At 62.5% G+C, this 57671-nt stretch carries 47 protein-coding genes and 1 rRNA gene (1 of these 48 running past the window's edge); 13 read left to right on the top strand and 35 right to left on the bottom strand.

The features are described from left to right. From ptsP to RIN49_RS14600, 3 genes are all read left to right on the top strand, one after another. A protein-coding gene (gene ptsP, locus RIN49_RS14610; RefSeq protein WP_309120902.1) for a phosphoenolpyruvate--protein phosphotransferase crosses the window boundary here: on the top strand, window positions 1-140 show its end. The gene continues 1594 nt to the left of window position 1, outside the view; the window shows 140 of its 1734 coding nt (coding positions 1595-1734); its start codon lies off the left edge, out of view; the stop codon is at window positions 138-140. Further along, a complete protein-coding gene (locus RIN49_RS14605) occupies window positions 137-397 on the top strand; it encodes an HPr family phosphocarrier protein (protein ID WP_309120901.1) in 261 nt (86 codons plus the stop codon). The genes ptsP and RIN49_RS14605 overlap by 4 nt, the downstream gene beginning before the upstream one ends. Window positions 398-546: 149 nt before the next feature. Continuing rightward, the gene (locus RIN49_RS14600) at window positions 547-2382 is read left to right on the top strand and encodes a PAS domain S-box protein (RefSeq protein WP_309120900.1); all 1836 of its coding nucleotides are present in this window, start codon (window positions 547-549) and stop codon (window positions 2380-2382) included. A gap of 58 nt (window positions 2383-2440) precedes the next feature. Here RIN49_RS14600 and RIN49_RS14595 read toward each other — a convergent pair whose 3' ends face one another. Beyond that, window positions 2441-3223, bottom strand: coding sequence for a phytanoyl-CoA dioxygenase family protein (locus RIN49_RS14595; RefSeq protein WP_309120899.1), 783 nt, complete (start codon window positions 3221-3223; stop codon window positions 2441-2443). A gap of 144 nt (window positions 3224-3367) precedes the next feature. Between RIN49_RS14595 and RIN49_RS14590 the strand changes: the two genes are divergently transcribed. After that, window positions 3368-4246 carry a helix-turn-helix domain-containing protein gene (locus RIN49_RS14590; RefSeq protein ID WP_309120992.1) on the top strand — a complete coding sequence of 293 codons (879 nt, stop codon included), beginning with the start codon at window positions 3368-3370 and terminating at the stop codon, window positions 4244-4246. A 17-nt stretch (window positions 4247-4263) separates the two neighbouring features. On the opposite strand, the gene RIN49_RS14585 is transcribed toward RIN49_RS14590, so the two are convergent. Both RIN49_RS14585 and RIN49_RS14580 read right to left on the bottom strand, forming a co-directional pair. Beyond that, the gene (locus RIN49_RS14585; protein WP_309120898.1) at window positions 4264-5277 is read right to left on the bottom strand and encodes a permease prefix domain 1-containing protein; all 1014 of its coding nucleotides are present in this window, start codon (window positions 5275-5277) and stop codon (window positions 4264-4266) included. 13 nt (window positions 5278-5290) lie between these two features. Continuing rightward, window positions 5291-5644 (bottom strand): PadR family transcriptional regulator, encoded by a 354-nt coding sequence (locus RIN49_RS14580; protein WP_309120897.1) that lies wholly within the window; start codon window positions 5642-5644, stop codon window positions 5291-5293. Window positions 5645-6020: 376 nt separating this feature from the next. Between RIN49_RS14580 and RIN49_RS14575 the strand changes: the two genes are divergently transcribed. From RIN49_RS14575 to RIN49_RS14565, 3 genes are all read left to right on the top strand, one after another. Further along, complete coding sequence (locus RIN49_RS14575; protein ID WP_309120896.1) at window positions 6021-6692, top strand: futalosine hydrolase; 672 nt, start codon at window positions 6021-6023, stop codon at window positions 6690-6692. Between the two features lie 5 nt (window positions 6693-6697). Next, window positions 6698-7522: a 1,4-dihydroxy-6-naphtoate synthase gene (locus RIN49_RS14570; RefSeq protein ID WP_309120991.1), complete on the top strand. Its 825-nt coding sequence runs from the start codon at window positions 6698-6700 to the stop codon at window positions 7520-7522. A 119-nt stretch (window positions 7523-7641) separates the two neighbouring features. Further along, the gene (locus tag RIN49_RS14565) at window positions 7642-8727 is read left to right on the top strand and encodes a Gfo/Idh/MocA family protein (RefSeq protein ID WP_309120895.1); all 1086 of its coding nucleotides are present in this window, start codon (window positions 7642-7644) and stop codon (window positions 8725-8727) included. A 50-nt stretch (window positions 8728-8777) separates the two neighbouring features. Here RIN49_RS14565 and RIN49_RS14560 read toward each other — a convergent pair whose 3' ends face one another. From RIN49_RS14560 to RIN49_RS14530, 7 genes are all read right to left on the bottom strand, one after another. Continuing rightward, the gene (locus RIN49_RS14560; protein WP_309120894.1) at window positions 8778-9887 is read right to left on the bottom strand and encodes a glycoside hydrolase family 88/105 protein; all 1110 of its coding nucleotides are present in this window, start codon (window positions 9885-9887) and stop codon (window positions 8778-8780) included. Next, a complete protein-coding gene (locus tag RIN49_RS14555) occupies window positions 9877-11022 on the bottom strand; it encodes a hypothetical protein (protein WP_309120893.1) in 1146 nt (381 codons plus the stop codon). The genes RIN49_RS14560 and RIN49_RS14555 overlap by 11 nt, the downstream gene beginning before the upstream one ends. Further along, window positions 11019-12440 (bottom strand): family 43 glycosylhydrolase, encoded by a 1422-nt coding sequence (locus tag RIN49_RS14550; RefSeq protein WP_309120892.1) that lies wholly within the window; start codon window positions 12438-12440, stop codon window positions 11019-11021. The genes RIN49_RS14555 and RIN49_RS14550 overlap by 4 nt, the downstream gene beginning before the upstream one ends. Before the next feature lie 15 nt (window positions 12441-12455). Beyond that, window positions 12456-13334, bottom strand: coding sequence for a carbohydrate ABC transporter permease (locus tag RIN49_RS14545; RefSeq protein ID WP_309120891.1), 879 nt, complete (start codon window positions 13332-13334; stop codon window positions 12456-12458). A 20-nt stretch (window positions 13335-13354) separates the two neighbouring features. Further along, window positions 13355-14308: an ABC transporter permease gene (locus RIN49_RS14540; protein WP_309120890.1), complete on the bottom strand. Its 954-nt coding sequence runs from the start codon at window positions 14306-14308 to the stop codon at window positions 13355-13357. A 94-nt stretch (window positions 14309-14402) separates the two neighbouring features. Beyond that, complete coding sequence (locus RIN49_RS14535; RefSeq protein ID WP_309120889.1) at window positions 14403-15971, bottom strand: extracellular solute-binding protein; 1569 nt, start codon at window positions 15969-15971, stop codon at window positions 14403-14405. A gap of 223 nt (window positions 15972-16194) precedes the next feature. Next, window positions 16195-17715 carry an extracellular solute-binding protein gene (locus tag RIN49_RS14530; protein ID WP_309120888.1) on the bottom strand — a complete coding sequence of 507 codons (1521 nt, stop codon included), beginning with the start codon at window positions 17713-17715 and terminating at the stop codon, window positions 16195-16197. A 122-nt stretch (window positions 17716-17837) separates the two neighbouring features. Here RIN49_RS14530 and RIN49_RS14525 point away from each other — a divergent pair, with 122 nt between their 5' ends. After that, complete coding sequence (locus tag RIN49_RS14525; protein ID WP_309120887.1) at window positions 17838-20153, top strand: helix-turn-helix domain-containing protein; 2316 nt, start codon at window positions 17838-17840, stop codon at window positions 20151-20153. Window positions 20154-20455: 302 nt separating this feature from the next. Here the strand turns inward: RIN49_RS14525 and pelA are convergent, their stop codons facing one another. The 8 genes from pelA to RIN49_RS14485 all read right to left on the bottom strand — a co-directional run bounded on the left by pelA (window position 20456) and on the right by RIN49_RS14485 (window position 33174). After that, window positions 20456-24397, bottom strand: a complete 3942-nt coding sequence (pelA, locus tag RIN49_RS14520; protein ID WP_309120886.1) for a pectate lyase — start codon at window positions 24395-24397, stop codon at window positions 20456-20458. Window positions 24398-24565: 168 nt separating this feature from the next. Beyond that, entirely contained in the window at window positions 24566-24745 is a 180-nt protein-coding gene (locus RIN49_RS14515) for a hypothetical protein (protein ID WP_309120885.1), read from the bottom strand. Continuing rightward, the gene (locus RIN49_RS14510; protein WP_309120884.1) at window positions 24742-27126 is read right to left on the bottom strand and encodes an alpha-L-rhamnosidase-related protein; all 2385 of its coding nucleotides are present in this window, start codon (window positions 27124-27126) and stop codon (window positions 24742-24744) included. The genes RIN49_RS14515 and RIN49_RS14510 overlap by 4 nt, the downstream gene beginning before the upstream one ends. Then, the gene (locus RIN49_RS14505) at window positions 27116-28693 is read right to left on the bottom strand and encodes a response regulator (RefSeq protein ID WP_309120883.1); all 1578 of its coding nucleotides are present in this window, start codon (window positions 28691-28693) and stop codon (window positions 27116-27118) included. Before RIN49_RS14505 ends, RIN49_RS14510 begins: the two co-directional genes overlap by 11 nt. A gap of 1 nt (window position 28694) precedes the next feature. Further along, window positions 28695-30485 carry a sensor histidine kinase gene (locus RIN49_RS14500; protein WP_309120882.1) on the bottom strand — a complete coding sequence of 597 codons (1791 nt, stop codon included), beginning with the start codon at window positions 30483-30485 and terminating at the stop codon, window positions 28695-28697. 1 nt (window position 30486) lies between these two features. Next, a complete protein-coding gene (locus RIN49_RS14495) occupies window positions 30487-32181 on the bottom strand; it encodes an extracellular solute-binding protein (protein WP_309120881.1) in 1695 nt (564 codons plus the stop codon). 126 nt (window positions 32182-32307) lie between these two features. After that, entirely contained in the window at window positions 32308-32643 is a 336-nt protein-coding gene (locus tag RIN49_RS14490; RefSeq protein ID WP_309120880.1) for an MGMT family protein, read from the bottom strand. A 243-nt stretch (window positions 32644-32886) separates the two neighbouring features. Then, window positions 32887-33174 (bottom strand): hypothetical protein, encoded by a 288-nt coding sequence (locus tag RIN49_RS14485; RefSeq protein ID WP_309120879.1) that lies wholly within the window; start codon window positions 33172-33174, stop codon window positions 32887-32889. Between RIN49_RS14485 and RIN49_RS14480 the strand changes: the two genes are divergently transcribed. Next, window positions 33149-33409, top strand: coding sequence for a hypothetical protein (locus tag RIN49_RS14480; protein ID WP_309120878.1), 261 nt, complete (start codon window positions 33149-33151; stop codon window positions 33407-33409). The genes RIN49_RS14485 and RIN49_RS14480 overlap by 26 nt on opposite strands. Before the next feature lie 53 nt (window positions 33410-33462). Here RIN49_RS14480 and RIN49_RS14475 read toward each other — a convergent pair whose 3' ends face one another. Beyond that, window positions 33463-33924, bottom strand: a complete 462-nt coding sequence (locus tag RIN49_RS14475; protein WP_309120877.1) for a cellulase family glycosylhydrolase — start codon at window positions 33922-33924, stop codon at window positions 33463-33465. Between the two features lie 65 nt (window positions 33925-33989). Then, window positions 33990-34877, bottom strand: coding sequence for a hypothetical protein (locus RIN49_RS14470; RefSeq protein ID WP_309120876.1), 888 nt, complete (start codon window positions 34875-34877; stop codon window positions 33990-33992). Between the two features lie 197 nt (window positions 34878-35074). Between RIN49_RS14470 and RIN49_RS14465 the strand changes: the two genes are divergently transcribed. Beyond that, a complete protein-coding gene (locus tag RIN49_RS14465; RefSeq protein WP_309120875.1) occupies window positions 35075-38287 on the top strand; it encodes a glycoside hydrolase family 44 protein in 3213 nt (1070 codons plus the stop codon). 122 nt (window positions 38288-38409) lie between these two features. Further along, window positions 38410-39471: a lactonase family protein gene (locus tag RIN49_RS14460; protein WP_309120874.1), complete on the top strand. Its 1062-nt coding sequence runs from the start codon at window positions 38410-38412 to the stop codon at window positions 39469-39471. A gap of 152 nt (window positions 39472-39623) precedes the next feature. Here the strand turns inward: RIN49_RS14460 and speD are convergent, their stop codons facing one another. Together speD and RIN49_RS14450 are read right to left on the bottom strand one after the other, a co-directional pair. Next, entirely contained in the window at window positions 39624-40463 is an 840-nt protein-coding gene (speD, locus tag RIN49_RS14455) for an adenosylmethionine decarboxylase (protein WP_309120873.1), read from the bottom strand. A 238-nt stretch (window positions 40464-40701) separates the two neighbouring features. Further along, a complete protein-coding gene (locus RIN49_RS14450; RefSeq protein ID WP_309120872.1) occupies window positions 40702-43800 on the bottom strand; it encodes a glycoside hydrolase 5 family protein in 3099 nt (1032 codons plus the stop codon). A 106-nt stretch (window positions 43801-43906) separates the two neighbouring features. On the opposite strand from RIN49_RS14450, the gene RIN49_RS14445 reads away from it, so the two are divergent. Beyond that, window positions 43907-44929: a LacI family DNA-binding transcriptional regulator gene (locus tag RIN49_RS14445; RefSeq protein WP_309120871.1), complete on the top strand. Its 1023-nt coding sequence runs from the start codon at window positions 43907-43909 to the stop codon at window positions 44927-44929. Window positions 44930-44978: 49 nt separating this feature from the next. Here RIN49_RS14445 and RIN49_RS14440 read toward each other — a convergent pair whose 3' ends face one another. Continuing rightward, a complete protein-coding gene (locus tag RIN49_RS14440) occupies window positions 44979-46733 on the bottom strand; it encodes a glycoside hydrolase family 2 protein (protein ID WP_309120870.1) in 1755 nt (584 codons plus the stop codon). A 175-nt stretch (window positions 46734-46908) separates the two neighbouring features. Between RIN49_RS14440 and RIN49_RS14435 the strand changes: the two genes are divergently transcribed. Continuing rightward, window positions 46909-47826 carry an ArsR/SmtB family transcription factor gene (locus RIN49_RS14435; RefSeq protein WP_309120869.1) on the top strand — a complete coding sequence of 306 codons (918 nt, stop codon included), beginning with the start codon at window positions 46909-46911 and terminating at the stop codon, window positions 47824-47826. 13 nt (window positions 47827-47839) lie between these two features. Here RIN49_RS14435 and RIN49_RS14430 read toward each other — a convergent pair whose 3' ends face one another. From RIN49_RS14430 to rrf, 12 genes are all read right to left on the bottom strand, one after another. After that, on the bottom strand, window positions 47840-49417 hold the full coding sequence (locus tag RIN49_RS14430) for an ATP-binding protein (protein ID WP_309120868.1): 1578 nt from the start codon (window positions 49415-49417) through the stop codon (window positions 47840-47842). A gap of 145 nt (window positions 49418-49562) precedes the next feature. After that, window positions 49563-50159: a Gmad2 immunoglobulin-like domain-containing protein gene (locus RIN49_RS14425; RefSeq protein ID WP_309120867.1), complete on the bottom strand. Its 597-nt coding sequence runs from the start codon at window positions 50157-50159 to the stop codon at window positions 49563-49565. 82 nt (window positions 50160-50241) lie between these two features. Further along, window positions 50242-51027 carry a sugar phosphate isomerase/epimerase family protein gene (locus RIN49_RS14420; protein ID WP_309120866.1) on the bottom strand — a complete coding sequence of 262 codons (786 nt, stop codon included), beginning with the start codon at window positions 51025-51027 and terminating at the stop codon, window positions 50242-50244. A 16-nt stretch (window positions 51028-51043) separates the two neighbouring features. Beyond that, window positions 51044-51643: a response regulator transcription factor gene (locus tag RIN49_RS14415; protein WP_309120865.1), complete on the bottom strand. Its 600-nt coding sequence runs from the start codon at window positions 51641-51643 to the stop codon at window positions 51044-51046. Further along, entirely contained in the window at window positions 51640-52776 is a 1137-nt protein-coding gene (locus RIN49_RS14410) for a histidine kinase (RefSeq protein ID WP_309120990.1), read from the bottom strand. Before RIN49_RS14410 ends, RIN49_RS14415 begins: the two co-directional genes overlap by 4 nt. Before the next feature lie 21 nt (window positions 52777-52797). After that, entirely contained in the window at window positions 52798-53865 is a 1068-nt protein-coding gene (gene desA, locus RIN49_RS14405) for a Delta(5) desaturase DesA (RefSeq protein ID WP_309120864.1), read from the bottom strand. Between the two features lie 237 nt (window positions 53866-54102). Then, on the bottom strand, window positions 54103-55110 hold the full coding sequence (locus RIN49_RS14400) for a glycoside hydrolase family 130 protein (protein WP_309120863.1): 1008 nt from the start codon (window positions 55108-55110) through the stop codon (window positions 54103-54105). Between the two features lie 36 nt (window positions 55111-55146). Next, complete coding sequence (locus RIN49_RS14395) at window positions 55147-56034, bottom strand: carbohydrate ABC transporter permease (protein WP_309120862.1); 888 nt, start codon at window positions 56032-56034, stop codon at window positions 55147-55149. A gap of 22 nt (window positions 56035-56056) precedes the next feature. Beyond that, window positions 56057-56188: a hypothetical protein gene (locus tag RIN49_RS14390; RefSeq protein WP_309120861.1), complete on the bottom strand. Its 132-nt coding sequence runs from the start codon at window positions 56186-56188 to the stop codon at window positions 56057-56059. A gap of 160 nt (window positions 56189-56348) precedes the next feature. Then, window positions 56349-57224 carry a manganese catalase gene (locus RIN49_RS14385; RefSeq protein ID WP_309120860.1) on the bottom strand — a complete coding sequence of 292 codons (876 nt, stop codon included), beginning with the start codon at window positions 57222-57224 and terminating at the stop codon, window positions 56349-56351. 79 nt (window positions 57225-57303) lie between these two features. Next, window positions 57304-57438 carry a hypothetical protein gene (locus tag RIN49_RS14380; RefSeq protein WP_309120859.1) on the bottom strand — a complete coding sequence of 45 codons (135 nt, stop codon included), beginning with the start codon at window positions 57436-57438 and terminating at the stop codon, window positions 57304-57306. 124 nt (window positions 57439-57562) lie between these two features. After that, window positions 57563-57671: ribosomal RNA gene (rrf, locus tag RIN49_RS14375) — 5S ribosomal RNA — on the bottom strand; the annotation flags it as partial.

Genomic DNA, 57671 nt, shown 5'->3' with positions numbered 1-57671 from the left:
CCGTCCTGCCGGCGCGGAGACAGATCGCCTCTCTCTCCCGCGAGGAGTGGAAGGCGCACGCGGAACAGGCGCTTCGCATGAGCGGCCATGCGGAAGTGAAGCAATTCGTCCAACAACAACGAAGGAGCGTGACCGTATGATCCGTCAAACATTCACCGTCGCGAACCCTCAAGGGTTCCACGTCCGTCCGACGAAGACGTTCGTCGAGAAGGCGAGCGCCTTCCCTTGCAAGATCAACGTGATCAACAAAGGCAAAAAAGTGAACGGCAAGAGCTCGCTCAGCATGCTCACGCTCGGCATCGCCCAAGGCGACGAGGTGACGCTTGAAATCGACGGCGAGCGGGAACAAGAAGCTATGGAAGCGTTAGGACCGCTCTTCGGACAAATCCACGAGTAGATGTAACATGTAACATTTTGTAAAGTTAGACTGTTCCGAGACAATTGTCCGGTCAGTCTAATTTTTTTTGCCAAAATCTAATAAATTTATGATATTATTACGGATGCGAAAACGTTTAGATTCGATAGAGACAAGAGAGGCTGAGTCATTTGCCGAACCCGCCGTTTACTACAACTCCTCTATTTTCGCTTGAACAACATAGATTTCTCCTCGAACAACTGCCGGATCCCGTAACGGTGTATACCGGGCTTTGCATCGTCTACGCGAATCCGGCCGCCGCGGCCGTCGTCGGCGCCCGCTCTTCCGGGCAGCTGATCGGCCGGTCGATCCTCGACTTCGTTCCGCCGGAATACCGCACTCCGGAAGCGCCGGGCATTCCTTCCCAGCTCGAGCCGTCCGGCGAGCCCGTCATCGGACATTGGCTTCGCCTTGACGGCTATCGCGTCACCGTACAGACGAAATCTTTCCCTATTTTGTATGATGGCGAACCGTCCGTGTTAATGATTTGCAAAGACATGACCGCCGAAATCGGATACGAGCAATCGCTGCGCCGCAACGAGCAGCTCTTGCTGAACGTCGTGCAATATTCGCCGGAGGCGATCGTGCTGCACGCCGACGAAATCGTGTATTACGCGAACGACGCGACGGTCCGCATGTTCCGCGCCTTCAGCGCGTCCGAGCTCATCGGACGAAACATCTATGATTTCATACATAAGGATTTCCATGAAGCGGGGAAGCGGCGCCTGTCCGAGGCGCAAGACCGCATCGGCGCGAGGCTCGATTTCACCGTGCATAAGTTTATCCGGCTCGACGGCGAAACGTTCGATGCGGAAGTGTCCAGCGTCGTGATCGAAAATACGGACGACCGCTTCGGTGGACGTTACGTGCAGACGGTGCTTCGCGACGTGACGGAGCGCATCGCCCGCGAGAAGGAACTGCTCGACCATTCCCAACGGTTCGAACGGCTGTTGAAGTTTTTGCCCGAGCCGATCGTGATCACCGACCGCGGCGCCATTATATACTGCAATAAGTCGACGGCGAAGCTCGTCCGCGCCTCGAGCAAAGACGAAATTATCGGCAAGAGCATCTTCGACTTCATTCATTCCGATCATCACCAGAACTCCGCTCAAGTCGTGCGCGACGTCATGCAGACTTACGATGCTACGCCCTTCCAAGAGCGCCAAATCATCTGCTGCGACGGAAGCGTCATCTCGGTCGAAATTTCGAGCATTCGGATCGATCACTATAACGGAAAGTCGGTCACCCTCAGCGTCATGCGGGACCTCACCGAACGCAAGGAAGCCGAAGAGCTCTTGATCCGCTCCGAGAAGCTGTCCGTCATCGGGCAGTTGGCGGCCGGCGTCGCGCATGAAATTCGCAACCCGTTGACGTCGCTCCGCGGATTCACGCAGCTGCTCCGCCGGGAACTGGATCCCGCCCGCTTCTATTACATCGAGACGATGCTTAGCGAGCTCGATCGCATGACCTATATCGTCAACGATTTCATGAGCTTGTCGAAGCCGCAGCTCGTCGCGTACCGCAATCACGACCTCGCCGATACGCTTCGCGCCGTCCTGCTCGTGATCGAGAGCGAAGCGCTCCTGCACAACATTACCGTGCACTGGGACCATCGCGGCGGCCTGCCGCCGGTACGCTGCGACGAGCATCGCATGAAGCAGGTGTTCCTCAACGTGCTGAAGAACGCGATCGACGCCATGCCGGACGGCGGCGCGATTCACTTGAAGATGGAAGCCGTCGACGACGAGCTGCTCGTCCGCATCCGCGACGAGGGACCCGGCATGCCGAAGGAGCTGATCGATCGTATCGGCGATCCGTTCTTCACGACGAAGTCGGACGGCACGGGGCTCGGGCTTATGATTTGCCACCGGATCGTCGAGGCGCATCGCGGGTCGATCCGGTTTACGAGCGCGCCGGGCGCCGGAACGACCGTAGACATCTTCCTGCCGATCGCAACCGAATCCTAAAAAAAGGGCGAGTCGTCAGCCGTTCGGCTGCGACTCGCCCTTTTCCCTCGGGAAAACCTTATTGCTCCGGCTTCACCGTAAATTTCGGAGCCACCTTGTCGAAGTGCGGGTTCTCGCCCGCGATCATGAGACCTGCGCCCCAATCGATATGCGTGATCTCCGTCGGGAAGTCCGACGGGTCCTTATATTGAAACAGCACGTTACGGCGCGTGCGCTCGCTCCGGTTCGGACCCGAGCCGTGAATCGTCAAGTAGTTGAAGAACAGGACGTCCCCCGCTTCCGCCGGGCAAGGCGTCCCCATCGAAATCGGGTACTCGACATGATTCAAGTAATGCCGACCGACATGCGGAATCGGGCCTTGCTTATGCGAGCCCGGGATGACGTGCAGGCACCCGTTCGCCTCGTCGGCGTCGTCCAGATGTAGGCTCGCCGCCAGCATCGTATGATTCGCGTGCGGGAAGTACGGGTGATCCTGATGCATCGGGAAGGCGGCGCCGTTCTCCGGCGGCTTCACCAGCATCTTGGAGTGATGGACCTGCACGTTCGGTCCGATCAACTGCGTCAGCACCGCCGCCATATTCGGATGCGTCATCGCGCGCATGAACGACGCGTCGTGATAATGCACGTCATGGAACCCTTTGAGCACCAGCTTCTTCAGTTCGTCGGCCGGCAAGTAATCGCCTTGCCACGCATGATTCGCATCCTTCTTCGCCTTCGCCGCGCGCTGGATGATGCGCTCCACGCCTTCCCGCATGACCTCGATGTCCGCCTTCGGGATGACTCCTTTTACCAGCAGATACCCGTTCTCTCGATAAAACTCCGCTTCCTTCGCTCCGATCATCGTTCGCGTCCCCTTCGTGTAAGTGTAATAAATCATTGCGATTTGTGACTTTATTATATTTCGAGTACCATGGAATCGTATTTGTTCGGGGGAGACAGGTTTTTACCCGATTCGGACATCAGAGGGGGATTCGCGGTGGAACGCATGCGAGAAAGCGAAGAGCTGTTGAACCGAACGGCATTGACGCTGCCGGGGGCGGACGTCTCGTTCCGGGTGCACTTCTGGGGGAACAACCCGAATCATTACGACAACCCGGTGCATAAACATTCCTTCTTCGAGATCTGTTACGTATGGGACGGCGTCGGGGAATACTGCGAATTCGAAGGGGAAGAGCGGGTATACCGGCTGCGCCAAGGGACGTTGTTTTGCTCTCGGCCCGGCGTCGTTCATCAAATCCGGAGCGCTTCCGGCTTATCGCTGTCGTTCGTCTCTTTCGACGTCGACGAAAGCCGTTCGTCCGCGGAAGAGGTCGAACGATTCCGAAGGCTCGCCTTGGACGCGGAGGTGTGCCTGCACGACGCGGGCGGCGCGCCGACGGTGTCGCTCTGGCGGGCGCTGTCGCTGCCGCCGGAACCGCATCTGCGGCTGTCCGGCGCCTCGGCTTCCGGCGTCGCGCATGCGCTGCTTCGTTCGTTCGCGGACGTCTTCTCTCCGCGCCGACCGCCGAACGACGTCCGGCGCACCCACTCGACGGAACACTTGCTCCGGCGGGCGAAGCTGTTCGTCCGCGACAACCTCGACGCGCCGCTGACGCTCGCGCGCGTCGCGGAATATTTGAACGTGTCCGAGCGGCACGTCTCGCGCATCTTCGCCGGCGGCATCCACGAGTCGTTCAACGGGTACGTGCGGGAGGAACGCATTCGCCAAGCCGAATACTTATTGGCGCATACCGACCAAGCGATCAAGGACATCGCCGAGCGGACCGGCTTCGGCACCGTTCATTCGTTCACGCGCGCCTTCGCCCGAAAGACCGGCCTCCCGCCCGGGCGCTACCGGGAGGAGCGGGGCGGGGACCGGTTGTAACGTCTTCCGGCTTTTCGTTAGTTTCGATAAGTCCTGTACAACGTCTGGCCGATGTCCAGCAGCAGGAACAACGCGACGACCGGAGCGATCCACTTCGTCGCATATCGACTCCAGAGCCGGAAACCGTCCCCGTCGATCGGGAAGAAGCCTGCTTGCACGAGCTCGTCGACGAAGTTTGGATTGTATACCGAGCCGTCCGTGAACGCGAAGACGACGAAGACGGCGGAGAGCGCTTGGAGCGCGATGTACGTCCAAGCGAGCGGCGGCGTCCAGCGGCGCAGCCGCAGCTTCCAAGCGCTGAGCAGCACCGTGGCCGCGGCGATGGCGAGAAAGCCCCAAGCGTAAGGCCGAATGCCCGCCTCCGAGAAAAACGGGACGATCGTTCTCCCTCCTCCGTCGGACGGGATCACGACCCCGAAGACGTTCGGGAAAAACACGACCAGCGCCGTAAAGAACACCGTGAACGCGATGCCCGCGATCGGATCGCTCTTCGGGATGCGCCGTTTCGCGTCGGGCACTTCGGGCAACTGCCGCGGCGTCCAAGGTTCCTTATGCGCGTGCAGCTCCAACGACTTCCCGTCCGCTCCGACGAAGCTCCATGCGATGAAGATCGCCGTCACCCATCCGAAGCCATGCGGAATCGCGAAGGTGAAGATCGACACGATCGCATCGACGAAGTACTCCAGCATGTTCATCGGATCGATCGCGGACCGGATCGCGAAGACGACCATGAGCGCGATCCCGATCGACGCGCCGACGACCTTCAGCACGGCGATATAGGCATCCGTCAGCTCCGGCGCGATCACGTATCGCGGACGCCCTCGATACTTCTCCGCAAGCGCGGCCGGGTCGCCCAGCTCCGTCAGCACCTCTTCCACCGCCGCGCGCTCGTCTCGCTGCGTCCTTCCGCTCGCGACGCGCTCTTCGAGCATGTCTTCGATCAATCCTCGCAGCTCCTTGTCGATATCCTTCCGCTGCCGTTCCGGCAGCCGCTGCGTCACCGCGTACGCATAACGATCGATGATTTCCATATAAGCATCCTCCCTACGATTTCTGATTCGGCTCGACTAACGCCTGTATGCCTTCCGCCATCCGCGACCATTCCGCGCATAATTCCTCGTACACCCGCTTGCCCGTCTCGCTGAGCAAATAATATTTGCGGGGGCGCGCCTCGTTCGTGTCCCATTGGCTTTCGAGCAGTCCCTGCTTCTCCAGCCTGCGAAGCAACGGGTACAACGTGCCCGGGTCGATCTGAATCCCCTTCTCCTCGAGCACGCCGACCAACGAGTATCCGTACTGCGCCTTCTTCAACTGGCTGAGCACCCCGAGGATGATCGTTCCTCTCCGCAGTTCTTGCACGAACCCGTTTACGAGGTCCTGCGTATCCTTTTCGCTCATTTCATCAGCTCCTGGTTTTAATATACTGTATGACACACACTATTGTAAAGTGACTATTATTTATTAATTCACATTGATATTCGATTATTTATGATGTATCTTCGCGCTTGCGCCTCCCCTGTGCTTCCTTTCAAACTTGATTTCTTCCCCTCGGGTGCGGGCGTTGCCCTTTCCAACGCACAGATTAGAAAGAAGAGCGAAGAGAGACTCCTCCGCCGGGATCCCCGAGGATACATGGAGCAGCTGGCATTCGTATAGAAAATGCAAGGCGGCGCCGTCCGCATCCGCGGGGAAGTTTGTCTTCGTACGACCGGTTCGATATAGTTAGTTACATAATGTGTCTACCTCGAACGAAGCCAAAGGAGTTGTCAGCCGCATGAACGAACCTACCGCCTCGCAGGGCCGGATCCTGATCGTTACGGCCGTCGACGCCGAGCGGGACGCGGTGCTCCGCGGCATCGGCGACGATCCGCGCTTCGTCGTCGCCGCGGCCGGCGTCGGGCCGGCGTTCGCCGCGGCGGGCGCGGCGTTCGCGCTGGCCGAAGGCGGCTACGCGCTGGCGATCAGCGCCGGCATCGGCGGCGGCTTCGCCGGCCGCGCCGGCGTCGGCGAGCTCGTCGTCGCCGACGCGATCCATGCCGCGGACCTCGGCGCCGAGACGCCGGAGGGCTTCCGCGACGTGGAAGCGCTCGGCTTCGGCTCCGCGCGGTTCGCGGTCGAAGCCAAGCTCGCGGCGCGCTGGGCCGAAGCGCTGCGGGAAGCCGGCCGCGCCGCGGCGGTCGGACCGATCGCGACCGTGTCGACGACGACCGGCACCGCGGTCACCGCGGCCGCGCTCGCGGCGCGCATTCCCGGCGTCGCCGCCGAAGCGATGGAAGGCGCCGGCGTCGCCGCCGCGGCTTACAAAGCCGGCGTGCCGGCGCTCGAAATTCGCGCGATCTCCAACGCCGTCGGTCCGCGGGACCGCGCGGCTTGGCGGATCGGCGACGCGCTCGCGGCGCTCGAAGCCGCGTTCGCTCTATTTCCGGAGGTGTTACGAAACCGATGAACGCGATGAAGATCGCCTTTTCCCCATGTCCCAACGACACGTTCGTCTTTCACGCTTGGGTGCACGGCCTCATTCCCGGAGCGCCGCCGCTCGACGTCATGTACGCGGATATCGACGTAACGAACCATCTGGCCGCCGGGCCGAACGGACTCGACGTCATGAAGATTTCTTACGCCGCCTTGCCGTGGGTGCTGAAGGATTACGCCCTCGTGCCGTGCGGCGGCGCGCTCGGCCGGGGCAACGGCCCGCTGGTGCTCAGCCGGCAGAGCGAAGACCCCGCGACGCTTGCGGGCAAGCGGATCGCCGTGCCGAGCGAGCGCTCGACCGCGTACCTCCTGTTCCGCCTTTGGGCGGCGCAGCACGCGAAGGGCGCGCTCGACATCGTCGTGATGCCGTTCCACGAAATCATGCCGGCCGTGCGGGACGGGAGCATCGACGCCGGCCTCGTCATTCACGAAGCCCGCTTCACCTACCCGTCCTACGGCTTGACCAAGCTGGCGGACCTCGGCGAATGGTGGGAAGCGGACACGGGCCTTCCGATTCCGCTCGGCGCCATCGTCGCCCGACGCTCCCTCGATCGCGACGCGATCGCCGGCTGGGCGCGCGCGTCCGTCGAATACGCCTGGGCGCATCCGGAAGCGTCCCGCGCTTACGTCGCGGAGCATGCGCAAGAGATGGATCCGGACGTCGCGAAGTCGCATATCGACTTATACGTCAACGACTTCACCGCGAATCTCGGCGAAGAAGGGTTCGCCGCGGTCGATTCGCTGCTCGGCCGCGCCGCGAAGGAAGGGCTCGTTCCCGCGTTCGATCTGGCAGCGCTTCGATAAGCAATACCTGTCGCGAAATTATAGCATCCATGTCGCAATCGTCGAATGTACCCGCGGCTTGGCTGTGATACAGTGTAGCCGAGCAGGGGATATTTTCGAATAAAGGCGGGAGATCCGGAATGGACAAACGAATCAAGATCGGCATCATCGGCAGCGGCGGCATCGCCGGCGCGCACGTGAAAGCTTACAAAGAATTGGATTACGTCGACATCGTCGCGGTCGCGGACGTCGTGCCGGGCCGCGCGGAGCAATTCATCGCGAGGTGGGAGCTCGGCTTCGCGGCGGCGTACGACGACCACCGGAAGCTGCTCGAGCTCGACCTCGACGGCGTCAGCATTTGTACGCCGAACGTGGCGCACTATCAGACGACGATCGATGCGCTAAATGCCGGCAAGCAGGTCATGTTGGAGAAGCCGATGTCCGTAACGCTCGAGCAAGCGGTCGAGATGGTGCAGACGGCGAAGAAAACCGGCAACATGCTGAACGTCGGCTTCCAGCCGCGATATGACCCGAATATGGCGCTGCTGAAGGACTTGGTGCAATCGGGACAGCTCGGCGACGTGTATTACGTGGAGACGGGCGGCGGCAGACGCCGGGGCATGCCGGGCGGCACGTTCATTCGCGAGGACTTGGCCGGCGCCGGCGCGATCGCGGATATCGGCTGCTATTCGCTCGACATGGCGATGAACACGCTCGGGAACCCGAAGCCGGTGACGGTGTCGGCGTATACGTCGAATCATTTCGGCACGAATCGAAAATATCACCCGGAAGCCGACCGGTTCCAGGTCGAGGATTTCGGCGCGGCGCTCGTCCGATTCGACAACGGCCTCGTCATGAACTTCAAAATTTCGTGGGCGATGCACATGGACACGCTCGGCGCGACGATGTTTCTCGGCACGGACGCCGGGCTGAAGGTGACGCCGGCCGGCAAAGGTCCGTGGAGCGGCGTCTGGGACGGCAGCGTCGGTTCGATCACGATGTTCCACGACATTGCCGGCCACCACACGGAGAGCCCGATCCCGACGGTCGAGCATAAGAAAAACTTGTTCCACGAGAAGGTGCGCGACTTCGTCGAAGCGGTGCGCGACGGACGCCCGGCGCCGATCCCCGGCGAACAGATCGTCCGCAATCAGGCGGTCATCGACGGCATCCTGCGCTCCGCGAAGGCGAAACGCGAGGTCGAAGTGTTCATACCGGAGTTCTAGAAAAGAAAAGAGGGGCTGTTGCGATCTGCGCAACAGCCCCTCTTTTGTACTTATCGCTCCCCCAACGCTTCCATCGCGACGCAGGCCAAGACGAAAGCGCCGACGCCGTGCAGGTCGTTGTCGCTGACCGGACGCGTGACGTAGTTCCGGTAATCCCCCGCCGACGTCCCGATGCAGATGTCCGGCACGACGAGACGCCCCTCGCCGTCCGTGCGCAGCCGCTCGATCAAGCCGCGGTAACCGCGGCGCGCCGCTTCCAGCCGCTCTTCCCCCGCGCAGCCGTGCCTCGCGGCGCCGGCGATCGCGTAGACGAACAGGCTCGTGCACGACGTCTCCAGCCAATTGTCGGCCCGATCGCCCTTGTCCACGACTTGGTACCAGAGGCCGCTCTCGTCCTGGAACCGTACGAGCCCGTCGACGAAGCGGCCGAGCGCCGCCGCGATCTCCGGGCGGCCCGGGTGCTCCGCCGGCAGCGCGTCGAGGAAATCCGCGAGCGCCATGCCGTACCAGCCGAGCGACCGCCCCCAAAATTCCGGAGAATTGCCGGTGTCCGGATCGGACCACGGCGCCTTCCGGCTTTCGTCCCACGCGTGATACAAGAGACCCGTCGCCTCGTCGGACATATGCCTGCGCATCAGCTTCTCCCACTCCAGCACCATCGGCACGAGCTCGGGTTCACCGTACTTCGCAGCGTACTGCAGCGCGAAGACGCCGCCCATATACAAGCCGTCGAGCCACATCTGGTACGGATACTTATCCTTGTGCCAGTACGCGCCCTCCGACGTCGCGTTCAGCGTGCGGAACAAGCCGCGCAGCTTGTCGGCCGCCATGCGGTATCGCCGGTCGCCGGTATGTTCGTCCAATGCGAGCAGCAGCAGCCCCGGCATGATCGAATCGAGCTCGTCGCGGGCGAAGAGCAGGTTGCCGTCTTCGTCCACGAGATGGTCGACGTATCGCTTCGGATATTCGAAATACGAATCGTTCCCCGCGCGCTTCCAAACCTGCAGCATCCCTTGAAGGAAAATCCCTTGATGGTAATGCCACCGTCCCGCGGGCGGCAGCGCCTCCGGCGCGAACGTCTTCATCAACGAATCGCAAGCGGCTTTCGCGTAATCGAGCGGGGCGCGCAGCGCGAGCGCGGCGCGTTCTTCAGTGTTCATGGGCGGATGATCTCCTCTCGGAAAACGAAGTGTGTTTCTCGGCGCCGAACCGACCGTCCGGCACCGCCAAATGCCGGTGCGGCAGTCCCGCCAGCTCGCGCAGCGTATAACGGATCAAGACGGCCTGCGTGCCTGCGTTCATATCGCCTTCGACGAGGCCGAGACCGAGCGGCACCGCGACCGGCATGTCGGGGTACGACTCGCCCGGCTTCACCTGCGCGACGTTCGGCGCCGGCGGGGAGCCGTGGAGCTCCCGCGAGAAGCCGCCGTCGGCCCGCTTCAGCTTCGCCATATTCGCGAGCGTCGTCTCGGCGATCTCCGTCATCTCGTCCGCCGCGATGGCCGGCCTCATGGACGACAACAGGCTGATCGGGTTGCGGATATAACACATATCGAAGGCGGTTTCCGTCCGGAGCGCGTCGAGGATGGATCGGTAGATCCGGTCCTGCCGCGGCATCGGCACGCCGAACCGCCGATAGAACAGATGCAGCTTGAACGTGCCGGACAGCCGAACGTACGGCGCGCCCTCGCCCCAGAAGCCGGTGTCTTGATCCTGAATGCCGTTCAAGTAGTCGAACGCCTCGCGTACGTAAAGCTCCCGCCGCTCCGGCGCGAGCGCGGCGAGATGCGCGCCGCAATGCGACAGCTTGTCGCAGCCCCGCCAGCTGTTCGCGAGGCTGATCGAGCGCAGCCATTCGCCGAACGACTGGGGCGAAGCCATATACGCCGGCGTCGCGCCGCTCTCCGCCGGCCGCGAATCGAGCGGCGCCGCGCCGAGCTTGTCGAGCGCGTGCAAGCCGTACCCGAGCGCGCGGCCGACCATGACGTCGTCTAGGCGCATATTCGGGTCGTCGTCGTAAAACCAACCGGTGCCGGGATCCTGCTTCGATCGGAAAAACCGGATCATTCCCTCGCGCATCCGTTCGTCCAAGCGGTCCAGCAAGCCGCATCGCTCGACGATGTTGAGCGCCTGCGCCGTCGACTCGATGTCGGGCGAGAAGCGGCCGGACGCCCTGGAGCTCCGGGCGTAATAAAATCCTCCCGACGCCTTGTCGTACTGCCCCTCCAGCCAGTCGAAAAAACCGTCGAACAGCGCGTCGCCGTCCGCGAGGAGCGCCTCCATCCGTCGATTCATGCCTGCACTCCCCTCTCCCTTTCTTCGGCAAGCGGACGGTACGAGAATCGGCGGAACGTCGCCCGTCCGTTCCCGACGGCGTCCAATCCGACGCGAAGGCTTAAGAACCCTCCGAACGTATTATGGTGCAGACCGGAGGCGTCGATCGTCTTGTCGTACCTCGCCCACGTCGCGCCGTCGTCGAAGCTGTAGTAGAACGTGACGATATGCCGGTCGTTCCGAATGCGGATGCGCGCTTTGCGGCCGAGGTCCGGCATCGTGGCGTAGCTCTTGAACGATCGGAAATGCCGCACGCCCCCCGCATGCAAGCCGATGCCCAAGTATGCCGAATCGTTGTAATACAGCAACAATCTCGCCTCCGCGTCCCCCTCGACGACCGCCTCGACTTCGGCTTCGTACCGCTCGTGCTTCGGCATGAACAGCAGCGGCGAAGCGCCCTCCGCTCCGGCGACGGCGAGTCCGTCCGGGCTTAGCGCGAACCGGTCCGCCGGACGCCGCCCTTCGCATTGCCAGTGCAGCGCGAGCGACGCCCCTCCGAAGTCGTCCTCGAACGTTCCCGCGTCGATGGAGGCTTCGATCGGGTTCGGCGCCGTGCGAAACCAGCCGTCGTCCGTCCACTCGATCCGCTCGACGAGCGTCTGCCGCCCGAGCGTGTGGAAGCCGTTCAAGTACGCATGGTACACGATCCTCCACGTGCCGTCCGGCGCGTCGATGAGCGAGCCGTGCCCCTTCGACCACCAACGCTCCGCGCTCGACGCCGTCCGCACGATCGGGTTGTATGGGGAATGTTCCCACGGTCCCCAAGGCGTTCGGGATCGGGAGGACGCCGCCATATGGCTCGTCGGGGGACCGGCCGTGCCGCCGACCGCCACGGTGAGGTAATAATACCCATTATGGTACGTGATCTTCGGTCCTTCCAAGCTGTACGCTTCGACGACCCAGTCGTCGGGGTACCGCCAGCCGTCGTACACATGGCGGGGCTCCGAGACGACGGACAGCCCGTCCTTCGCCAGTTCGACGAACTCGCCCCCGGACATGTGCAAGTATCGCTTGCCGTCCGGCCCGGCGACGTGTCCGGGGTCGATGCCCTTGATGCCGAGATCGATCGGGCGGCTCCACGGGCCGGTCGGATGCGGGGCCGTGACGACCCAATTCGACCGATTCGCCGGGAAGTAAATATAATAGGTTCCCTCGTACTCCGCGAAGTCCGGCGCCCATACGTCGCCCAGATATTCCTGGAGCGCAGCGGCGACGGGCTTCCAGCTCTGCAGGTCCCGGGAATGCCAGATGACGAGCCCGGGCGTCAGCTTATACGAGGAATGCGTCATATAATAGTCCTCGCCGACGCGGATGACGGCAGGGTCGGCGTAGTTGCCCGCGACGATCGGGGCGTAGATCGTAGGTTCCTTTTCCAACACGGCGTTCTCCCCCTCTTATCCTTTGATCGATCCGAGCAGCGCGCCCTTGGCGAAATGCTTCTGCAGGAACGGATACACGAGCAAGATCGGCAGCGTCGCCACGACGATGACCGCCATCTTCACCGTCTGCTCCGGCGGGCGCACGAAGTCTTCCATGCCGGACGTATCGGCGGTCAGGCCGCTGGCCAAGATGACGATCTGACGCAGGATGACCTGCACCGGCCATTTCGCCGCGTCGTTCAAGTACAAGATCGCCGTCATATACGTGTTCCAGTACGTTACCGCGTAGAACAGAGAAATCGTCGCGATCGCCGGCATCGACAGCGGAATGACGATGCGGAACAGGATGCCCCAGTCGTTGCAGCCGTCGATCTTCGCGGACTCCTCCAGCCCGTCCGGCAAGTTCTGGAAGAAGTTGCGCATAATGATCAAGTTGAAGGCGTTGATCGCCGTCGGCACGACGAGCGCCGCCAGCGAATCGATAAGGCCCATCTCCTTCACGACGAGGAACGTCGGAATCATCCCGCCGCTGAACAGCATCGTGAACACGACCAGAAACATGATGCCGCTCCGTCCGTCCAAGTCTCTGCGCGACAAGCCGTACGCCATCAGCGCCGTCAGGAACATGCTGAACAGCGTGCCGAACAGCGTCACGACGACGGAGACGCCTAGCGCCCGAAACAACGTGTTCGTCGAGAAAATATATTTGTACGCGTCGAGCGACCATACGGTCGGAATGATGACGAACTGCTTCGTCGCAAGCTCCGTAACGGTCGTGAACGAGCCCGCGATCACGTGGATGAACGGAAGAATCGTCACGAGACCGATGAGCGACAACAGCGTGTAATTGACGATATCGAACAGCCGGCTTCCCAGCGTTTTGTCTTGGACCATGGCTTTTTCGCCTCTCCCTCTTAGTAGATGCCTTCCTCGCCGACCTTCTTCGACAGCCAGTTCGCGCCCATGACCAAGACCAAGCCGACGATCGACTTGAAAAATCCGACCGCGGTGCTGAAGCTGAACTGCCCTTGGCGAAGGCCCGCCGTATAGACGTACGTATCGAATATCTCCGCCACCTCGCGATTCATCGAGTTGAGCAAGAGATAAATATGTTCGAAGCCGAGTTCCAACACGTCTCCGATCTTCAGGATGAGCAGCACGACGATGACGCTGCGGATCGAAGGCAACGTAATGTGCCAAATTTGGCGAAACCGGTTGGCGCCGTCCATCCGAGCCGCTTCGTACAGCCCCGGATCGATCGCGGCCATGGCCGCCAAGTAGATGATCGTCCCCCATCCGGCTTCCCGCCAGACGATCTGCAGGACGTACATCGGGCGAAACCACTCGTTGCTCATGAGGAAGTTGATCTTTTCGAAACCCATCATGACCAGCAGCTCGTTGATGATGCCGCGGTCCATGGACAGCATGACGAAGGAAATGGATACGATAATGACCCAAGACATGAAGTGCGGAATGTAGACGAGCGTCTGAATGAACCGCTTGAACATCTCCCGCCGCACCTCGTTCAACATGAGCGCGAGGACGATCGGCACCGGGAAGTAAAACAACAGGTTCATGAAGAACAACAGCAGCGTATTTCTTAGAATCGTAAAAAACATCGGTTCGGCGAACAATCGCTCGAAATGTTTGAGTCCGACCCACGGGCTGTTCATGATGCCCAGGTACGGCTGATAATCCTGCAGAGCGATGACGAGCCCGCCCATCGGGATGTACTTAAAAATAACGAAGAACAGAAAGCCGGGGAGAATCATCAGATACAAGGCCCGGTTTTTCACGAGTCTCCTCAGCAGCTCCGAATTCCTTCTAGTCTTGGCGAGCGTCGCGTTGCCTACGGCCGTATCTCGCATGATTTCTCTTCCTTTCTATAGTGGGAAAATGGGAGGCCGCGCGGCTGCGGCTTGCGTTCCGCCGCGCGCGGCCTCCGCCGTTCGGAACGACCGGTTATTTCGCCTGCGCGTAAGAAGCGTTGAACTCGTCGATGATCTTCTGTCCGCCCTGCTTCAGCCACGTGTCGATCGCCGCTTGGAAGCCGGCCTCGTCGATGTCGCCGAGCATGAACTTGTACGTCGCGTCCTTGATCAGCTCTTGCAAGCGTACGCCGTCCTGCGTGAACGTCGCGGAATCGAGCGGCGCCGTCGGGTCGTGGATGAGGTACTTGTTGTTATCCACGATCAGCTGCTCCGCCTTCTCCTTCGCCGGCAGCAGATGCTTCGCCTCGAAGAAGCCGTCGATCGTGCTGATGCCGCCGATCTGCAGCGCTTGGTACGGCTTCACGTCGCGATCGGTAATCTTCGTATCTTCGATCGGCACGACCTTGTCGCCTTCCATCGCGTAGTGCTCTCCTTCGACGCCCCAGTAAATCAGGTTCGCCAGCTCGGGGCTCATCAGCTTGTCGTAGAAGGCGAGGATGTTCTTCAGCTCGTCTTCGGATTTGACCGCCGACTTCGGGAACAGCACGACGGAGCCGTAGCCCGGGATCGCCCAGATGCCGAACTTGCCGTCCGGACCGCTGATTTGGTTCTGTACGTCGAGGAGCGCGTTCGGATTGACATCCGTAATTTTCGAATCGAGGCTGACGACGTCGGCCATGGAGCCGATGTACGCGCCGGCCTTGCCCGTGATGAGCAGGTTTTGCTGGTCCGTCTTGCTCGTCACCGGGAAATCCTGGTTGATGAGGCCTTCCTCGTGCAGCTTCTTGATGTACTTCATCGTCTCCATGTACTGCGGGAACATGAATTCCGGCGCCAGCTTGCCTTCCGATTCGCCCCAGCCGTTCGGCGTGCCGAACCAAGAGCTGACCGATTTGAACGCGCCGTAGACGAGATCGCTGCGGTCCGTCAATCCGATCGTATCCTTCGCGCCGTTGCCGTCCGGGTCGTTCTCCGCGAACGCCTTCAGCATCGCGTACAGCTCGTCGACGTTCGTCGGCGCGGACAAGCCGAGCTTGTCGGCCCAATCCTTCCGATAGATGAGGCCCTGACGGGAGAGCGGACGCTCTTGGTACAAGGCGTAGATCTTCCCGTCGACCGACGTGTTCTTGAGCACTTCGGGGTTCAGCTTGCTCAGGTTCGGGTACTGCTCGAGCAGCGGCCCGATTTCCCAAAATTGATTGTTCCGAATCGCGTCGCGCAGCATGATGAGCGAGGTTTGGTTTTTAATGTACGTCGCCTGCGGGAGCGTGCCCGTCGCGAACGAGGCGTTCATCTTCTCGTCGTACGTGCCGTCCGGCACCCATTGGATGTCCAGCTCGGTGTTCGTCGCTTCCTCTACGAGCTTCTCGATTTTATCCGAGGGAACCTCCGGCGTGTGCAGGTTCGCCATAATGGAAAGCTTGAACGGCTCCTTCGGCGCTTCCGGCTCCGTCTTCGTTTCGGCCTGGGCGCCCGCCCCCGCGTTGTTCGCCGGCTGCTCCGGCGCTTCCGATCCGCCGGTCGAGGCGCTTCCGCAGCCGGCCGTAACCGCCAGCGCGGTCAATGCCGCCAATAGCATGCTGGCTCTCTTGTTTGCCATGATTATGACCTCCAATGGGTAAGATGATGTTTCCTACCCCTCTACCGTAAATCGATCGCGGCCGTTACGTACATAATCCCGGGATTTGCGGGAGGCGCGCCGAGAGCCGCAACGCCGCGCCGCGCGGACGAATCCAATCTAATGATTATCCGCAACGCGCGCGATTACGAACATATGATCCTATAGATAAGCGAAAAAAAACGGCATGCGGAGAACGAATCTCCTACATGCCGTCCGAATCGTTAAACTCTTGGATGATGCGCTCGCCGCCCTCCCGCAGCCACCGCTGCACTTCGGCCTCGAAGCCCGTTTCGTCGATCATCCCCAAAATATAATGGTACGTCGCGTCTCTGACGATTTCCTGCAGCCGCATGCCGCGTTCGTCGAACGTGCGGGAATGCAATCCCGCCGTCGGATCGAGCACCAGCATCGAATCGTTATCCTTCGTCAGCCGATCGGCCTTGCCCTTGACCGGCATCCGGAAGTCGGATTCCAGGAAGCCTTCGATCGTACTCGGTCCCCCGATCTCGATACCTTGGTACGGTTTCACGTCTTTATATTTCAAGTCGAAGTCGTCGGACGGGACGGCTTTACCGTTTTCCACCGTGTAATGCACGCCTTCCACGCCCCAATGCAGCAGGTTCGCCAGCTCGGGCGTCATCAGCTCGTCGAAAAACCCGAGCACCCGGCGAAGCTCCTCTTCCGAGCGGACGGCGGACTTCGGGAACAGCACCACCGTGCCGAAGCCCGGCGTCGCCCATACGCGCTCGCCCTTCGGTCCCGCGATCCGGTTGTGCACGTCGAGAACCGCGTTCGGATTCGACTGCGCCGCCTTCGTCTGCAGGCTGATCACGTCGCCCATCGCTCCGATGTACACGCCCGCCTTGCCCATCGTCAGCAAGTCCTGTTGATCCGCCTTCGCCGTCACCGGGAAGTCGCGGTTGATGAGCCCCTCCTCGTGCAGCTTGCGGAAGAAGTTCATCGTCTCCCGATATTCCGGGAACATAAACTCCGGCGCGAGCCGCCCGTCCTTCTCGCCCCAGCCGTTCGGCGCGCCGAAATAGGACAGTACCGTCTTGAACGCGCCGTAGACGAGATCGCTGCGGTCCGTTAAGCCGATCGTATCGTCGACCCCGTTGCCGTCCGGATCGTTATAAGTGAATTGGTACAACATGGTATACAGCTCGTCGATCGTCGCCGGCGCTTGCAAGCCGAGACGGTCCGCCCAATCTTTTCGGAAAATGACGCCCTGCCGCGACGACGGCCGCTCCTGATACAGTCCGTACACCTTGCCTTCGACGGCCGTATTGCGCAGCACCTCGGTCTGCAGCCGGTCGAGGTTCGGGAACTCCTCGAGATACGGCCCGATCTCCCAAAACAACCCGCTCTGCATCGGTTCCCGCAGGAACGTCAGCATGGACGCGTTCTTCAAATAGACCGCGTCGGGCATCGTTCCCGTCGCCATGGACGCGTTGAACTTCTCTTCGTAGCTGCCGTCCGGCGTCCACTGGAACGTCAGCTCTACCCCGGTCGCCTCCTCCAGCATCGTCTCGATCAAGGGAGACGGCACCTCCGGCGTATGCAGGTTCGCCATGATCGAGATGCGCGCGACGTCGGCGCCGCCGCCTTCCGCGGTTCGCTCCGCCGCTGCGCCGCCGAAGCCGGATATCGAACCGGCGCAGCCCGAGAGCGACAGGAGCGCGAACGACGCGGCCGACGCGACATAGATCCATCTCGGGTTCATATTCTCGACCTCCGCTCGATTTTCTGTATAATTAGGGCGTGGCATCGTTTTTCTTGTATGATAACATTAAAGCGTTTTCAACGGGTTTTGTAAAATATTCTACGCGATAGGCGGCGAATCGATTGAAGAGGTCTAGCCTGTATAAGAATATGATATTGTTCGGATTCGCCATCAGCATTTTCCCGATCTTGACGCTCGGCTTGTTCTCTTACATGAAATCGTCGGACGCGATCCAGACGCATGTGAACCGCAGCAACATCCAAATGATGAATCAGATGAACGGCAATATGGAGCAGGTGCTTCGGACGGTCGATTACACGCTGAATTACGTCATTAATACGAATAAGGTGCAAGACGCGCTGTTTCGGACGTTGAACTTTACGGATTTCCAGCTATATAACCAGCTGAAGGAAGAGCTGAACCTGCTGCAGTCCCCGGACACGTACGTCACCGACGTCATCCTGGCGAATCCCGCTTCCGATTGGGTGATCAACAACCGCGGTCTGTACACGTTCGACGAATACGCGTCCAAGACGACGCTGCTCGAGCTGATGGAGCTGGAGCACAGCACGAGCTGGGTCATGCTCGACACCGCCGCGCTCGGCTCCAGCGACACCGAAAGCTATGGCTGTCCGACGACCGTGACGCTCGTCAAGAAGATGCCGCTGCACACGTCGAACAAGCGCGGCGTCGCCTTGGCGACGATCCCGAGCTGCAGCCTCGGCGCGATGCTCGACAACCCGCCGGCGGCCAGCGAGGTCATGGTGCTCGACGCGCGGCTTCGCATCGTCGCCCATCCCGACGCGTCGAAGATCGGCGCTCCGCTCGCGGAGACGGGCTCGATCGCCGAAGCGGACCTCCCGAAGTTCGGCGGCGCCTCCGGCCAGTTCGAGACGATCGTCGGCGGCGAGCCGATCTCGGTTACGTACGTCCGTTCCGACTTCAACGGATGGACGTACGCCTCGTTCACGACGATGTCCGAGTTTACGAAGGAAGCGCGCTCGATCGGATGGTTCACCGCCTCCGTCTGCTTGCTGATCCTATGCCTGTGCGTGTTGTTCGTCTGGCTCGGCAGCCGCAGGGTGTACACGCCGATCCGCGAGATGTTCCGCTTGATCGCCGAGCGGCTGCCGGAGTCGACGGCCTCCAAGAAGAACGAGCTGCAGATCATCGACGAGCATATTCGCGACTTGTTCGCCTCCAACGAGAAGATGCGGCACGAGCTGCACCAGAACAGTCTGCAGGTGCGCACCTTCTTCCTGCACAAGCTGTTCCAAGGCCAGCTCGGCGCATCGGAAATCGAGGAGAAGCTCGAGCTGTTCGGCTATCGGGAGGTGATCCGGAACTGGAATCACTTGGCCGTGCTCACGCTGCAGATCGACATTCTGGTCGAGACGCGCTACGATCAGAAGGATTTGGACCTGCTGCTGTTCGCAGCCGGCAACATCGTCGAAGAGATGGTGCCGAAGTCCGATCGGCTGCCTCCCGTCATCTTGGATCAGACGCTCGTGACGCTTATCGGCGGCGCCGGCATGTCGCATGACGACTTCAACCTGTACATCTACAAGGTAACGGAAGCCGTGCAGCAAAACATGCGCCGCTACCTCGATCTCGACGTCAGCATCGGCATCAGCCTTCCGTTCGCCGGCGTCCATCGCGCGTCGCGCGGCTATCAGGAAGGGCTCGAAGCGCTGAAGCATCGGATGAAGCTGGGCAAGGGCGTCATCGTTCCCTACTCGAGCCTCAACTCCGGGAAGCACACGCAGGTGTACTTCTATCCGACGCAGATCGAGAATCAGCTCATCGACGCCATCAAGCTGGCCGACGAGGAGCTCGCCTCGAAGCTGCTGAAGCAATGGCTGGGAGAAGTGTTTTTGAAGGATCGCACGCCTCATGAATACCAGATCTCGCTCATCCGCCTGTTGAACAGCCTGATGGTCGTCATGCAGGAGGCCGGGATCGGGCTGGACCAGCTGGACGCCAAGGAGAGTTCCTTATACGAAGAGCTGTTGCAGCTGTACGTCAGCGCAGAGATCGAGAACTGGTACAACACTCGCATCGTCGGCCGTCTGATCCGCGTCTTTCAAGATCGGCAGGCGTCGCAATACCAGAACATCTCGGAGCAGATCATCGATATCATCCGCAGCGAATTCGACCGCGATTTGACGTTGGAGGAATGCGCCTCCCGATTGCATTATAACGTCTTTTATTTAAGCAGCGTCTTCAAGAAGGAGACGGATATGTCGTTCAGCGATTACTTATCGCAGTACCGGATGAACATGTCGAAGAAGTGGCTCGTCGAAACCGACATGTCCGTGAAGGACATCGCCGAACGGTTGACGTACACGAACCCGCAAAATTTCATTCGCTCCTTCAAAAAGCAGGAGGACATGACGCCCGGCCAGTACCGGGCCAAGTACGGCAAGCCCGGCGTATGACCGCGGCCTCGGCGAGCGCGCCGGCGGCAAGAGCGCGGGTACGCGCTTAGGGAACAGGAATGTTCCCTATTCCGGTCGGCAAGTTCGAATATAGCGAAATAAGGAATACGAATGTTCCCTAATTCGCCGGATCAGCTCGACTTCAGCCGATTTTCCGGAAATAGCGAACATTGCTGTTCCCTATTCGGCTCTTTTCGGCGTCTGCCTCGGAAATAAGGAACATCCGTGTTCTCTATTGGTCTTGGTCTCGACGCCTGGCTAAAACCAAGGGCTGCCCCAATCCCCGGGGACAGCCCTTGGTTTTATTCCGCCGCTTCTTTCGGATTCCAGCCCTTCAGCACGTTCTCGATCGTCCACAACGCCGCTTCCCCTTCGGTCAGCTGCGGACGCGTGTCCGCGACGACGGCGCCGGGTCCGTAGCTGCCGTACTCGGCGAAGCGCGCGTCCTTCGCAAGGAAGCCGGACATATCGGTCCACCCGATCGGGTTGATGTGCGCGCCCATCTCGACGTTCATGTACAGCACGCTCGCGATCGCGTCCGGATTGCCGCTCGGATGCCACGGGCGGCCGAGCCAGACGGTGCCCGGCGCCGCGTCGCTCGTCAGCTTGCTGTTCACGATCAAGTAGCCGTACGGCTCCGTAATCATCGTGCTCGCGGCGGTGATATAGCCGTTATTCGTAGCGGAACCGCGGTCCAGCGAATGGATGACGCACTCCTCGAAGACGGCGCTCGATCCGCCGAAGATGAAGTCGACGTCGCCCTCGATGTAGCACCGATAGAAATATTGCGTGCCGCCGTTCGTCAGCAGCGTGTCTTGATTGCCGAGAAGTCGGACGCCGATGAACCGATGGCGCTCGCCGCGCACGTTCAGCGCCACGGCCTGCTTATTCGTCGCTGTAACGGACGACTCGTCGAACGAATTGGCGATCGTCAGATTCCGCGCGGTAAAGTCGGTGCCGTTCACGAACATGCTCGCGCTGCCGCTCGTGCCGTACGTGCCACCGGTCGGGCGCTCCTTGCCCGAGTAGTTGTCGTACGTAAGGACCGTGCCCTCGGCGCTCTCCCCGATCATCGTGATGAACGGCTTGTTCGCGGGAATCGTCACGACCTCTTCGTACACGCCGTTATGAATGTAAATCTCCACCGGCTCCGCATTGTTCGCCGGCACGGCGTCGACGGCCGCTTGCACGGATACGTAGTCGCCCGAGCCGTCCTGCGCCACGACGATTCGGCTCGGGAGCGCGCTCAGCGCCTCTCGAACGTCCCCGGCCCGCAGCAGGTCGCCCGCCCGGAGCGTTCTGCCTTCCGCATCGACGGAATTCGTATCGATCACCCTCCCATACACGCGTCCGACGAAGTAACCGGTCGACTTCGCCGTCTCGAGCAGCGCCTTCGCGTAACTGCCGCCCCACGAATAGCCGTTCCTGCGCTCCTGCTCGATCTCTTGAATGCTGTACTTGATCACCCCGTCCCTCCCCGAGAAGATGCCTCGGTTCGTGCCGATTTCATAGAACCGGTACCAGGACACCGCGTTCGGATCCTCCACGAAGTACACGCCGTTCGGGTCCGCGCTGACGTAGCGGACGCCCTCCAGCTTCGCCTGATCGAACCACTCCAGGGCGGCCTTGACGGCGCGCTGAATGTCCGGCGTCTGCGGCTGCGACAGCAAATAACGCACGATGCCGACCGACTCGGAGCCCGAGATCGACGGATGCTCGTAAGCGCGGGCGCCTCTCGGCTCGTAGGTGAACGGGTCGTGCTGCGCGCACCAGGCCGTTAGGACGCCGTTCGCTTCGATCTGGGCGTTCAGAATGAATTCGATGCCCTTCGCTTTCGCCGCCCGGATGCGTTCGATCGTCCCCTCGTCGAGCAGGTCCGTATCGAACGGGTACGCCCCGCCGAGCGCGTCGTCGAACAGATCGAGCACGTTGATCATCGCATTGTCGTTGAACGTGACGTAATTCGAATAGTAGACGCCGTCTCCGGGCGTCCCCCGCTCCGGATACACCTGCGGCCATCCGCCCGTCTCGTACTGCATCCCGAGCAAGAAGTCGATGCCCTTCCTCACGCTCTCCTTGAATGCCGCTTCGTTCGTCTCGCGGTACACTTGAGAGAGGAAGCGGATTTCCTTCACGGTCGCATCGTTGTCGATCGCTCCGAGCTCGATGCCCGTCGAGCCGAACTGCGTCGACTTCTTCTCCGTGCCGTTCCACGGTCGGTCGTACGGCATCGCCTTCGTCCAACCGCCGTGATCCATCTGCCAGGACACTAGATTGTTCGCCTGCCGCACCGCTTGCGTCAAATCGCCGGAATCAGGCGGGTTCCCCGGTGCAGGCGCGTAGGTCGCTCCCGGCCCGAGCGACTCGGTCAACTCGTAAAACAGGACCGTGTTGCCGAACCGGTTCACGCCCGCCGCCGCCCTCGTCGCCGGTACGTCGCGGAACGCCGGGTTGAGCGTCTTCCAAGCGCCTTCGGGCACGCTGATCGCGACATCGCCGAAGTCGACGTCGGCGAGCGGGGCGTTCAGCGTCACCGCCGCGATGCGTTCCGCGACGGCATGGACGCCGACGACGCGCACGTCGTTCGGACGCGCCGAGAAGGAGCGAAGACGCTGCAGGATCGTCGCCGCCTCCGACGCCTTCAGCATGCTTTTCGAACCGAAGTCGTTACCGCCGCCAGCGGACATGATGCCTTCCCGGACGACGGCGCCGACGGCGCCGTTGCCGCCTCCGGCCTTCAGCTTCAGCGCCTTCGCGAGCATGCCGGCCGCTTCCGCGCGGGTAATGCCTTCGTACGGTCGGACAGCCTCGCCTTGGGACGATTCGACGTATCCGGCCTCCTTCGCCGCTTGGAGCACGTAGGCGTCCCACTGCGCCAGCGGCACGTCCCAGACCCGGTCTTCCGCCGACAAGTACGGGAACGTCTCCTCGTCGACGAAGCCCAGCGCATCGTTCAGCATGGACATCCATTCGATCCGCGCGACGACCCGGTCCGCCGGACGCTCGCGATCCGCCAGCATGCCGAGCGATTCCAGTTTCTTCGCGAGCAGCCCGCCCAAGAGCGCCTCGACCTCGACCTCCTCCGTCACGATCGGAGGCGGTCCCCCGTCGTCCGGATCGTTGTGCACGCGCAGGCGGTCGATGTTCGCCCCGCCGTTCGCGCCCGTCGCCGTCGCGCGGATGACGTTGACGCCCGCCGCCAGCGACGCTTTCCCGGACGTCGTCTTCCACGCCGTGAAGTCGCCCGTGGACGGGAACGACAGCTGCGGAATCGCGACGGCGCCGTTTACGAGAATGTCCGCCGGCCGGTCTTCCGCCGCTCCGGACGCGTACCGGAATTCGATCGTGTACTCGCCCGCCGCGGGTACGTTGACCGTCCATTCGATCCACCCGCCCGGCGCATTCGGGTTGTAGTCGACGAAGCCCGTACCGCTGTAGCCGGGGTGCTTATTGTCGATCACGGCGCCCGAGAACGCCGCATCCTCCGCTTCGTAGATTCCGTCCGCAGGCGGCGTTGGCGCCTCGCCGCCGTCGCCGGGCTCCTCCGGGTCGGCGTAAGGGGTACCGGAGACGATGATGTCGTCCACGTAATGCGAGCCCGTGCTGCCGTTCGGCGTGAACGTCTCCAGAAAGTCGACCGTGTCCGCGGCGCTGTAGAAAGGCGCGCCGTCGATTTTCAATTCGCCGTTCACGTACACGTCGGCCGTATCGCGAACCGTATCCGCTACGATCTTGAAGTCGATCCATTCGTTCGCCGCGACGGGCGCGATCGGCTCGTACGTGTCCCCGGCATGCCGGTACGTAACGCTGTCGCTCTTCGTCTCCAAGACGACCGGAGTTCCCCCGCTCCCCTTGAGGCGCACGACCTTGGTGGAGCTGACGTACGCCGGCATCATAAACTTCATCTCGACCGTAACCTCGCCGGCCAACGCGTCGAACGACTTGCCGGCGAGCACGTTCGTAGATGCGCTCGTATCCTCGAGGTATAAGCTCTTGTTCGCCGCATCCGGTATTTCGGCGACGCGAACCGTGCCTCCGCCCTCGGATACGGAAAATCCGGCGGGCGTCTCCCCCGTCGTCATGTCGTCGAATCGTTCTTCGACGACCGTCTGCGCGGCGGAGGCGACCGCCGATGCTTCGGCCGCCGGATCCGCCGACGCCGATGCCGAGCCGAAAGGCGCGAACGTCATGACCAGCGCCAAGGGAACGACGACCCGCTTGCTTGCCAGCTTCCTTCGTTTCACATCCATTCCCCTTCCATGTGATGGGATCTGTCTTGCGACACCCCCGATTATATGGAAGCTCCCCTCGTTACGCATACAATCTCTGAATATGCCGGAAGGGCTGCCCGGGAACCGGACAACCCTTCCTAATCTAATGATTATGTTGCGGACATTTGATTATTTGCTTGATTAACCTCTTGCAGCGCCTGCTCCAAAACTTCGCGCCACTCCTCCGCCGTCGCGTCCCGCGCTGCGATCCACGCCTTGCCGCCGTTGTTCCGACGTCCGCGCGTCCTTCAGCTTGCGATCATCGACCGGCCGCGCGTCCGGCGACCCGTGTTCCGGATCATATGCGACGCCCGGCTTCATCCCGCCGCCTCCTCTTCCGTACGCGCGATCGCGCACGAAACCTCGATGCCGGCGCCGTCCATCCGGTCGAACGCGCGCGTCTCGCCGTTCGGCAGGACGACGACGACCGGCGTGTCCGCCGGACCGCTCGCGCGCAACGCGAACTCGCCGCCGGCGATCGACCAAGCGACCGCTACGCGCCCGCGCGGCGTCGCGACGACGCCTTCCGCGGACGTCAGCGGCCCCGGCGTCGGGGACAGCTCGATCGCGGCGAAGCCCGGCTCGCGCGGCTTCACGCCGAGCAGCTCCGCGGGAAACTCGTGCAGCGGCATGGCGCCCCAAGCGTGGCAGTCGCTGCGAACCGACACCGGGTCCTCGACCCACGCGGTCAGGTGCAGCTCGACCTGCTCGCGCCACGCGTCCCACATCGAGAACGAATCCGCGTACAAGCCGGCCGACGCGAGCGCGCGGAACGCGTAATACGTGTTCGCGTAAGACGCTTTCGCGAGCGACGCGTCGGCGAACGTCGTCCGCAGCAGCCGCGCCGCTTCTTCGCCGGCGACGGTTCCGCTCAGCACCGCCCAGATTTGGGCGTGCTGGCTGTACTGCTCCGCCTCCGGACCGTCGCGGAACAGCCCCCGCTCCGCCGACCGGCAGCGGAGCCGCACCGCGTCGCGCACCGATGCCGCGCGTTCGCGGTATTCCGCGGCCGTATCGCGCCGGCCCGTCCGCTCGTTCAGCTCCGCCGCCATGTCGAGCGACGCCGCGTACATGAGGTTGTACACCGTCAGCGGGCCGCCCTTCCCGGCCGGCGGCGCGCCTGCGGTGTCCCTCCAATCGAACGTCCAGTCGACGAACGACCAATACGCCTCCGGCATCGCGCCGACGAGACCGTCCGGTCCGCGGCGCCCCTCGAACCAGCCGAGCACCGCGTCCATCGTCGGCCGGTACATGCGCACGAGCGACTCGTCGGCGAAGAAGCGATAATGATCGTGCACCATCATGATCCAGAACAAGGCGAAGCCCGGGATCACTTGCGGGCTGACGGACGGATACCGGCTCTGCAGCATGCCGGACGGCAGGAGCGAGCTGTGGAAATCGTACATCGCCTTGCGGGCGAGCCGGTCGTCGGCGCTGACGTAATACGTGAACAACGCCTGCAGCCGCGTGTCGAGCTCGTATTGCATCTGCTCGTAATACGGCGTATCCTCGTACGTTTCGTGCATGCAGTTGCGCAGCGTATTCAGGCTGATGTCCCAGAGCGGCCGCAGCGAGGCGTCCGAGCTGGAGAACGATGCCGAGACGTCAAGAGGGTAGCCGGTGCGCCGGATCGAAAACCGCCGGACGCAGACCGCCTCCTCGCCCGCCTCGACGGTCAGAGCGATGAACCGGAACGCGCGCCGATGCAGCGGCTCGTACGTCTCCGGACGCCGCTCCGTGCCGAGGCCGAGGGCGACGTAGACGTCCTCGAAGCCGTATAGCGCCTTCCCCTCGGGATCGTCGCGGACCGCCTTGCGCCGTTCGCCGTGCGGACCCGGCGGGTACTCGTAGCATTCCGAGTAGAGCATGCGCACGGTCGCGCCCGCGCCGCCGGTCAGCTCGAGCCGGACGTGGCCCGACATGAACTCGCCGGCGTCGAGCTCGAACCGCGCGACGTCGCCCGCCGCGACCGTCGACGCCTCGAGCGGGCCGCCGATCGCCGTCTTCGCCAGCGCGCCGGCGCCGTTCCGGCCTTGCACGATCTCGCGGAACGGCGCTTCGTCGTCGCGCATCGGCGGAATCGTCCGCTCCGTCAGCTGCCACGGGGTCAGCTGGCCGTACATCCGGTCGTGCGTCGCCGACACGATGCTAGCCGCCGGCCAGTCGGCGCCGTCGAACTCCGGCCGCTCCCAGCCGTGCGGCAGCAGCCGGCCGTCGACCGTCTCGCCGCCGCCGACGAACAGCGTGAACGTCTCCCGCTGCAACGCGAACGCCCCGCGCGGCGCCCGGTACGCCGTCCAGGCCGCATCGGTATCGATCGTACCGACGGTTCCTTCCCCGTCCAGAATGTCCCCTTCGAGCAGGAACGCCCCGCGCGGCGAACGCCATACGGACAATGGCCCCCGCCCCGTGCCGTAATGGACGGCGATCGCCGCGATGACGTTCCGCCCCGGCCGCAAATACGACGACGCCTCGACGGTATCGTAATAATGCGTGTATGGATCGCCCTTGGCCGGACCGAACGAGACGAGCGCGCCGTTCACGTACAGCCGGTACCGGCTGTCCGCGGACACGCGGACGTTCAACCGATACGTACCGTCCTCCGGCAGATGGAACGCGCGCCGGAACCGCACGACGTCGACGTCCTCGCCCGGTCCGTCCGCCCAGATCCAGGATGCGCGCCATTTTCGGTTATTTTCCATATCTCCGTTCCCCTCCGCTCCGAAATTCGCTTGCGCTGATGCCCGTATACGCCTTGAATCGCTTATAAAACCAATCCAGCTCTCCGTAGCCGACGGCCTCGGAGATTTCGTACACCTTCAGGTCGCTGTGCAGCAGCAGCTCCTTCGCCTTCTCCATTCGAACCTGAAGCAAGTAATCGTTGAACGACATGCCGGTATTCGCCTTGAACAGCTTCCCCAGGTAGTTCGGGTTCATGTAGAGGCGCTGGGCGACGCTGCGCAGGCTGACATTGTCCATATACCTCGCCCGCACGATGCTCTTCAGTTCCTCGATCACCTTGTTCGGGCGCAGCTCGCCGAGCGACGCGAGCGCGGCGAGCACCGCCTCGCACTTCCGCTCGGTCAGCCGGCGCAGCTCCTCCGTCGTCTTCGCCCGCAGGATCGACTCGTAGTCGCCGAACGCGCGGTCGAACAGCAGCTCCTGACTCGCGCCCGTCTCCCGCGCGATGCGCGCCAGCTGCACGAACAGCTCGATGACGACCGGCTTCGCCCGCTGCGCCGTCGCGCCTGAAGCGCGGAAGCCGTCCCACAGCCGCGCGAGCGAACCCTCGGCGTCCTCGCGGCGGAAGTGGCGCACCGCGTCCAGCAGTTGGGCCGTGATCGAGCGAAACCGCTCGTCGTCCGCCCCGTCGGCTTCGCCCGCCCCGGTCAGAAACTTCCGGTCGAGCGCCTCCTCCGCCGCGCGGAACGACTCGCGCACCGCCGCGAAGCCGCGCGCGCACGCGCCGACCCCGACGCTGACCGTCTCCTTCGCGTACAGCGCCGTCGACGCGGCGATGCGCTCGGCCCGCGCCCGGAGCGCGGCGGGCTCCGTCGACGCGGCGCCCGCATAAAACAAGACGCCGTATCGGTCCTCCGTATCTTCGAACACGAACCCTTCGCCCGCCGCGAGCTCCTCGCAGATGTTGCGGACGGCGTAGCGCTTGAGTTCGGTGTCCTTTTCCGAGAGGCCCTCGCCTTCCTTCCCGCCGCCGTAGACGAAATCCATCTCGACGACGAGGCAGGCGAACGTCTCCTCGATCCGCGGCGGGAAGCCGACGAGCGCGCGCTGTTCTTCGAACTCCTTGCGCCCGACCGCCCCGTGCGCCAACCGGCGCAGCAGCTGGTCGCGCATCGCCGACAGTCCGAGCCGGTGCCGCCGCTCCGCGAAGCGCCGCTCCTCGAGCTCCTCGGCCGTCCGCCGCAGCGTCGCGATCAGCTCGTCTTCGTCGACGGGCTTGAGCAAATACTCCCTCGCCCCGAGCTTCAGCCCTTGCCGCGCGTATTCGAAGTCGTCGTAGCCGCTCAAGATGACGACGGGGCAATCCGTCACCTCCTTCATCCGGGCGATCAAGTCGAGGCCGTTCATCGTCGGCATCCGGATGTCGGTCAGCACCAGCGCGTAATGGCGCTCCTTCAGCAGCTCGAGCGCCTGAAGCCCGTTCGCCGCCTCCGAGCGGATCGCGAAGCCTTGTTCCTCCCAGTCGATCAAGTAGCGGAGGGACTCCCTTGCGACCGGCTCGTCGTCCACGATCAATACGTCGTACATGTCAGGAAATGTCCTCCTTTCGGGTCGCCGTCGCCCTCGTTGTCGGAATAATCATCGTGACCTGCGTGCCGCGGCCTTCTTCGCTGTCGACGACGAGCCCGTATTCGTCCCCGTACAGCTGCCGGAGCCGAAGATGCACGTTGCGCAGGCCGATATGCGCGTCGAGCTCGAGACTGTCCGCCTGGCGAAGCCAGCTTCGCACCTCGGCCAGCCGCTCCGCCGGCATGCCGAGCCCGTCGTCGGCGACCGTAATATGCAGCCGGCCGTCCTTCGTCTCCTCGCGGATGCGGATATGCGAACGGACCGGGTTCAGCTCGACGCCGTGCGACAGCGCGTTCTCGACGAGAGGCTGCACGCACAGCTTCGGCACGTCCGCCCCGCCGGACGATTCGTCCAGCTCGATCGAATACGAGAATTTATCTCCGAATCGGTACTGCTGGATTTGCAGGTAGATGTCGACGAACTCCATCTCCTCGGACAACGGGATCGTCTGGCCGCCTTTCTTCAGCATCATGCGGAACGACTTCGCGAGCAGCCCGACGACCTTCGCGTTCTCCCGCTCGCCGGAGATGAGCAGCTTGCCGCGGATCATGTTGAGCACGTTGAATAAGAAGTGAGGGTTGATCTGCGTCTGGAGCGCGTACAGCTCGACCTCCTTCGTGCGAAGCTCATGCTCCCGGCGATCCAGCTCCGATTGGTACACCTCCCGAATCAACTCCCGCAGGCGGCGCACCATCATGTTGAACATCTCGCCGAGCTGCGCGACCTCGTCCTTGCCCTTCACGACGACGAAGCTTTCGAAGTTGTCGCGGCTCAGCGTCCGCATCTTGCCCGACAGCTCCGACAGCCGTCTCGTCAGGCCGACGGAGATGATCGAGATGAGCAGCGCCGAGACGAGGAACGCGACGAGCAGCAGCGCGACGGCCAGCGACTTCAGCTGATCGATCTTCGGCATAATCTCGGTGAGCGGAACGTAGCTGACGACCTTCATGCCTTTAATCGTGTTGCGCGAATCGAGCGTCTGGAAAAAAATTTGATACGTCTCCCCCGAGTTGCGGTACGTGAAGTTGCCGCTCGGCGCGCCGGAGGCGAGCTGCTCCCGGAAGGGCAGCGCGTCGATCGAGGCGTACGGCTCCTCGGCCGCGGTGTCCAACAGCACGTCTCCGTTCGGCAAAATAAACAGGAACCGCTTGCTCTTGCTCTCCTCGTTAATAAGATCGAGCAAGACGTCGATCTTGATCTCGAGCGAGACGACCCGCACCGAATCGCGATCGAAGTTGTTCAGGCGCTTGTGGAAGCTGAATACCGGACGGTTGTCGCCCGCCGCGACGTACGGCATCGTCCAGATGCCGCCGTTCCGCGTCTCGAGCGTTCGGCGGTACCAGTCGCTGTCGCGCACCGTCTCGTCGATCGCGAACACGTTGGCGAACCGGAACGTCGGATTGTCGCTGTACTGATGGAAGTTATAAATATCCTTCGAAATTTGAATCGCCGAGACGAACGGCTGATAGTAGTCGAAGTACATCCGGTACGCCTCCCGGTCGTCCGCGTACTCCTTCGTCGCGGCTAAGTCCAGCGCGTTGTTCAGGAAGATCGCATTCGCGATCTCCTCGTACGATTGCAGCTTGTTATCCAAGTTGGAGGCGACCTGCGACAGCGACAGCTCGTTATTTTCGGTGATCGTCTCGAAGACGAGGTCGGTGCTCCGCTTCATGAAGACGTACGTAAGCGAGCCGAGCAGAAACAGGACGAGAAACAGATTCGTCAATATAAGCTTCGTTCGTATTTTCATCTCAATCGCCGCCTAAGCTTTCGCTGTACGTCGTCATGAATCGGCGCCAGAGCCGCGTGTAGGCGGCGTTCGCCTTCCGGACGCCCGCTTCCTCTTCCTCGGCGACGAACGCGGCCCACGCCGCTTCGAACTCGGCTTCGGTCGGCGCCATAACGATGTTCGGCACATGCTTGCGCCACGTATCGTCCATCCGCTGCTCCTCGATCTTCGTCTCCTCCGGCGGCGTCAGCTGCCACAGGAAGGCCGGCACCTTCTCGACCGGCGGCAGGAAATCCGCCCACACCCGCTTCCCATAGGCGTCGAGCACCGCTTTCGTCGTCTCGTCGTAGCTCGCCCGGACGTAGTCCTTCGTCAGCGGCGTCGCGTAATCGCCGTCGGCGAGAAGCGCGCCGTGTCCGACGCCGAACCACATATAGTCGCCGGTCGCCACGCTCTTGAAGCCGCGCTCGTAGTCGATGTCCACGTCCGTCTGCCGGCGTCGCAGCAGCTCCGGGTCGATCGTCCGTTTGCCGTCCTCCACCGTGTAGTCTTCGCCCTCGATCCCCCATTGCGTCAAAATTTGCCCTTCGTCGGAAAACAAAAAGTCGATCATCTTCACGATCCGCTCGGGCTCCTTCGCCTTGCTCGAGATCGTCCATTGGAAGCTGCCGGCGCTCGTCGGCGTAATCGCATTGGAGCGGTCGACCGTCTCCGCGTCGAAATACAGCGGAAGATGGGCATACGCCCGCTCGGGCTTGCCGGCCGCGCGCAGCGCTTTCTCCGCTTCGCCGACCATCCAGCTCGGCGCGTACGCCGCGAGCACCCGCCCTTGGGCGATCTTCGCCTTCAACGTCGTTTCGTCCATGGAAAACGCTTCGCGATCGAACAGCCCCTCCACATACAGCTTGTTTAGAAACTTGTAATATGCCTTCGTATCGTCGGACACGGGATTGTAGCGAACGTCGCCGTCGGAGTCGATCGTGTAGTTGCCGTGGTCGGGGTACCCTTTTCCGAAAATGACCGGATTGTTGAACGCATGCTTCATCGTCCACCCGTTCATGTACGCGCCGAAGCCGATCGTCTCGTTCCCGTCGACGGTCGGATGCTTGTCGGCGTACGCGCGGATGAGCTCGTACAGCTGGTCGAACGTCCGGAGCTCCGGGTAGCCGGCTTCCCGCAGCGCGTCGTACTGCACGATGAAGTTGCCGCTGCTGTCGGCCGGGGCCTCCTGCGCGTTCTTGACGGAGTAGAGCGAGTAGATGTCGCCGTTCTCGTCCTTGAGCAGATTGTAGTACTCGCCGTATTTCTGCTTGATGTGGGGGCCGTACGCGTCGATGAGGTCGTTCAGCGGAATGATCGCTCCCGCTTCCTTGTAGCGCGCCGTATATTTCGGATCGAGCACGATGATGTCCGGGTAGTCGTTGCCGGCGAGCCACAGATCCCAGCGCTGGAACTGCTCGCCGATCGTCAGCTCGTATTCGAGCGCGACGCCGGTCTTCGCCGTAATGACGTCGGTGATCGGCGTCCCCCAGCGCAGCTTATCGTCCGCCGTGTTGATCGAATACGTCGCCGGGCCCTCGCTTCGTTCTCGGGCGGCGGCCTCCGGTTCGCCGGCTCCCGGCTCGGCTTCGCGGGCGCCGCCCGGCATCCAGGCGCAGCCCGCGAGCGACGCGGCGAACAACAGGAGCGGCAGCATCGGTTTCGAATATCGGCCCATGAAGTCACGCATCCCCCTCTTCTCCCAAATGTCGACGCAGCGGGCGCTTCTATCATTATCCGGCAAGCGCTTTCGGTTTTGAACCCGGGAAGAGGGAGGTCGTCGCCGGGGAAAATAGACCACTCCTTAGCCGCTGTGCGGGGGGAGGTCGGGGTCGGGGTCGCGGTGCAAGTAGGTCTCTAGGTCGAGGCGGCCGTCATCGTCGACGTGGACGCCCTCCCGTCGAAGCAGCTCCCGCTGCGTGTATCGGCCCTCGTCGTCCGCGAGCGCGATGCGCCCCTGCGCATTGACGACGCGGTGCCACGGCAGGCCGTGCTTCTCGCTCATGGCGTGCAGAATGCGCACGACCTGCCGCGCGGCTCTGCGGCTGCCGGCGGCTTCGGCCACTTGGCCGTACGTCATGACGCGCCCGGCCGGAATCCCCCGGATGACCGCGACCGCGCGCGCGGTGAACGGCTGCATGGCGTCTTCCTCCTCTGTTCGTCGCGCTTGAGCGCGCTTTCTTCAATGTATCTATCATATCGCCCGGGCGCCGCCGCGTGAACTAGAAGTTTGCGACGGATGGGGCCGGCCTCAACCTCAACGTTCGCCAATCCCGTGCCGACCGCCAACTGTAGCCTCACATGTGCGCTTAACTTCGCCGGTTGCCGATCAGCGAGAAGTCGTCGAAGTAGACATCGACCGGCGGCAATTCGTCCGGCTGGGTCAACGTGAACGGCAGCCGCGTCGCGCCGCTGCAGACGACCAAGGCGCAAGTGTATATTTACTTGCGGGATTTGCGAGGCGCAGCAGCAGATGATCCTGAATGACGCTATTGGACGCATTCAAAAACCGCAGATGGAACTCGATCGTCGCGTCCGAGTTCAAACCAGAGTTGTAGTAGCCGCCGAACGCGAACGACTCGCCGACCGAAGCGGTCACGTCCTGATAGAAGCCGAGCCAAGGCCAGGAATCGCCGGACATCCGCATGGACGCCGTGCCGCTCCGCTTCACGTCCGTGTCCTTCTCGCACGCCCGGCTCGCCGGTTTGCTCGAACTGTTGCTCTGGTCGAAGCCGGGGTTCGCCAACCGGTTCTCCGGAATGAGCGGAAGCGTCGTGACTTGTATCGTATCGCTGTTGCCCGACGCGTTGTTCCGCGCGTCGCGCGCCCGTACGTCGTACGAGTACGTCGTCTCCGGTCAGCCCCGCACGAGCGTCGGCATCGTCTCCCACGTCTGGCGGTTTTGATCGAAGGCGTCCCGCCAGGCGTAGCTCGTCGTCGTCGGGTGATTGTAGAAATCCTAACTCTTCCAGTACGCGTCCATCTCGTTATGCCACGCGGCCCGGATCGCCGGCGTCGTGTCGACGCGGTTGTCGGACTCGTTCCAATACTCCGGCATGCCGAGCGCCCGGCTGTAGCCGTACCGCGCGAATAGGTAGCGGAGCAGCTTCTTCTGGTACGCCTTCGCGACCGGATCGGTCCAGAAGCTGTAGTTGTTTTCGGAATCGGTGGACGGTCCGTCGCCGAAGCTGTGCATCGTCAGCATGATGTACACGTCGTTGGCGGCGGCCGTCTCCAGCAGCGTATCCATTCGCTGCTGATTGTCGAGCCGGTAGCGCCCGATCCCTTCGTAGACGATGCTAAGGCCGGATTCGTTCGCCGCGATCGGCCCCCACTCCGCCGCGAAGCTGCTCCACCGGCACGAGTACCAGACGCGCAGCAGGTTCATCTTCGCGGGCTTCAGATTCGGAATCTCGTTCACGTGCAAATGACAGAAAACGGATCGAACGCCGGTAAAAGCGCCCGATCCGCATAACCATTCCCGAATTATTCCACCGCTTCCCAAACCAGAGGCGCAATCGACACGCCTCCTTCGTGAGGCGCCCCCTTGCCCCGCCATCCGCACGTCGTCATCCACCACGTCCCGGTATCCGGATCGCGAACGACCTCCGGCGCGTGTCCGAACAGCTTCGCGACCGGGATCGCCCCGCCGTCGCCGCCTCGGTAATCGCCGAAGTCGAACGGATTCGCCGAACGAAAGACGAGCGTATCGTTGTACGTTTCGTCGCTGCAGTCCGTGTACGTGATGAATAAGTAATAGAACCCTTCGTGGAAAACGACGTAAGGCGACTCGGTCGCCCCCCAAGCGCAGCGCAGCGGCGCCGCTCCCGACGTCGTCAGCGCGTATTGGACGAACCTCCACTGCTGCATATCGTTGGACACGTAAACCGAAATGCACCCGTAGCCTCCCGGGCGGACGCCGGTCGCGTACATGACCCACGTGTACTCGTTCAGTCGCATCACCATATGATCCCGATGGCAGGCGTCGATCGGCGAGCCGATCAAGGCGACGTCGTTATTGATCCAATGGTACAGCTCGTTGGAGACGGCCAGCTTCGTCGGCGCGGGGCCGTAGTACATGTAATAGCGGCCGTTCGCCGCGACGACGCCGGGCGCCCACGCGCGGGTGCCGTGGTCGATCGTCTTCCCCTTTTCCCTGAACCCGTCTTCCAGGCTTTCCCCGCTCGCATGCACGAAATACCGTTCGTGCTCCGGATCGATCGACGCGCCCAAACTCGTAATGCCGAAGAGATGCCACTTCCCGTCGGCCGCGCGGACAAGGCTGTGATCGTTCACGTAGTTCCCCGTCTTCTCGGGCCGGAACAGCAGCCTCCACTCCCCCGCGATCGCGGGTTGATGCGGTTTCGCCTCCATCAACATTCCTCCCCTTGGTCAATGCGGCCTCGCCGCTTACGCATTCCGATTCGACGTAGGAAGCGTTTTCCCTTCATGGTCGGCTGGGAGATCGACTCGTGAAATAAATTTTCAAAATGTGGTGCGCGCCACAAAAAATAGTTTCAACATTCGGTATGATAGCACCTGTGACCAAATGGGAGAGGAAGATTGTGGAAATGGGGAAAACAACGCAGACGAACCGCGGCAAACGCGGATGGGCCATGGCATTGGCCTGCACGGTAGCGCTGAACGGGGTATTGGCGTTCGGCGGATGGAACAAGGCCCCTGTCGCTTCGGCGGCGGCCGAAGGGCAAGTGAAAGTACAGTTTTACAACGCGGGGCGTTCGGAGACGACGCAGCAGCCGAGCCCGCAATTTAAGGTCGTGAACGCCGGAGACGCGCCGATCGCGCTCGAGGACGTGACGCTGAAGTATTATTTCACGGCGGACGGCGACGCCCCGATGGCGTTCGATTGCTGGACGCCGGTCGGCAAGGAACGCTTGACCGTTCGCTTCGTCAAGCTGGCGACGCCGGTCGACGGCGCCGACCATTCCCTGGAGATCGGATTTACGAGCGGCGCCGGCGAGTTGGCGGCGGGAGCTTCTCTCTCGATCGTCGGCTGGTTCAACAAGACGAATTGGCATTCGTTCACGCAGACGAACGACTACTCCTTCAACGGCGTCGACTCGGATTACGTCGACTGGACGAAGGTGCCGGCGTTCCTGGACGGCGAGCTCGTCTGGGGCGAGCGGCTGGCCGACGATGGGACGACGACGGACCCGATCCCGGATCCGAATCCCGACCCGGACCCGAATCCGGACCCAGAGCCGGAGCCGGAGCCGGAGCCGGAGCCAACGCCGACGACGACGATTACGGTGTACGGCAAGACGGGAACGAACGCATCGACCCAGATGCCTTCGCCGGAGTTCGAGATCGTCAACAACACGGCGGCTCCGATCGAGCTGAGCGGCTTGAAAGCACGCTACTACTTCACGATCGACGGCGAACAGCCGCTCTCGATCGGCTTCTGGTCGACGGTGACGAAGGCGAACGTGTCGACGCGGTTCGCGAAGATGCCGATCCCGTCCGAGACGGCCGACCACTACCTCGAGATCGGCTTCGCCGAAGGTTCCGGCACGCTCGCGCCCGGCGCCAAAGCCGGCGTCTATACGTGGATCAACAAGAAGGATTGGTCCGTCTTCGACCAATCGAACGACTACTCGTTCCGGAACGACGGCACGATGGCCGCGGCGACGACGATCGTCGGCTACCTGGACGGCGAGCTCGCCTGGGGAACGGAGCCGACGCTGTACGACATGCCGGCGTTCCCCGAAGGGATCGTCGCGACGCCGAGCGATCATGCGATTACGCTGACGTGGCAGCCGGTCGACGGCGCGCTCGGGTACGACGTCGAAGCGGACGGCCGCTTGATCGAGAACGTGCAGGACGTTACGTTCACGCACGACTGGCTGAACCCGGGCACGAAGCACACGTATAAGGTGCGCGCCCGCGGCGCGGCGATGCCCAGCGTCTGGAGCGCGCCGGTTACGCTGAAGACGACGGGCGCGCAGCTGCTGCCGCCGCCGGCGAACGTACGCGCCGAGAAGACGGAGGCGTCGATCGCGCTGACGTGGAACGCGCTGGACGAAGAAATTACCGGCTACGACGTCGAAATCGACGGCGTCGTCGTCGACGCGGGGCTGCAAACGTCCTATACGCATGCCGGATTGACGTCCGGCGAGGTGCACACGTACCGCGTCCGCGCGAAGGACGGCGCGACGGCAGGACCGTGGAGCGATCCGCTGCGCCTGAACACGCTGCGGAACCCGACGGGCGCGTTCGACGTCGCGTTCGAGGTCGATCCGACGGCGGAACGCGCGCCGATCTCTCCTTATATTTACGGAACGAACGACGACCTGGACGGCTCGGAAAACTGGACGGCGCGCCGTCTCGGCGGCAACCGCCTCTCGACGTACAACTGGGAAAACAACGCGTCCAACGCGGGCGCCGACTGGCATCACTCCAGCGACGGATATGTGCCTTGGTATTACGGCGGCGTCGACTGGGCGCTGCACGACGTGCCTGGCATCGGGACGACCGCGTTCCACGAGAAGTCGCTCGCGAAGGGCGCCTACTCGCTCGTCACGCTGCAGTCCGCCGGCTACGTCGCCAAGGATAAGAACGGGCCGCTCGCGGCGGGCGACGCCGCGCCGGGTGACCGCTGGGTCGAGGTGAAGCCGACGAAGGGCGCGCCGTTCGCGGAGACGCCGGACACGACCGACGGCTACGTCTATATGGACGAATTCGTCAACCATCTCGTCCATACGTTCGGACCGGCTTCCTCCGCGACGGGCATTAAGGGCTACGAGCTCGACAACGAGCCGGGCCTCTGGCGCGAGACGCATCCGTTCATGCATCCGGAGCATACCGGCTCGGCCGAAGTGTTGAACAAGGGCGTGGCGCTCGCCTCCGCCGTGAAGAGCGTCGACCCGTCGGCGGAGGTATACGGGCCGGTTCTGTACGGCTTCAGCGAGTACCTCGACATGCAGAGCTCGCCGGATTGGTCGACGGTCAAGGGCAACTACGACTGGTACATCGACTACTATCTCGACGGGATGCGCGTGGCGTCCGCGCAGCAAGGGAAGCGCCTGCTCGACGTGCTCGACCTGCACTGGTACCCGGAAGTGTCCGGCGGCGGCGTGCGCATCACGAACAGCGGCACCGACGACAATATCGAAGCGAACAAGACGCGCATTCAAGCGCCGCGTTCGCTGTGGGACCCGAGCTACACCGAGAACAGCTGGATCGGCACCTGGTACTCCCGCTTCCTGCCGCTCATTCCGAAGCTGCAGGACTCGATCGACACGTACAACGCCGGCACGAAACTCGCGTTCACGGAGTACAACTACGGCGGGGAAACGCATATTTCGGGCGGCATCGCGGTCGCGGACGTGTTGGGCATTTTCGGAAAATACGGAGTTCACTTAGGCACCTATTGGAAAATGGTCAACGGCCGTCCCGACGCTCCATACGCCTCCGCCGCGTTCAAAATCTTCAATAATTACGACGGCGCGAACGGCACGTACGGCGACACGAAGGTGAAGGCCGAGACGTCCGATATCGAAAACAGCTCGATCTACAGCTCCACGTTCGAAGACGACAACGGCGATCTGCACATGATCGTCATCAACAAAAATTACGATTTCGACATGAACGCGGCGTTCGAGATCGCCGGCGATACGACGTATACGTCCGCTCGCGTGTTCGCCTTCGACGGGGCGAGCGCGGCCATTACGGAACGCGCGCCGGTCGCGTCGATCGAGGGCAACGCCTTCACGTTGAACATTCCGAAATTGACGGTAGCCCACATCGTGCTGAGCGCGGAATAATCCGCGCTCCGCGCCAAGCAAGCCGGTTCTCGTGCGCGAGAGCCGGCTTGCATTTGTTTTTGTATCGTCCGGTAGGCGATAATAGGAGGTGACATTTTCTAGACGCGAGGTGCATCTTCGGAATGAAAGACATCTTCTTCATAGGATCTTATGCGAACGCCGATTCCAGCGGCGTTTACGTTTGCGAATTCGACCGCGCGACGGGCGAGATCGCGCTGCTCGGCAGTTATGCCGGCCTGCAAAACCCGACGTTCCTCGCGGTCCACGAGCCGAGCCGCAAGCTGTACGCGATTACCGAGCTTGCCGGCGAGGACGGCGCGAAGCGCGGCGCGGTCGCGGCGTTCGACATCGACGCCGGTTTCGGGCTGTCGCTCCTGAACATCGCGGAGACGATACCGGCCCCGACCTGCCATGTCGAGCTCGATCGTACGCGCACGGCGTTGATGGTATCGAGCTACCATGGCGGCATGGTCGGCATGAACCGCATCGAGACGGACGGCGGCGTCGGACTTTCCACCGACGTTCGCCGGCACGAGGGCGCAAGCGTCCATCCGGCGCAGGACCGTCCGCGGGCGCATTCCGTCACGGTCGACCGGAACAACCGATTCGCGGTCGCGTGCGACCTCGGCGCGGACAAGATCGTAACGTACCGGCTGGACCTCCCGGCCGGCGCGATGGAGCCCGTCTCGTCCGTCTCGCTCGCTCCGGGCGCGGGGCCGCGCCACTTCGCCTTCCACCCGACGCTGCCGGTCGGGTACGTCATTAACGAGCTCAACGCTACGATTACGGCGTTCGCTTACGACGAATCGTCCGGCGCGCTCGAGGAATTCCAAACCGTGCCGACCCTTCCCGCATCGTACGAAGGAGAGAATGCATGCGCCGACATTCACGTCTCGCCGGACGGCCGCTTCCTGTACGGCTCGAACCGCGGGCACGACAGCGTCGCCGTCTTCCGCGTCGAGAACGGGGGCGCGCTGTCGCTCGTCGAGCACGCGTCCGTCTCCGGCCGCCATCCGCGCAACTTCGCCTTGTCGCCGGACCCGGACGCGGCGTACCTGTTCGCGGCGAACCGCGACACGAACGACGTCGTCGTCTTCCGACGGAGCGTAGTCACGGGTCGCCTGAGCGAGCCGGTGTCCCGCTTCTCCGTCGCGAAGCCGGTGTGCATTAAGTTCTTATCGTAAACCCGCGAACGGGAAAACCTCCCGCTAATCGGCGCCGAAACCGTCAATTCGACGATCTCGCGCCTCTTTAGCGGGAGGTTTTCCGTTTCGTTGGGGCCATTCGCGGGCAGCTCGCGAAAAGGAGAGGAGCCTTTCCGTCTCGTCCTCTCCGCCTATTGCACCTGATCGATCGAGCCGCTCGAAATCGTCCGACCGTAGAAAATCTCGTCCATCTCCGTCCGCAGCCGATCTTCGATCGTCTCCGCCTGCTCCGGCGTCAACCGTTCCTTCGTATACCCGAACAAGTAATTGTTCAGGTCGAACTCCTTCAGCTTACACTTCGTATGGAAGATGTTTTCCTGGTACACGTTCACGTCGATCATGTGGAACTCCTCTTTGACTTCCTCCGGGATGTAGTTCTGAATCGAGCTGATGTCGTGATCGATGAACAGCTTGTTCCCTTCGATGTCCCGCGTAAAGCCCCGCACCCGATAATCGATCGTCATAATGTCGGTGTCGAACGAATGGATCAGGAAGTTGAGCGCCTTCAGCGGCGAGATCTCCCCGCACGTCGAGACGTCGATGTCGGCTCGGAACGTGCTGATCCCCTCGTCCGGGTGGTACTCGGGGTACGTATGCACCGTAATATGGCTCTTGTCGAGCTGCATGACGACCGATTCCGGCAACGGACCGGGCGATTCGGAGTACGACTCGTTCGGTACCTCCACCACCGGTCCCTCCGAGACGAGCAGCGTCACGCTCGCGCCCTGCGGCACGTAATCCTGCTGCGCCACGTTCAGCACGTGGGCGCCGATAATTTCGGCGACATGGCCGAGAATCATGCGCAGGCGGTCGGAATTGTACTGCTCGTCGATATACTCGAGATACGCCTCCCGCTCTTGCTTCGTCTCCGTGTAACAAATATCGTACATGTTAAAGCTCAGCGATTTCGTCAAATTGTTGAAGCCGTGCAAGGTGACGCGCTGCTCGTGCGTTAATGGGGATAATGTCATCGGGTCCGCTCCTTGTTCCTGGTAGTCCTTTAATTACCAGTTTGCCCAAGAGCGTCTCCTCTTACCCCCGTTCCCGCTCATTCGCTTTACCGACCAGAACACGCTCCTATGGTGCGGAAGGCGCGCCTCCGCAAACGGGCCGTTACCGCCGGAGAAGAGCCCGGAGCACGCCCCCTGTCCCGGCAACGCAAACGGCTCGGCCATATAAGGGCCGAGCCGTTCTGCAATGCGATATAGATTATTCCACGTCGATCCGGACTTGATGCGGCCGATACGCCGCCTCGACCTCGCCGTCCCGGCCGACGAAAAACAAGACGCTCCGCTCCCGCTCCAGCGCGAACGCATAGCGCCGGCCCGTCGCCGGATCCTTCACCCGGATGTCCGCGTCCGCGCCCGATTCGGAGACGAAGACGAACAGCGCCCCGTCTCGGAACGTCAGCTTGCGGCCGTATACGCCCGGCGCGTCTCCGCCGGCTTCCCACTCCAGCTCCGCGGCGACCCCGGCTTCCTGCATCGCCTTCGCGTATACCGCGCGCAGGACGTCGCTCCGCTCGTTCAGCTCGATCGGCAGCGGGCACCAGAGCAGCGTTCCCTTCCCGAGCGGGTACGATCGGAGGGCGAGCTCGCCCTCGCTCTCGGGACGCTCCTTCGCGAGCGACGCGATGCCCGCCCCGCCGAACGACGCCGGGTAGCTGCGGCCGTCGATCGTAAGACGCTCTTCGCGAAGCACGTTCTCGACGACCGTCGGACCGACGACGTCGGCGAAGCGGCCGGTCGGTCCCCAGTAAGCGTCCAGTCCGATCGGCCCCGTCAGGAGCACCGTCCCTCCGTTCGCGCGGACGTCTTCCGCTAACGCGGCGAGCGCCTCGTCGCTGAAGTTATGCGCGCTCGGCACGATCCACAGCTTCGGCCGCTCGCCCTCCGTCCGGTCCAGATGGTATTCGGACACGCCGCGGAACGGCGTCTTCATCTCGTACGCGAGCACCCGCGTCAGCCTCGTCGTCGCGTCGTACGAGAACTTCCGATTCGAGAAGTCGTTGGAATACGGATATACGACCGCGATCTCCTCGAGCGCGCGGCCTTCGAACCTCTCCCCCGTCTTCCCGACGAACGCGCCGAAGTCGTAGGAGACGTCGGCCTCCGGCTTCTCCGTGCCGTCCGCCCGCAGCGCGCCGATGTTCGACTCGTTCACGTTGTCCATGAAGTAATTCGTATTCCAAATCCACTGCACCGCGCCCGCGCCGCCCGTCGCGAACGCGTACGCGTACTTCCGCTCGAGAATGTTGCGGAGCTCTTCCTCGGAGCGCTTCGCAAAGCCGTTCGCCGCTTCGACGTACATGATTCCCGTTTCCTGAACGAGATTCGGCTTAAGCCCGTCCTTCGTAAACAGACCGTCCCACACGAGCGCGTCCATCATCCACCACGTATGGACCGTCGTATAATCGACCGCTTCCGCGTAGAAGAACGGCGACGGCCGCCCGCCGGCAAGGCCTTCGTCCTGCCCGACGGTGACGAGCTGGTGCGGCGCGGCCGCCTTGATCGCGCCGACCAGCTCTCGCGCCCATCGGTTGTGCATCTCCATCGTGAAGAGCGCATAATCGAGCCAGACGAGCCCCTTCTTCGCGCGTCCCACGTCTTGGACGTGGAAGTTGATGTCGTCCCGCTCCGGCGGCCGCGCCGCTTCGAAGCTCGGCAGCTCGGCCGGCGTCATGTTCCAGCGCTCCTGCAGCAGCCGGATCGAGCCGTGGCGCCGCTTCAGCCACTCGACGTACGCGGCTTGCTCGAAGCGGTCGCGGGCGGAGGCCGGCCCGGAGAACACCCGCTTCGGGTCGAACATCGAAGGCTCGTTGATCAAATCCCACTGCACGTTCGTCGTCGTCCGATGGCGGGAGACGACCGACAGGATGAACCGCTTCTGCGCCTCTACGCTGCGCGGGTCGAGGTACGGGTTCGCCCCCTCCCACGTCTCCGGCGTGAACGAGAAGAAGTTGAACGTCACCTCGAGCTCGTGCTTCTTCGCCGTCAGAACGAACGCGTCGATCGCGCGCAGCACCTCTTCGGAGAAGTGGCCGTCGGCGAACATCATCTGCCGCCATGCGGTCCAAACCCCGGTTCGAATCAAGTTGATGCCGGCTTTCTTCATCTGCGCCATATCGCGGTCCCATGCCTCGACGTTCGGCAGGAACAAGAACTTGCGCGCGACGTCGCTCGTCATATAGGTCATGCCTACGATCGGGAGCGGCTTGCCGTTCTTGACGAAATAGTCGCGTCCGACGGCGAGCGGCTCGCCCGCCTCGAGCAGCGCGCGATCCATGCCCCAGTAGCCTTGCCGAAGGACGCGCCGCTCCCCGTCGTCCGCCGTCGCCACGCAGACGACGCTGTACCGACCGGGCTCCACGAGATCGGGCGTCGCGAACCGTTCGAAGCGCAGCCCGCCGTCGACGGGAAGCGTCCACTCGCGCTCCCACGCCGGGACGACCTGCCCGTTCCGCTCGAGCGACGCCTCGCAGCGGAACGTCCACGTCCGCGGCGCGGCGCGGCCGACCGTCTGCGCCTGCAGCGCGAAGCTCGCCCGCTCCCCGGGCTCGTAGCTGCCGTACCCGGGCTTCAGCCACAGCTCCGTCACGCCCTTCGAGACGAAGTCCGCCCAGTCGGCGAGCGCGGCCGCGCCGCCCTGCGTCCAGAACCGCTCGCCGATCGGCTGGCTGACGAACGCCCATCGTCCTCCCGCGTACGCGCCTTTCGCATGCTCCATCAGCACGGCCGGCGCCGCCGTCTCCCGACCGTCCGCGGAGACGCCCGTCAGCAACGGATAGATGCGCGCGTCCATCGGACCGGCCGAGCCGTGCTCGTGCGGGTTGTCGCTCTGACGCGTGACATGCAGGATGAACCCGTACGTATCCGCGACGTCGAACAGCGATTCGCGCCCGCTCAGCAGCGGGATGTCCTCGTTCGCCCGAAGCGACGCCGCCCGCGAGCCGTCGACCCGCAGCGCTTCGTGAATCAGCAGCTGGCGGTGATACGCCGTCTGCTCCCGCTCCGTCTTCCACGCGCCGTCTTCCCGGTAGACCGGGATGCGGAACGGCGCGCCGCCGAGCAGGACGAGCCCGCCGCCGCGCTCGAGATACGCCAGCAGCTCGGGCCAAACCGCCTTCGGAAAATACGGCCCGTGCAACGTGACGAAGCTGTCCGCCGTCGCCAACGCTTCGGCGATCCCCTCGGCGTCGACGATCAATCCCCATGCGCCGATGCCGCTTCGCTGCGCTTCGTCCGGTCTCGTTCCGTCATAGGGGAACGTCTCGTCGTAGAAAACTACTTTCTTGCCGGCAGCCACCATAAATCATGCCCTCCCAATGTCTTATCGTTAGTTTCGTTAGGTTGTCGTTAGCTGAAATTTGCTTTATTCTAGTGACAACCTAACAAACCGTCAAGGAGGAAATTCGATGTCTCGACGCGTCTCCATGCAGACGATCGCCGATTCGCTGCGCCTTTCGAAATTCGCCGTTTCCCGCGCGCTGTCCGGCAAGCCCGGCGTCAGCGAGGACACGCGCCGCTCCGTCCTCGCCGCGGCGCGCGCGCTCGGCTACCGGCTGCCGAAGGGCGCCCCCGAGGCGGAAGCGGCCGAGCGGAACGACGGGTCTGCATACGCATTAATTTGGATGGATCCGACGATGCAAAACGAATCCTCCTACTGGGCGCGCCTGCTGACGGGCGTGACGACGGCCTGCCGCGACCTCGGCTGGGAACACGCCGTCGTCTCGCCGAGACCCGACGCCCCGCCGACGTTCCCCGCCTACATGGACCGCGAGGCGTGCATCGGCCACATCGCCGTCGGCACGCTGTCCGCGGAGACGCTCGCTTCGGTGCAGGCGATGGGCGGGCCGCTCGTGCTGCTCGACCACGAGGAGCCGCTCGTCCGGGCCGACGCCGTCTTGAACGCCAACGCGGACGGCGCCGAGCTGCTGACGAACCATCTCCTGTTCGCCGGGCGGCGCTCGTTCGTCTTCGTCGGCGACGACGCGTTCGCGCCGAGCTTCCGGGAACGCTGGCGCGGCTGCCGGCAGGCGATCGACGCCTTCGGCGGCGCCAAAGGCGCGCGGCTGCGCAAGTGGACGGTGCCGTACGCCGAGCCCCGCTGGGCCGACGGCCTGCATGCGACGCTGGCCGCGCTCGGCGCCGGCGAGCTGCCGGACGCGTTCGTCTGCGCGAACGACCATATCGCGCTCGAGACGCTGCGCGGGCTTCGCCGCGCCGGCCGGCGCGTCCCGGACGACTGCGCCGTCGCCGGCTTCGACAACGTCGAAGCGTCGGCCGCCGGGGACCCGCCGCTCACGACGGTCGAGCTCGCCAAGGAAGCGCTCGGCCGCCGCGCTGCGGAACAGCTCGCCCGGCGGAAGGAGAAGCCCGGGGAGCAGCCGGAGAAGATTCTGCTTTCCGCGCGGCTCGTCCCCCGGGCGTCCGGATAAACGCAAAAAAAACCGCAAGGCGGCATGCCGCCTTGCGGTCCGACGCGTCCTACCTCGCGTCCAAAATTCCTTTGATTTTCTCGAGCGGCACCTTCGGCGTACGGTCGTACGTAAGCAGGCCGTTGATTTCTTGCTCGACGTCGGTAAGCTGCGTATAGCAGTACCCTTGCACGACGCCGGAGCGGCGGAGCGGCTGGATGACGGCGCGCAGCCGCTTCAAGAAATCTTCGTCGTCGCTGGCGCCGGAATACCCCCAGCCTTCCCAATCGCTCTTCTTGAACGCGATGCCGCCGAACTCCGTGACGAGAATCGGCTGCCCCTCGTACTCGAAGCCGCCGACGCTGAGCCGACGGTTCGCCGGCATCGCGTTCACCGCGCTCTCCACGGTGCTGTACCGCTGCTCGAGCACCTCTTCGCGCGACTCGTAATCGTGAATCGTGAACAGGTCCGTCTTCACGAGCTCCCAGCCGTCGTTCGAGATGACCGGCCGCGACGGGTCGAGCGACTTCGTCAGATGGTACATCGCCAGCGCGTGCTGCTGCTGCCGCTCGTCGATCTGGATGTTCGGCACGCCCCAGCTTTCGTTGATCGGCACCCACGCCACGATGCAAGGATGGTTGTAGTCGCGCTCGACCGCCTCCTGCCATTCCGCGGTCATGCGGCGCGAATACGTCTCCGAGAAGTCGCAGGCGTTCGCCATCTCGCCCCAGACGAGAAGCCCGAGCACGTCGCACCAATACAGATAACGCGGATCCTCTACCTTCTGATGCTTCCGCGCCCCGTTGAAGCCCATCGCCTTCGTCAGCTCGACGTCGCGCTTGATCGCTTCGTCGCTCGGCGGCGTCAAGTTGCCGTCCGGGAAGTAGCCTTGATCGAGCACGAGCTTCATGAAGTACGGCCGGTTGTTCAAATTGAACTTCCCGTTTTCGATCGATACCTTGCGCATGCCGAAATAGCTCGTCGCCCGGTCGACCGACGCGCCGTCGACGAGCAGCTCGTATGCGACGTCGTACAGGTTCGGCCGGTCCGGCGACCACAGCCGGTCCATGCCGTGATCGTTCAAGCCGGGCAGCTTCACCCGACGGCTCTCTTCGGCATTGCGGACGCGGACGAGGTCCTCCGCCACGAATTCGCCCCGGAACGTGATGACGGTCCGCAGCAGCACGTCCCGGCCCTCGATCGGCCCGTTCACGAACGCGCGGATGCGAATTTCGTTCGTATCGATGTCCGGCGCGTACTTCACCTTCTCCAAGTAGATCGGCGATACGGCCTCCGCCCACACCGACTGCCAGATGCCCGTCGTCCGCGTGTACCAGATGGCGCGGGATTTCTCTTCCCAGAACTGCTTGCCTCGCGGTTGGAACAAGTCCTTCCCGCGGTCCTCCGCCCGCACGACGATCACGTTATCGCCGCTCGCGCGCAGCGCTTCCGTGACGTCCGCCGAGAACGGCGTGTGGCCGCCGAGATGCGTCGCGACGAGCTCGCCGTTCACCCACACGCTGGACTCGTAATCGACTGCGCCGAAGTGCAGCAGCACCCGCTTGCCCGCGAACGAAGCCGGCGCCTTCCATGACTTCCGGTACCAGACGACGTCGTGGAAGCCCGTCTCGCCGATGCCGCTCAGCCGGCTCTCGAACGAGAACGGCACTTGTATCCGCTTGTCGAGCGGCGTCTCTCCCTTCTGCCACTTGGCCGACAGGCCGACGCGCGCGTCGTCGAACGCAAACTCCCACTCTCCGTTCAAGCTCTCCCAAGCGTCCCGCACGAATTGCGGGCGCGGATAATCCGGTCTTGGCGACGTCATCTTCGAAACAGCTCCCTTTTCGTAAATATAATGGTTAAGCAATTAATGAACGAGTTCACGTTTCCAACCCAATTGTAATCGCACCTATTCATTTCGTCAACATACAAGTTGATTAGTTAACTGTTAAGTTATATAATTGCGAAAAAGGGTCGCTGCAACGACAGGAGGGGTGTCCGTGCGGCTGCAAGCGGATCGTACGAATTTAGCGATCTTCGAATGCTTCTCGTCCGAAACGAGGCTTCGCATGATCGAGCTGTTGAACGAACGGCCGATGAACATTAAGGAGCTGGCGGACGCGGTGGGCTTGTCCTCCGCGATCGTAACGAAGCATGTACAGAAAATGGAGGAAGCCGGACTTCTCGTCACCGAGTCGATCGCGGGCAAGCGGGGCATGCAGAAGCTGTGCCGGATCGCGCTGGACGAGCTGACGCTCGTCCTGAAGCAAGGACCTGCCGCGGAACGGCGCCTCGCCCCGGCCAACCGGTACGAGGTGTCGCTCCCGGTCGGCCAATATTCGAGCTGCGCGGTCAAGCCGACCTGCGGCCTCGCCTCGGAGCACGGCATGATCGGCATGGTCGACGATCCGCGGTATTTCTCCGACCCGGAGCATGTGAAGGCGAGCCATCTTTGGTTCGGCAGCGGCTTCGTGGAATACCGCATACCGAATTACTTGCTGCGGAATCAGACGGCGCTCAGCCTCGACATCTCGTTGGAAATCTGCTCGGAGGCGCCGGGCTTCAACGAAAACTGGCCTTCCGATATTAGCTTCTACGTGAACGATTTTCTGCTCGGCACGTGGACGTGTCCGGGCGATTTCGGGGAGACGCGCGGGGTCTATACGCCGGAGTGGTGGATCAACCGTTCGCAGTACGGCTTGCTGAAGACGCTGTCCGTCGGGCCGACGGGCGCCTACATCGACGGCGTCCGCCTGTCGGACGTGACGCTCGACGCGCTCGGGCTCGCCTACGGCGAGACGATCTCGTTCCGCATCGCCGCCCTCGAGACGGCGCGCCACGTCGGCGGGGTTACGCTGTTCGGGAAGGGCTTCGGCAACTATAACCAGGACATCCATGTGTCGCTGACGTACGCGTAGCCGGTAGAACGGGTTATTCCGCCGGTCCCTCGCCCGGAAACGCCAGCTCCACGACCGTCCCGCGGCCGACCTCGCTTTCGATCGACAGGCGACCGCCGTGCGACGCCACGATCCGCTTCACGATCATCATGCCGAGTCCGTTACCCTCCGGCTTCGTCGTGAAGAACGGTTCGCCGATGCGGCGCAGCGTCTCTTCGGACATTCCCTCGCCGTCGTCGGCGAACCGAATGCGCCGCTCGCCTCCGGACGTCTCGAACCGAATGTCGATGCGACCGCCGAAGGGCAGCGCGTCCATCGCATTCTTCAATACATTCAAATACACCTGCTTCAGCTGGTTCGGATCGCCGGAGAGCGGCAGTTCGTCAACCCCCGTCGTCACGATCTCCACCCCGTTCCGCGAAGCCTGCGTGTCGAATATGGCCAGCAGCTCCCGCAGCACGGCCATAGCGTCGATCGGACGATGCGACGGAGCCTCCGGCTTGCCGAGTATCATGAACTCGCTGACGATGAGATTCATCCGGTCCAGCTCCGACATGATCAAGTCGTAATACGCCGGCTCGGCGAACGACTTAGAGTATTGCAGCAATCCCTTGACCGTCGTCAGCGGGTTGCGCACCTCGTGCGCGATGCCGACCGCGAGTTGTCCGGCCACGACCAGCTTCTCCGTATTGCGCAGCAACTCCTCGGTCTTATGTCGCTCGGTCATGTCCCGCAGCAAGCCGAAGACGCGCACGAGCCGGCCGGCGCCGTCGAAGATCGGCACGACGTCCAGCATCGCGCGTTCGAACGGCTCCCGCCCCGTCAACGCGAGCTCCGCGCCCATGCGTTCCGTTCGCTCCTCGAGCACGTGACGGAACATCGCCGCGATCGGCTCGAACGAGAGCGCCGAGACGCCCGGCCCGAGCGCCGGACCGAGCATGCCGACGCTTACCTTGTTACACTCGACGACGACGCCCGCCCCATCGGTCACGACGACGCCATAATGCTTGTTCTCGATGAGCGCTTGGTTCAGCATGTGAAGCTGTTCGTTGCGCCTGCGCTGCAGCAGCTCCCGCTCGATGGAATCCGCCGTCGCGCACAGCAGCGCGAGCAGATGGGGATGCGCGTCGGCGAGCTCCGTCATGAACGTCAGCGTCCCCGCAGGCGTCGCGCCGGCGTCGCGGCGCAACAACGCCGTGCAGCAAGCTACGTCGTACAGCGCCTCGTGAAAGTGATCCTCCCCGAGCAGCAACACCGGTTGTCCGCAGCTCAGCGACAATGCGATGGAACTCGGTCCCATGTCCTCGGTGAATTTCACGCCTTCTTCGATGCCGAACTGTCGAACTTGCCGTTCCATCGCGGCGTTGCCTCGCAGCGCCAGCACGCATCCTTCGGCGTCCGTGAGGAGTATGAGCAACGGATCGTCCGGCGCGGCGGACAGAAATTTATCGATAAAACAATTCGTCACATCCAAAACTTCTTGAAACGCGGTTCTTCTAGCCTGCAGCTCCGAGGCGGTCACGCGATCCGAGAATGCGGGGAGCTCCCCCGGATCCAGCCCCGACCGGATGCAACGAGCTTTGGATTCCGTCAACAGTTCCGTCGGTTTCATGCTCGTTCGTCCATCCTTTCGTCATCGATGTCTACCATGTAACATTCTCCCTGCCGAGGCGGAATCCTTCATGCGATGGTTCGAGCTTTCCGCACAGAAGGCTGCCCCGAACGCTAAGCGCTCTAGGACAGCCTTCTTCCTTCGCTTACGGGAAGGTTTCGAGCGGCACGGTCCAGACGTTGACCTTGGTGCCGTCCTTCGCGCTGTACTCGAACAGCTCGAGCATAAGCGTCCCGTTCGCGGGCCGCTGCGACGCCGGGACGGCGATCTTCAGCTCGAACGCCGACCACGCGGGCGCGCCTTCGCGCACCTGCGCCGTCTCTTCGAGCAAGTATCGGTGGCCGTCCGACACGGCGTATTGCAGCGTCGCTTCGAACACGCGAGCTTCGCCGCGAACCGTGTAGCTGCCGTCCGAACCGGATACGGTCACGGCTCGGAAGGCGACGTTGCCCGTCTCGTCGGCCTCTCGAACGATATGCACTTCCCGCGTCGCCTCGTTCCACTCCACCTGCGCGCCGAGCAGCTCGCCGACCGCGCGCAGCGGCACGTACGTGCCGCCATCGACGTTGAGAAGCGGCCGATCCCCTTCTATGTAGGGAACCCCGTTTACGTACGCCGAATAGTTCGCTTCCGTCGCGATGATTTGCTTCACCGTCGCCGCCAGCGTCGGCCACGCCGTCATCATTGCGCCGCCGACGAGCGCGCCGGCAGCGAAGCCCCGGTATCGTCTCCACCTGCTCATGCAGTCATCCCTCCCGCTACTATTGTAGTTCGGTTTCGCCGACCGCATGACGATGGTTCGGGTTCCGCGGATTTTCGCGCGGCTACAAGCTATACCCCGCCTGTCCGGATACGTCCGCCGCGAGCCGCCGCAGCGCCTTCGCGTCATCCGCGAGCTGCGGCGGGGCGTCGTCCCGCACGAACTCGAGCAGGGCGAATCGGTCGCCGGGCAGCGCGTTCAACGCTTCCAGGTAGAAGCGCCACTCCTCGGCGCCTTCGGCGAACGGACGCCGTTCGCGGCCCTCCCAATGGTACGCGTGCACGTATTCGAGCCACGGCGCCAGCCGCCGCAGCTCCTCGAGCAGCCGATCGGGAGAGCCGCCGACCGCCGGCTGCCACAGCGTGCGCAAGTTCGGATGGTCCGCTTCTCGAAGCAAGCGAATCGCGGAATCGCACGTATCGGTCAACGTCCTGGCGTGGTACTCAAGGCAGACGAGCACGCCTTCGCGCGCCGCCGCTTCCGCGATGCGCCGCGCGTCGGCCGTCGCCCGCCCGCGCCAAGCGTCGTCGGCCCCTTCCGAGCCGCGATCGCCCGCCCAGACGCGGATCGACGGCGCGCCGAGCGCGAGCGCGGTCGATAGGACGTCGTCGAAGTCGAACGATTGCTCGGCCCCGGCCGCGAGCCGGTAATACGAGCCGTAGGATGCGACCGCCAGCCCGGCCTCCCGCGTCCAACGCGCCGCTTCGCGAGCGGCGGCGACGTCGCCGTGGGGGACGTGAATATCTCCGCCCCATTCGATCGCTTCCAATCCGGCCTCCGCCGCGAGCGCGGCGACGCGCGCGGGCGACAGCGACCGGAACGTAATCGATACCAATCCCGTGCGAATCATTCGTGCCGCTCCTCCCCTACTTGAACCATCCTTTGTCCTTGAACCGCTTGATCGCTTCGATCCGATTCCCGACGTCGAGCTTGTCGAGAATGACGGAAATATAGTTGCGCACCGTGCCGGTTGTAATGAACAGCTGGCTCGCGATTTCCTTCGTGTTTTTCCCGTCGGCCATCAGCTCGAGCACCTCGGTTTCCCGTTCGGTGAGCGGATTGCTCTCGGCGTACGCATCGTCGACGAGGTCGGGCGCGTAGATGCGCCGTCCGGACATGACGCTGCGGATCGAGTCCGCCAGTTCCTCGATCGGACTGTCCTTCAGCAAATAGCCGCTGACGCCCGCCTTGAGCGCCCGCTCGAAATACCCGGAACGCGCGAACGTCGTCAAAATGACGACCTTGCAACCGCTCCCCTTCAGCTCCTCCGCCGCCTCGAGGCCGCTCTTGGCCGGCATCTCGATGTCCATTACGCATATATCCGGCCGATGCTCCTTCACGAGACGCACGGCCTCCTCGCCGTTGTTCGCCCGACCGACGACCTTCATGTCGGGCTCGAGATCCAGCAAGGAGGCGAGCGCGCCCAGCATCATCCGTTGATCCTCCGCGATCACGATGCGAATCATGCGCGAATCTCCTCCTTCTCCGGCGGCTTGGGCATATTCGGCACCCGGATGACGACCGTCGTCCCTTGAACGGACTCGATGTCGAACGATCCGTTCACGAATTCGAGCCGCTCTCGCATGCCGCGCAGGCCGTTGCCGCGAACCGTGTTTTTCGCCATGCCGACGCCGTTGTCCGACACCCGCAAGACGAGCTCGGTGCGCGACGGCTCGAAGGCGATCGTGCATACCGACGCCTTGCTGTGCCTTACGACGTTCGTGACCGCTTCTTTCAAGCACATGCTGAGCACGTTCTCGATCATGAGCGACGTATCCAGATGCGTCGGGTCTCCTTCGAGCCGCAGCTCGATTTCGGCGGCTTTCAGGATTTGCCGGACGCGGAACAACTCGTCTTCCACCCGGTCGCCGCGCATCGAGGTGACCAACTCCCTCACTTCTTTCAGCGCCGTCCGCGCCGTCTGCCGGATGTCGTCGAGCTCCGCGCGCGCTTGCTTCGCGTCGAGGTCGATCAGCTTCCCGGCGAGATCGGTCTTCAGCCCGATCAGCGACAACTTCTGGCCGAGCGTGTCGTGCAGGTCGCGGGCGATGCGTTGACGCTCTTCGAGCTTGACGAGCTCGGAGATGCGCTTGTTCGCATGTTCCAACTGGCCCTCCAGCTTATCCTGCCGATTTTTGTTATGCGTGCTGACCGGAAGCAGGACGACGCCGATCAGACAGACGAGCACGAACGGCAGCTGCGTGATGAAGATCGGATTTTTCGTCGCGAAGCCGATGTTGACGGTCACGATCGTACTGATCAGATGAATCGTATAGAACGTGAAGAAAGCGACGCGGTTCTGCAGGTTCCCGATGAAGAACGCCAGGAACAACGAGAAGTACACATAGCCGAACAGCACGGTCATGACGATGGAGATGAGAATTTGCACGCTCGTCCAGAAGAAGACGAGCCACCCTTTCTTCGAGACGAACGCCATCACGTAACAAGCGAAGAACAATACGATCAATCCGATGCCCAGCGCGATTTCGTAAGGCGAGGAGGAACGGATAATGAAATAAAAGGGCAGAATGTAGAACACGACCCATACGTATGGGCCGAGTCCGGTGTTTTTAATGAAAAATTGGCTCCACTTGGAAATGTCCGCTCCTCCTCCCGCCGGCTATTCCCGCTGCAATTTGGGACGCATCGGATTGTTGCCGACCTTGGCGACCTCCGCTGCCGCGGCGCGCATCTTAAGCTTCGCTTCGCGGAACCCGACGAATCGCTTCGCGTCTTCGTCCCAGAGGCGGAACCATAGCGACTTCAAGCTTTCGGAGACGCCGATCGTCGTCGCCTGCTGCAGCGGCGGCGTCGAGTTGTGCGCCTGTTCCAAATAATAATTCGGCACCTTCGGGCTTAAGTGATGCACATGATGGAAGCCGATGTTGCCCGTAATCCACTGCAGCGGCTTCGGAAGCTTATAGTAAGAGCTGCCTTCGACGGCCGCCTGTACGTAACTCCATTCGCTCTCGTGCTCGAAATACGAATCCTCGAAGTTGTGCTGCACGTAGAACAGCCATACCCCGGCCATTCCCGATACCAGGAACACCGGCACTTGCACGAGCAGGAACGCTTCCCAACCGATCGCCCAGCACAGCGACGCGTACAATCCTACGATGCTCACGTTCGTCAAGTACACGTTCAGACGTTCCTTCCATCGGGCGCCCTGACGGTTAAAGCGGTATTCGATCAAGAACGTGAACGCCGGCCCGAGGCCGAGCATGACGAGCGGGTTTCGGTACAATCGATACGCCAGACGGCGCCAGAACGACGCGGCGGCATATTCTTTGACGGTCATGACCCACATATCGCCTACGCCGCGCTTATCCAGGTTGCCGCTCGTTGCGTGATGGACGGAATGCGAATGCTTCCACTGCGCATACGGCACGACCGTAAGAATGCCCGTGATCGTGCCGACGATCGCGTTCGCCCTCCGGCTTTTGAAGAACGACCCGTGGCAGCAATCGTGGAAGATGATGAACGTGCGAACCAGAAAGCCCCCGGCGATCGCCGCAAGCGCGAGCGTCAGCCAGTACGATACGGATAAAGCGGCGTATGCCGCATACCAGAGCGCTATTAAGGGAATGATCGTGTTCATCATTTGACGGACGCTCTTCGCCGTGTCCGTTTTTTCGAAAGGAGCGATTTCCTTTTTGAGTTGTGCGACTTTCGTTTTGTCCTGCGACATGATAGGTGTCCTCCTCGTTCCGACGCGCGGAGTAACTCCGAGCCTCTTCCTATAGTTTTCTATAGGTGCAGTTTTCCTAATCTCATTTTAGAAAATGCATCCGTTCGGAAGAAGACATAAACGTCAGTACGAGGGTATGATAAATGTCATGTCCTCCTCCATCTTACCAAAAAAAGGGCTCCGCGCGCAGCCGTATTTCGTCGCGGCCGCTCCGTCGGAGCCCTTGATTGGGAAAAACTAGCGGCCGCCGGCCAGGCACGACGCGACGAGATCGTCGACGTGCGCCGTCGCGAGACATTCGACCGTATCCGCGGCGCCATAATAGATCTTTACTTCGCCCGACTCCTCCAAGATCATGCCGCCGGGGAAGATGACGTCGCCCCGGAAGCCGTCCTTCTCGTAAGGCGCTTCCGGCGCGAGCAACGGCTCGCGGCTCATGCCGATCACCCGATGCGGGTTTTCTATGTCCAGCAGCATGATCCCCGCCGTATACCGCTTCTTCCAGCTCGCTTCCCAGCCGTTCTTCCCGCGGGCATCGTCCCGGTCGACCGCGTGGAACGACGCGAGCCATCCGCGCGGCGTCTTGATCGGCGGGGCGGCCGGCCCGATCTTATCGTTGGCGAACGGCACGTCCTCGACGCCGAGCACGAGCCGCGCGTTGCCCCAATACTTCAGATCGGGCGAATCCGACGCCCACAGGTCGAACCGGTCGACGCCGCCTCGTCCGTATACGGTGAACGGACGCTCGAGGCGTACGTACTTCCCGGCGAACCGCTCCGGGAACAACACCATGTTGCGGTTGTCCGGCAGCGACAAGCTGAGCACTTCGAACGAGGCGAAGTCGTCCGTGACGGCGATGCCGCCGCGGATGCCGTGCTTCGTATCGACGGCGAAGCACAGGTAGACCCGGCCGTCGAGGACGGTGAGCCTTGGGTCGTACACGCGAACGACCTCCTCGTCGTTCCACGTTAAGATCGGCTTGGGCGCGACGCGCCACGCTACCCCGTCGTCGCTGAACGCGAGGCCGAGATTCGTCGTATGATGCGGCTCGAGCGTATGCGCGGCCGCGTTCCCGTAGTCGTTGCGAAACACCATGACGTACCGGCCTTCGTATTTGCAGACGCCCGCGTTAAAGACGAGCGCGGGAGCGTAAGGCACCTGCGCCGCGGTCAATATCGGATTCGCCGGCGATCTCGACACGATCGGGCTCGAGGTCAGCGGCCCGACGCGAACTGGCAATTCCATGTCTTCTCCTCCTTCTTCCTCGATCCGCTGGCTTTCTTATCCCTTCAGCGATCCCGCCGTCACCTGCATGAACGTCTTGTTCGTCAGCGCGTACACGGCCAGCATCGGCAATATCGACAGGCAGGCGCCGGCCAGCATGATATGCGTCTGCATCGCGGCCGAGGAGCCGTAGCGAAGCGCGGCCAGCCCGACGGTAAGCGTCTGCAGCTGCGGCGCGTTCATCGTGAACACCTGCGGCAGAATGAATTCGTTCCACGCCGCCCGGAACGTGAACAAGCCGGCGACGCCGAGACCCGGCAGCAGCAGCGGCAGGATGACCGACCGGTACGTCCGCCAGAAGCCCGCGCCGTCGATCGTCGCCGCCTCGTCCAGGTCGCGCGGAATCGACTTCATATAGCTCAGCAATATGAAGAAGAGCGACGCGTGCGCGCTGACCAGGATGAAGACGACGCCCCACAGCGACGTATGGAGCTTCATGGACACCATCAATTCGAACTGCGGCCGCAGCACGACCGCCCCGATCGAGACGAACATCGTGAAGCCTTGGATGGCGACGAACCACTTCTTCCCCGGAAAATGCAATCGATCGATCGCGCAAGCCGCCATGGAGGCGATCAAGAGCGTCAGCGCCGTCGTCGCGGCGGCTACGAACAAGCTGTTCCACGTATATCGGGCGAAGTTCGCTTCCCTCCAGGCGTAGGCGTAGTTGGCGAACTGCCACTCCGAGGGCAGGAACGTGCCGCCGGCGATCAGCTCCGCGTTCGTCTTGAACGAGCCGAGCAGGGCGACGACGACCGGGAACAGGACCGCGCCCGCGACGGCGAGCAGGAACGCCCAAAGGGCGGTTCGGCCCGCGAGACGCGACGCCCGGCCCGGCGCGAGACGCAGCCGCGCTTCGCTTTTCCGTTCAGTCAATTGCTGCATAAGGCTGACTCCCCCTTTTTCCTCAATACACCTGATTCAGGCGACGGGACGCGTAGAAATAGAGCAACGTCAATGCGCTCACGATGATCGCGCTGGCGAAGCCGACGGCGCTGCCGTAGCCGAGCTGCTGCTCCACGACGGACCCCGTCGACACCGGGAAGAGCAGCTTATAGACGTAGAGGAATCGTCCATGGACCGCTGCTTATTAACCGGATTGTACCATGGTTTGAACGTTGCCTTGCTTCCAAAAGAAAAAAGCCCTTGAGGCGCAAGGACTTTTCCGTTTCATTATGGGCAATCAGCGTTTAGCCGAACTATTTCTTCATCGGAGGCTGCTTGGGAGGAACGGGCAGCGGGCCGGTTTCCGGCAAGGGCGGCGTATCATAGACGTTCGGCGGAGCGGGCATCAGGCTGGATTTTTCGCCGTAGGCTCCCGCGCGGGCGACATAATTGAAGGTGCCGTCGCCGTCCATGCTCGGCCCTTGCGCCCAGCGGCCGTTCGCGCTCGCGTCGCCTTCCGAAAGATTGAAGAGCGTGTAAGACACCTGCCGTTTCTCAAGCTCCTTCGGGAACGTCGACGGCACGACAGGGTCGCCTTCCTGCATCTCGAGCTCGGCGATAGCGGCGATCCATAGGTTCTGATGGTACGTGTCGCGGGCGATCAACCAGGACAGCATATCCTTGACCCCGCGGTCGTCGGTCATCTCGTACAATCGGCAAACCTGCAGCCGGCCTTGCGATTCGGCGGCAAGATTATGTCTGAAGTCGGCGAGTAGGTTCCCGCTCGCGATCGTATACTTCGCATTCCAGGGATACCCCACGCTGTCTGCGGGCATCGCGCCCAGTCCCGAAACGATAATATGCTGCGGATTCATTCCTCCGAGAATGGCGCCTAGCACCGGGTTCTGCTTCGCCGCCTCTTCCTGCGCATCGGCCGGGGTGCCGTCAAGCAAGCGCGCGATCATCGTCGCCAACATCTCCACATGGGCCATCTCTTCCGTACCGAGGTCCAGAAGCAAATCCTTGTACTTTCCTTCTAATCGGCAATTCCAACCTTGAAATAAATATTGCATCATGACCGTGATTTCACCGAACTGCCCGCCGAGGACTTCCTGCAGCTTTCTAGCGTACACCGGATCCGGGCGTTCCGGCTTGGCGTGATATTGCATCTCCTTAATATGGAAGAACATCTCTCCGCATCCGCCCCTTCGAAGGATAGTACCTTATAGATACTATCTTTACGAAAAGCCGGTTGTCCGTTATGCGATATTACTTCTTTCCGAATTCATTCGTTTGCGTTTCGGCTTCCGTCATCCCGTCGACTTTCACCGGCTTCTTCGACCATGCGGCGCCTGTCCGTTCCGATTTCGGGACGTCGTCCCTCTTGGCTGACCGTTTATCCATATGCCAATCCCTCTTTTCCATTTTGATCGGGGTTGACTTTAGAGTTTCCTAATCACGTATTCGGTATAACACAAAAAACGCCTCAGGATCGATAGCTCGATTCTGAGGCATTCTTTGCTTCTCGGCTTGGCGACGTCCTACTCTCCCGGGACCCTGCGGTCCAAGTACCATCGGCGCTGGAAGGCTTAACGTTCGTGTTCGGGATGGGTACGCGTGGTTCCCTTCCGCCATTA

Source organism: Paenibacillus sp. (genome assembly GCF_031177825.1).
Taxonomy (GTDB): domain Bacteria; phylum Bacillota; class Bacilli; order Paenibacillales; family YIM-B00363; genus Paenibacillus_AE.
The sequence above is the reverse complement of the archived record's forward strand: the minus strand, read 5'-3'. Positions and strand labels throughout refer to the sequence as shown.

Coding starts and splice junctions, on each gene's coding strand:
- RIN49_RS14605 (WP_309120901.1), top strand. CDS start 137: ATGATCCGTCAAACATTCACCGTCGCGAACCCTCAAGGGTTCCACGTC.
- RIN49_RS14595 (WP_309120899.1), bottom strand. CDS start 3,223: ATGATCGGAGCGAAGGAAGCGGAGTTTTATCGAGAGAACGGGTATCTG.
- RIN49_RS14590 (WP_309120992.1), top strand. CDS start 3,368: ATGCGAGAAAGCGAAGAGCTGTTGAACCGAACGGCATTGACGCTGCCG.
- RIN49_RS14585 (WP_309120898.1), bottom strand. CDS start 5,277: ATGGAAATCATCGATCGTTATGCGTACGCGGTGACGCAGCGGCTGCCG.
- RIN49_RS14580 (WP_309120897.1), bottom strand. CDS start 5,644: ATGAGCGAAAAGGATACGCAGGACCTCGTAAACGGGTTCGTGCAAGAA.
- RIN49_RS14575 (WP_309120896.1), top strand. CDS start 6,021: ATGAACGAACCTACCGCCTCGCAGGGCCGGATCCTGATCGTTACGGCC.
- RIN49_RS14570 (WP_309120991.1), top strand. CDS start 6,698: ATGAAGATCGCCTTTTCCCCATGTCCCAACGACACGTTCGTCTTTCAC.
- RIN49_RS14565 (WP_309120895.1), top strand. CDS start 7,642: ATGGACAAACGAATCAAGATCGGCATCATCGGCAGCGGCGGCATCGCC.
- RIN49_RS14560 (WP_309120894.1), bottom strand. CDS start 9,887: ATGAACACTGAAGAACGCGCCGCGCTCGCGCTGCGCGCCCCGCTCGAT.
- RIN49_RS14555 (WP_309120893.1), bottom strand. CDS start 11,022: ATGAATCGACGGATGGAGGCGCTCCTCGCGGACGGCGACGCGCTGTTC.
- RIN49_RS14545 (WP_309120891.1), bottom strand. CDS start 13,334: ATGGTCCAAGACAAAACGCTGGGAAGCCGGCTGTTCGATATCGTCAAT.
- RIN49_RS14540 (WP_309120890.1), bottom strand. CDS start 14,308: ATGCGAGATACGGCCGTAGGCAACGCGACGCTCGCCAAGACTAGAAGG.
- RIN49_RS14535 (WP_309120889.1), bottom strand. CDS start 15,971: ATGGCAAACAAGAGAGCCAGCATGCTATTGGCGGCATTGACCGCGCTG.
- RIN49_RS14530 (WP_309120888.1), bottom strand. CDS start 17,715: ATGAACCCGAGATGGATCTATGTCGCGTCGGCCGCGTCGTTCGCGCTC.
- RIN49_RS14515 (WP_309120885.1), bottom strand. CDS start 24,745: ATGAAGCCGGGCGTCGCATATGATCCGGAACACGGGTCGCCGGACGCG.
- RIN49_RS14510 (WP_309120884.1), bottom strand. CDS start 27,126: ATGGAAAATAACCGAAAATGGCGCGCATCCTGGATCTGGGCGGACGGA.
- RIN49_RS14505 (WP_309120883.1), bottom strand. CDS start 28,693: ATGTACGACGTATTGATCGTGGACGACGAGCCGGTCGCAAGGGAGTCC.
- RIN49_RS14500 (WP_309120882.1), bottom strand. CDS start 30,485: ATGAAAATACGAACGAAGCTTATATTGACGAATCTGTTTCTCGTCCTG.
- RIN49_RS14495 (WP_309120881.1), bottom strand. CDS start 32,181: ATGGGCCGATATTCGAAACCGATGCTGCCGCTCCTGTTGTTCGCCGCG.
- RIN49_RS14490 (WP_309120880.1), bottom strand. CDS start 32,643: ATGCAGCCGTTCACCGCGCGCGCGGTCGCGGTCATCCGGGGGATTCCG.
- RIN49_RS14480 (WP_309120878.1), top strand. CDS start 33,149: ATGGACGCCGTGCCGCTCCGCTTCACGTCCGTGTCCTTCTCGCACGCC.
- RIN49_RS14470 (WP_309120876.1), bottom strand. CDS start 34,877: ATGGAGGCGAAACCGCATCAACCCGCGATCGCGGGGGAGTGGAGGCTG.
- RIN49_RS14465 (WP_309120875.1), top strand. CDS start 35,075: ATGGGGAAAACAACGCAGACGAACCGCGGCAAACGCGGATGGGCCATG.
- RIN49_RS14460 (WP_309120874.1), top strand. CDS start 38,410: ATGAAAGACATCTTCTTCATAGGATCTTATGCGAACGCCGATTCCAGC.
- speD (WP_309120873.1), bottom strand. CDS start 40,463: ATGACATTATCCCCATTAACGCACGAGCAGCGCGTCACCTTGCACGGC.
- RIN49_RS14450 (WP_309120872.1), bottom strand. CDS start 43,800: ATGGTGGCTGCCGGCAAGAAAGTAGTTTTCTACGACGAGACGTTCCCC.
- RIN49_RS14445 (WP_309120871.1), top strand. CDS start 43,907: ATGTCTCGACGCGTCTCCATGCAGACGATCGCCGATTCGCTGCGCCTT.
- RIN49_RS14440 (WP_309120870.1), bottom strand. CDS start 46,733: ATGACGTCGCCAAGACCGGATTATCCGCGCCCGCAATTCGTGCGGGAC.
- RIN49_RS14430 (WP_309120868.1), bottom strand. CDS start 49,417: ATGAAACCGACGGAACTGTTGACGGAATCCAAAGCTCGTTGCATCCGG.
- RIN49_RS14425 (WP_309120867.1), bottom strand. CDS start 50,159: ATGAGCAGGTGGAGACGATACCGGGGCTTCGCTGCCGGCGCGCTCGTC.
- RIN49_RS14420 (WP_309120866.1), bottom strand. CDS start 51,027: ATGATTCGCACGGGATTGGTATCGATTACGTTCCGGTCGCTGTCGCCC.
- RIN49_RS14415 (WP_309120865.1), bottom strand. CDS start 51,643: ATGATTCGCATCGTGATCGCGGAGGATCAACGGATGATGCTGGGCGCG.
- desA (WP_309120864.1), bottom strand. CDS start 53,865: ATGTCGCAGGACAAAACGAAAGTCGCACAACTCAAAAAGGAAATCGCT.
- RIN49_RS14400 (WP_309120863.1), bottom strand. CDS start 55,110: ATGGAATTGCCAGTTCGCGTCGGGCCGCTGACCTCGAGCCCGATCGTG.
- RIN49_RS14395 (WP_309120862.1), bottom strand. CDS start 56,034: ATGCAGCAATTGACTGAACGGAAAAGCGAAGCGCGGCTGCGTCTCGCG.
- RIN49_RS14385 (WP_309120860.1), bottom strand. CDS start 57,224: ATGTTCTTCCATATTAAGGAGATGCAATATCACGCCAAGCCGGAACGC.
- RIN49_RS14380 (WP_309120859.1), bottom strand. CDS start 57,438: ATGGATAAACGGTCAGCCAAGAGGGACGACGTCCCGAAATCGGAACGG.